At 71.7% G+C, this 53,923-nt stretch carries 58 protein-coding genes and 1 pseudogene (2 of these 59 running past the window's edge); 36 read left to right on the top strand and 23 right to left on the bottom strand.

Annotated features, from left to right (window positions below):
• The 6 genes from RCO28_RS20365 to RCO28_RS20340 all read right to left on the bottom strand — a co-directional run.
• Window positions 1-1,267, bottom strand: partial view of a HAMP domain-containing sensor histidine kinase gene (locus RCO28_RS20365; RefSeq protein ID WP_308942583.1) — the 5' portion only. The gene continues 167 nt to the left of window position 1, outside the view; 1,267 of the gene's 1,434 nt are visible here — the first part of the coding sequence; its start codon is at window positions 1,265-1,267; its stop codon lies off the left edge, out of view.
• Window positions 1,264-1,995: a response regulator transcription factor gene (locus RCO28_RS20360; protein ID WP_308942582.1), complete on the bottom strand. Its 732-nt coding sequence runs from the start codon at window positions 1,993-1,995 to the stop codon at window positions 1,264-1,266. The genes RCO28_RS20365 and RCO28_RS20360 overlap by 4 nt, the downstream gene beginning before the upstream one ends.
• Window positions 1,996-2,044: 49 nt before the next feature.
• A complete protein-coding gene (locus tag RCO28_RS20355) occupies window positions 2,045-2,317 on the bottom strand; it encodes a hypothetical protein (RefSeq protein WP_308942581.1) in 273 nt (90 codons plus the stop codon).
• Between the two features lie 61 nt (window positions 2,318-2,378).
• The gene (locus RCO28_RS20350; protein ID WP_308942580.1) at window positions 2,379-3,395 is read right to left on the bottom strand and encodes a trypsin-like peptidase domain-containing protein; all 1,017 of its coding nucleotides are present in this window, start codon (window positions 3,393-3,395) and stop codon (window positions 2,379-2,381) included.
• A 105-nt stretch (window positions 3,396-3,500) separates the two neighbouring features.
• Entirely contained in the window at window positions 3,501-4,523 is a 1,023-nt protein-coding gene (locus tag RCO28_RS20345; protein WP_308942579.1) for a LacI family DNA-binding transcriptional regulator, read from the bottom strand.
• A 23-nt stretch (window positions 4,524-4,546) separates the two neighbouring features.
• On the bottom strand, window positions 4,547-5,383 hold the full coding sequence (locus RCO28_RS20340; RefSeq protein ID WP_308942578.1) for a response regulator transcription factor: 837 nt from the start codon (window positions 5,381-5,383) through the stop codon (window positions 4,547-4,549).
• A gap of 283 nt (window positions 5,384-5,666) precedes the next feature.
• Between RCO28_RS20340 and RCO28_RS20335 the strand changes: the two genes are divergently transcribed.
• The 8 genes from RCO28_RS20335 (at window position 5,667) to RCO28_RS20305 (ending at window position 11,000) form a co-directional block, all read left to right on the top strand.
• Window positions 5,667-6,605: an alpha/beta hydrolase gene (locus tag RCO28_RS20335; RefSeq protein WP_308942577.1), complete on the top strand. Its 939-nt coding sequence runs from the start codon at window positions 5,667-5,669 to the stop codon at window positions 6,603-6,605.
• Window positions 6,606-6,633: 28 nt separating this feature from the next.
• Window positions 6,634-6,888, top strand: coding sequence for a MoaD/ThiS family protein (locus RCO28_RS20330; RefSeq protein ID WP_282533793.1), 255 nt, complete (start codon window positions 6,634-6,636; stop codon window positions 6,886-6,888).
• Between the two features lie 10 nt (window positions 6,889-6,898).
• On the top strand, window positions 6,899-8,026 hold the full coding sequence (locus RCO28_RS20325; RefSeq protein ID WP_308942576.1) for a hypothetical protein: 1,128 nt from the start codon (window positions 6,899-6,901) through the stop codon (window positions 8,024-8,026).
• A gap of 156 nt (window positions 8,027-8,182) precedes the next feature.
• Window positions 8,183-8,917, top strand: coding sequence for a DUF2993 domain-containing protein (locus RCO28_RS20320; protein ID WP_308942575.1), 735 nt, complete (start codon window positions 8,183-8,185; stop codon window positions 8,915-8,917).
• A 254-nt stretch (window positions 8,918-9,171) separates the two neighbouring features.
• On the top strand, window positions 9,172-9,252 hold the full coding sequence (locus RCO28_RS39375; protein WP_351229977.1) for an Ms5788A family Cys-rich leader peptide: 81 nt from the start codon (window positions 9,172-9,174) through the stop codon (window positions 9,250-9,252).
• A gap of 215 nt (window positions 9,253-9,467) precedes the next feature.
• On the top strand, window positions 9,468-10,310 hold the full coding sequence (locus RCO28_RS20315; protein WP_308942574.1) for a sulfurtransferase: 843 nt from the start codon (window positions 9,468-9,470) through the stop codon (window positions 10,308-10,310).
• Between the two features lie 19 nt (window positions 10,311-10,329).
• Window positions 10,330-10,617, top strand: a complete 288-nt coding sequence (locus tag RCO28_RS20310) for a DUF1416 domain-containing protein (protein ID WP_282514747.1) — start codon at window positions 10,330-10,332, stop codon at window positions 10,615-10,617.
• A gap of 125 nt (window positions 10,618-10,742) precedes the next feature.
• On the top strand, window positions 10,743-11,000 hold the full coding sequence (locus RCO28_RS20305; RefSeq protein WP_308942573.1) for a DUF3099 domain-containing protein: 258 nt from the start codon (window positions 10,743-10,745) through the stop codon (window positions 10,998-11,000).
• 16 nt (window positions 11,001-11,016) lie between these two features.
• Here the strand turns inward: RCO28_RS20305 and RCO28_RS20300 are convergent, their stop codons facing one another.
• Window positions 11,017-11,379: a DsrE family protein gene (locus RCO28_RS20300; RefSeq protein ID WP_308942572.1), complete on the bottom strand. Its 363-nt coding sequence runs from the start codon at window positions 11,377-11,379 to the stop codon at window positions 11,017-11,019.
• 276 nt (window positions 11,380-11,655) lie between these two features.
• Between RCO28_RS20300 and RCO28_RS20295 the strand changes: the two genes are divergently transcribed.
• From RCO28_RS20295 to RCO28_RS20285, 3 genes are all read left to right on the top strand, one after another.
• Window positions 11,656-12,228, top strand: coding sequence for an FABP family protein (locus RCO28_RS20295; RefSeq protein WP_308942571.1), 573 nt, complete (start codon window positions 11,656-11,658; stop codon window positions 12,226-12,228).
• Window positions 12,229-12,583: 355 nt separating this feature from the next.
• Window positions 12,584-13,033: a transcriptional repressor gene (locus RCO28_RS20290; protein ID WP_308942638.1), complete on the top strand. Its 450-nt coding sequence runs from the start codon at window positions 12,584-12,586 to the stop codon at window positions 13,031-13,033.
• A 34-nt stretch (window positions 13,034-13,067) separates the two neighbouring features.
• Entirely contained in the window at window positions 13,068-14,033 is a 966-nt protein-coding gene (locus RCO28_RS20285) for a glycine cleavage T C-terminal barrel domain-containing protein (RefSeq protein ID WP_308942570.1), read from the top strand.
• Between the two features lie 101 nt (window positions 14,034-14,134).
• Here RCO28_RS20285 and dtd read toward each other — a convergent pair whose 3' ends face one another.
• The gene (gene dtd, locus RCO28_RS20280) at window positions 14,135-14,560 is read right to left on the bottom strand and encodes a D-aminoacyl-tRNA deacylase (RefSeq protein WP_308942569.1); all 426 of its coding nucleotides are present in this window, start codon (window positions 14,558-14,560) and stop codon (window positions 14,135-14,137) included.
• Between the two features lie 224 nt (window positions 14,561-14,784).
• On the opposite strand from dtd, the gene RCO28_RS20275 reads away from it, so the two are divergent.
• The 3 genes from RCO28_RS20275 to RCO28_RS20265 are packed head-to-tail and all read left to right on the top strand — an operon-like array spanning window position 14,785 to window position 17,740.
• Window positions 14,785-15,396 carry a hypothetical protein gene (locus tag RCO28_RS20275; protein ID WP_308942568.1) on the top strand — a complete coding sequence of 204 codons (612 nt, stop codon included), beginning with the start codon at window positions 14,785-14,787 and terminating at the stop codon, window positions 15,394-15,396.
• A 55-nt stretch (window positions 15,397-15,451) separates the two neighbouring features.
• Window positions 15,452-16,432 carry an asparaginase gene (locus RCO28_RS20270; protein WP_308942567.1) on the top strand — a complete coding sequence of 327 codons (981 nt, stop codon included), beginning with the start codon at window positions 15,452-15,454 and terminating at the stop codon, window positions 16,430-16,432.
• Window positions 16,433-16,492: 60 nt separating this feature from the next.
• A complete protein-coding gene (locus RCO28_RS20265) occupies window positions 16,493-17,740 on the top strand; it encodes a GNAT family N-acetyltransferase (protein ID WP_308942566.1) in 1,248 nt (415 codons plus the stop codon).
• A gap of 57 nt (window positions 17,741-17,797) precedes the next feature.
• Here RCO28_RS20265 and RCO28_RS20260 read toward each other — a convergent pair whose 3' ends face one another.
• On the bottom strand, window positions 17,798-17,989 hold the full coding sequence (locus tag RCO28_RS20260; RefSeq protein WP_308942565.1) for a hypothetical protein: 192 nt from the start codon (window positions 17,987-17,989) through the stop codon (window positions 17,798-17,800).
• A gap of 159 nt (window positions 17,990-18,148) precedes the next feature.
• Here RCO28_RS20260 and RCO28_RS20255 point away from each other — a divergent pair, with 159 nt between their 5' ends.
• The 3 genes from RCO28_RS20255 to RCO28_RS20245 all read left to right on the top strand — a co-directional run bounded on the left by RCO28_RS20255 (window position 18,149) and on the right by RCO28_RS20245 (window position 21,191).
• A complete protein-coding gene (locus tag RCO28_RS20255) occupies window positions 18,149-19,042 on the top strand; it encodes a GntR family transcriptional regulator (protein ID WP_308942564.1) in 894 nt (297 codons plus the stop codon).
• Window positions 19,043-19,816 carry an HAD-IA family hydrolase gene (locus RCO28_RS20250; RefSeq protein ID WP_308942563.1) on the top strand — a complete coding sequence of 258 codons (774 nt, stop codon included), beginning with the start codon at window positions 19,043-19,045 and terminating at the stop codon, window positions 19,814-19,816. It abuts the gene before it with no gap.
• Between the two features lie 301 nt (window positions 19,817-20,117).
• On the top strand, window positions 20,118-21,191 hold the full coding sequence (locus RCO28_RS20245) for a phosphotransferase (RefSeq protein ID WP_308942562.1): 1,074 nt from the start codon (window positions 20,118-20,120) through the stop codon (window positions 21,189-21,191).
• Window positions 21,192-21,225: 34 nt separating this feature from the next.
• Here the strand turns inward: RCO28_RS20245 and RCO28_RS20240 are convergent, their stop codons facing one another.
• The 3 genes from RCO28_RS20240 to RCO28_RS20230 all read right to left on the bottom strand — a co-directional run bounded on the left by RCO28_RS20240 (window position 21,226) and on the right by RCO28_RS20230 (window position 23,241).
• Entirely contained in the window at window positions 21,226-21,996 is a 771-nt protein-coding gene (locus tag RCO28_RS20240; protein WP_308942561.1) for an ABC transporter permease, read from the bottom strand.
• Window positions 21,989-23,020: an ATP-binding cassette domain-containing protein gene (locus tag RCO28_RS20235; RefSeq protein ID WP_308942560.1), complete on the bottom strand. Its 1,032-nt coding sequence runs from the start codon at window positions 23,018-23,020 to the stop codon at window positions 21,989-21,991. Before RCO28_RS20235 ends, RCO28_RS20240 begins: the two co-directional genes overlap by 8 nt.
• A 74-nt stretch (window positions 23,021-23,094) precedes the next feature.
• Entirely contained in the window at window positions 23,095-23,241 is a 147-nt protein-coding gene (locus tag RCO28_RS20230; protein WP_308942559.1) for a hypothetical protein, read from the bottom strand.
• Between the two features lie 23 nt (window positions 23,242-23,264).
• Between RCO28_RS20230 and RCO28_RS20225 the strand changes: the two genes are divergently transcribed.
• A complete protein-coding gene (locus tag RCO28_RS20225; protein WP_308942558.1) occupies window positions 23,265-24,044 on the top strand; it encodes a TetR/AcrR family transcriptional regulator in 780 nt (259 codons plus the stop codon).
• A 116-nt stretch (window positions 24,045-24,160) separates the two neighbouring features.
• On the opposite strand, the gene RCO28_RS20220 is transcribed toward RCO28_RS20225, so the two are convergent.
• Window positions 24,161-24,820 carry a TetR/AcrR family transcriptional regulator gene (locus tag RCO28_RS20220; protein ID WP_308942557.1) on the bottom strand — a complete coding sequence of 220 codons (660 nt, stop codon included), beginning with the start codon at window positions 24,818-24,820 and terminating at the stop codon, window positions 24,161-24,163.
• A gap of 68 nt (window positions 24,821-24,888) precedes the next feature.
• Here RCO28_RS20220 and RCO28_RS20215 point away from each other — a divergent pair, with 68 nt between their 5' ends.
• The 5 genes from RCO28_RS20215 (at window position 24,889) to RCO28_RS20195 (ending at window position 29,577) form a co-directional block, all read left to right on the top strand.
• Window positions 24,889-27,156, top strand: coding sequence for an AAA family ATPase (locus tag RCO28_RS20215; RefSeq protein ID WP_308942556.1), 2,268 nt, complete (start codon window positions 24,889-24,891; stop codon window positions 27,154-27,156).
• 34 nt (window positions 27,157-27,190) lie between these two features.
• Complete coding sequence (locus RCO28_RS20210; RefSeq protein WP_308942555.1) at window positions 27,191-27,793, top strand: HAD domain-containing protein; 603 nt, start codon at window positions 27,191-27,193, stop codon at window positions 27,791-27,793.
• A 75-nt stretch (window positions 27,794-27,868) separates the two neighbouring features.
• Window positions 27,869-28,411: a helix-turn-helix transcriptional regulator gene (locus RCO28_RS20205; protein WP_308942554.1), complete on the top strand. Its 543-nt coding sequence runs from the start codon at window positions 27,869-27,871 to the stop codon at window positions 28,409-28,411.
• 17 nt (window positions 28,412-28,428) lie between these two features.
• Window positions 28,429-29,100 carry a hypothetical protein gene (locus RCO28_RS20200; protein ID WP_308942553.1) on the top strand — a complete coding sequence of 224 codons (672 nt, stop codon included), beginning with the start codon at window positions 28,429-28,431 and terminating at the stop codon, window positions 29,098-29,100.
• 132 nt (window positions 29,101-29,232) lie between these two features.
• Complete coding sequence (locus tag RCO28_RS20195; protein WP_308942552.1) at window positions 29,233-29,577, top strand: DUF2516 family protein; 345 nt, start codon at window positions 29,233-29,235, stop codon at window positions 29,575-29,577.
• 159 nt (window positions 29,578-29,736) lie between these two features.
• Here the strand turns inward: RCO28_RS20195 and RCO28_RS20190 are convergent, their stop codons facing one another.
• The 3 genes from RCO28_RS20190 to RCO28_RS20180 all read right to left on the bottom strand — a co-directional run bounded on the left by RCO28_RS20190 (window position 29,737) and on the right by RCO28_RS20180 (window position 33,629).
• Complete coding sequence (locus RCO28_RS20190) at window positions 29,737-31,002, bottom strand: SpoIIE family protein phosphatase (protein ID WP_308942551.1); 1,266 nt, start codon at window positions 31,000-31,002, stop codon at window positions 29,737-29,739.
• A 406-nt stretch (window positions 31,003-31,408) separates the two neighbouring features.
• On the bottom strand, window positions 31,409-32,431 hold the full coding sequence (locus RCO28_RS20185) for a C40 family peptidase (protein ID WP_308942637.1): 1,023 nt from the start codon (window positions 32,429-32,431) through the stop codon (window positions 31,409-31,411).
• 403 nt (window positions 32,432-32,834) lie between these two features.
• Window positions 32,835-33,629, bottom strand: a complete 795-nt coding sequence (locus RCO28_RS20180) for a class I SAM-dependent methyltransferase (protein ID WP_308942550.1) — start codon at window positions 33,627-33,629, stop codon at window positions 32,835-32,837.
• A 225-nt stretch (window positions 33,630-33,854) separates the two neighbouring features.
• Between RCO28_RS20180 and mshA the strand changes: the two genes are divergently transcribed.
• The 3 genes from mshA to RCO28_RS20165 all read left to right on the top strand — a co-directional run bounded on the left by mshA (window position 33,855) and on the right by RCO28_RS20165 (window position 37,576).
• Window positions 33,855-35,204, top strand: coding sequence for a D-inositol-3-phosphate glycosyltransferase (mshA, locus tag RCO28_RS20175; protein WP_308942549.1), 1,350 nt, complete (start codon window positions 33,855-33,857; stop codon window positions 35,202-35,204).
• Complete coding sequence (locus RCO28_RS20170; protein WP_308942548.1) at window positions 35,197-35,718, top strand: YbjN domain-containing protein; 522 nt, start codon at window positions 35,197-35,199, stop codon at window positions 35,716-35,718. The genes mshA and RCO28_RS20170 overlap by 8 nt, the downstream gene beginning before the upstream one ends.
• Before the next feature lie 175 nt (window positions 35,719-35,893).
• Entirely contained in the window at window positions 35,894-37,576 is a 1,683-nt protein-coding gene (locus RCO28_RS20165; RefSeq protein WP_308942547.1) for a glycosyl hydrolase family 28-related protein, read from the top strand.
• Here RCO28_RS20165 and RCO28_RS20160 read toward each other — a convergent pair.
• A complete protein-coding gene (locus RCO28_RS20160) occupies window positions 37,566-38,846 on the bottom strand; it encodes an MFS transporter (RefSeq protein WP_308942546.1) in 1,281 nt (426 codons plus the stop codon). The genes RCO28_RS20165 and RCO28_RS20160 overlap by 11 nt on opposite strands.
• 93 nt (window positions 38,847-38,939) lie before the next feature.
• Here RCO28_RS20160 and RCO28_RS20155 point away from each other — a divergent pair, with 93 nt between their 5' ends.
• Complete coding sequence (locus tag RCO28_RS20155) at window positions 38,940-39,701, top strand: phosphoglyceromutase (RefSeq protein ID WP_308942545.1); 762 nt, start codon at window positions 38,940-38,942, stop codon at window positions 39,699-39,701.
• 109 nt (window positions 39,702-39,810) lie between these two features.
• Here the strand turns inward: RCO28_RS20155 and RCO28_RS20150 are convergent, their stop codons facing one another.
• A complete protein-coding gene (locus RCO28_RS20150; RefSeq protein ID WP_308942544.1) occupies window positions 39,811-40,443 on the bottom strand; it encodes a DUF6461 domain-containing protein in 633 nt (210 codons plus the stop codon).
• 86 nt (window positions 40,444-40,529) lie between these two features.
• Window positions 40,530-41,213, bottom strand: a complete 684-nt coding sequence (gene phoU / locus RCO28_RS20145) for a phosphate signaling complex protein PhoU (RefSeq protein WP_308942543.1) — start codon at window positions 41,211-41,213, stop codon at window positions 40,530-40,532.
• Between the two features lie 326 nt (window positions 41,214-41,539).
• Here phoU and RCO28_RS20140 point away from each other — a divergent pair, with 326 nt between their 5' ends.
• Window positions 41,540-42,850: an ATP-binding protein gene (locus tag RCO28_RS20140; RefSeq protein ID WP_308942542.1), complete on the top strand. Its 1,311-nt coding sequence runs from the start codon at window positions 41,540-41,542 to the stop codon at window positions 42,848-42,850.
• Window positions 42,847-43,527 (top strand): response regulator transcription factor, encoded by a 681-nt coding sequence (locus RCO28_RS20135; RefSeq protein WP_007382946.1) that lies wholly within the window; start codon window positions 42,847-42,849, stop codon window positions 43,525-43,527. Before RCO28_RS20140 ends, RCO28_RS20135 begins: the two co-directional genes overlap by 4 nt.
• 85 nt (window positions 43,528-43,612) lie before the next feature.
• Here the strand turns inward: RCO28_RS20135 and RCO28_RS20130 are convergent, their stop codons facing one another.
• Window positions 43,613-44,305 (bottom strand): DUF461 domain-containing protein, encoded by a 693-nt coding sequence (locus RCO28_RS20130; RefSeq protein WP_308942541.1) that lies wholly within the window; start codon window positions 44,303-44,305, stop codon window positions 43,613-43,615.
• A 609-nt stretch (window positions 44,306-44,914) separates the two neighbouring features.
• Here RCO28_RS20130 and RCO28_RS20125 point away from each other — a divergent pair.
• The 7 genes and pseudogenes from RCO28_RS20125 (at window position 44,915) to RCO28_RS20095 (ending at window position 51,566) form a co-directional block, all read left to right on the top strand.
• A complete protein-coding gene (locus tag RCO28_RS20125) occupies window positions 44,915-45,397 on the top strand; it encodes a CarD family transcriptional regulator (RefSeq protein WP_003953493.1) in 483 nt (160 codons plus the stop codon).
• Window positions 45,398-45,710: 313 nt separating this feature from the next.
• A complete protein-coding gene (gene ispD / locus RCO28_RS20120) occupies window positions 45,711-46,481 on the top strand; it encodes a 2-C-methyl-D-erythritol 4-phosphate cytidylyltransferase (protein WP_308942540.1) in 771 nt (256 codons plus the stop codon).
• Window positions 46,471-47,025, top strand: a complete 555-nt coding sequence (ispF, locus tag RCO28_RS20115; protein WP_308942539.1) for a 2-C-methyl-D-erythritol 2,4-cyclodiphosphate synthase — start codon at window positions 46,471-46,473, stop codon at window positions 47,023-47,025. The genes ispD and ispF overlap by 11 nt, the downstream gene beginning before the upstream one ends.
• A 96-nt stretch (window positions 47,026-47,121) precedes the next feature.
• Window positions 47,122-47,262: pseudogene (locus RCO28_RS20110) on the top strand (pyridoxamine 5'-phosphate oxidase family protein); the annotation flags it as partial.
• A gap of 192 nt (window positions 47,263-47,454) precedes the next feature.
• The gene (gene cysS, locus RCO28_RS20105) at window positions 47,455-48,855 is read left to right on the top strand and encodes a cysteine--tRNA ligase (protein ID WP_308942538.1); all 1,401 of its coding nucleotides are present in this window, start codon (window positions 47,455-47,457) and stop codon (window positions 48,853-48,855) included.
• 95 nt (window positions 48,856-48,950) lie between these two features.
• Entirely contained in the window at window positions 48,951-49,901 is a 951-nt protein-coding gene (gene rlmB / locus RCO28_RS20100; RefSeq protein WP_308942537.1) for a 23S rRNA (guanosine(2251)-2'-O)-methyltransferase RlmB, read from the top strand.
• A gap of 93 nt (window positions 49,902-49,994) precedes the next feature.
• Window positions 49,995-51,566 carry a DoxX family membrane protein gene (locus RCO28_RS20095; protein WP_308942536.1) on the top strand — a complete coding sequence of 524 codons (1,572 nt, stop codon included), beginning with the start codon at window positions 49,995-49,997 and terminating at the stop codon, window positions 51,564-51,566.
• A gap of 90 nt (window positions 51,567-51,656) precedes the next feature.
• On the opposite strand, the gene RCO28_RS20090 is transcribed toward RCO28_RS20095, so the two are convergent.
• From RCO28_RS20090 to RCO28_RS20080, 3 genes are all read right to left on the bottom strand, one after another.
• A complete protein-coding gene (locus RCO28_RS20090) occupies window positions 51,657-52,382 on the bottom strand; it encodes a nucleotidyltransferase family protein (RefSeq protein ID WP_308942535.1) in 726 nt (241 codons plus the stop codon).
• Window positions 52,383-52,502: 120 nt separating this feature from the next.
• On the bottom strand, window positions 52,503-52,931 hold the full coding sequence (locus RCO28_RS20085; RefSeq protein ID WP_374991204.1) for a hypothetical protein: 429 nt from the start codon (window positions 52,929-52,931) through the stop codon (window positions 52,503-52,505).
• A gap of 194 nt (window positions 52,932-53,125) precedes the next feature.
• Window positions 53,126-53,923, bottom strand: partial view of a sn-glycerol-3-phosphate ABC transporter ATP-binding protein UgpC gene (locus RCO28_RS20080; protein ID WP_308942532.1) — the 3' portion only. 339 nt of this gene lie beyond the right edge of the window; the window shows 798 of its 1,137 coding nt (coding positions 340-1,137); its start codon lies off the right edge, out of view — the gene reads right to left on this strand; its stop codon occupies window positions 53,126-53,128.

The following is a 53,923-nucleotide window of genomic DNA, read 5'->3' as shown; positions in this document are numbered from 1 at the left end:
TGCGTGCCGAGGGCGATCTCCAGAACCGGTCGAAGACATGCGGGAGTTCGTCCTCCGGGATCCCCGGCCCGCGGTCCCGCACGGTCAACTCGCCCCGGTCGAGCCGTACGTCGATCCGCCCGCCCGGCGGGCTGAACTTCACCGCGTTGTCGAGGACGTTCACGACCGCCCGCTCAAGCGCGGGCGCCTCCGCCCGTACGTACCAGGGCGCCAGCTCCCCCTCGATGCTCAGCTCGGGCCCGCGCAGCCGCGCCCGGTCTATCGCCGTCCGCACCACGGTGTGCAGCGCGACCACCTCGACCTTCCCCGAGCGGCCGCTCTCGTCCGGTCTGGACAGCTCCTGCAAGTCTCCGATCAGCGCTGCCAGTTCCGTCATCTGCGCCTTCACGGAGGCGAGCAGGGCCTTGCGGTCCTCGGCCGGGATGGCCCGCCCCGTCTCCTCACTGCGGGCGAGCAGCTCGATGTTCGTACGCAGCGACGTCAGCGGCGTCCGCAGCTCGTGCCCCGCGTCGGCGATCAGCTGCGCCTGCCGCTCCTGCGAGCTGGCCAGGGCCGCGGTCATCGCGTTGAACGATCTGGACAGGCGGGCGATCTCGTCGTCCCCGTCCGCGGGAATGCGGACCGTCAAGTCCTCCGTACGGGCCACGTGCTCCACCGTGCCGGTCAGCTCGTCCACGGGCCGCAGACCCGTACGCGCCACCCACAGACCGGCCGCCCCGGCCCCGACGACACCAACCCCGGCGACCAGGGCGAGGAGCAGCGTCAGATTGCTGAGAGTGGAGTGCACCTCGGCGAGCGGGCGGCCGACGGTGACCGCGCCCTTGTAGTGCTCCAAGGGGTAGGTGAGGACGCGGTAGTCGGTGCCGTCGGACGTCTTCGCGTCGTGCGAGGTGTCGCTGCTGCGGCCCGTCGCCACCGCGATGTCGGACGGGGTGACCTTGAGCGGCTCCCCGCCGATCACGCACCGCTCACCCTCGGGGTTGACCACCTGGATGGTCAGCTTCAGCACCCGCGAGCCGGGGTTCGGGTAGCTGACGACAGGACCGGACGCCTTGCACTCCCCCTGCCGCGCCATCTCGGCCACCAGGTCCCCGTCCACCCGGTTCTGCCGCAGCGTGTCGTCGAGCGACTCGTACAGCACGTCCCGGACGAGGAACCAGCAGGCCACCGCCGACGCCGCGACCGCGACCGCGACCGCCGTGGTGACGAGCAGCGCGAGGCGGGAGCGCAGCGGAAGCGAGCGCAGGCGCGCCACGGCACGGTTCATTCCGCCCCGCCCGCCCGCAGCACGTACCCCACACCGCGCACCGTGTGGACCAGGCGCGGCTCGCCGGCCGCCTCGGTCTTGCGGCGCAGGTACATCACGTACACATCGAGGGAGTTGGAGCTCGGCTCGAAGTCGAAGCCCCAGACGGCCTTCAGGATCTGCTCGCGGGTCAGGACCTGGCGCGGGTGGGCGAGGAACATCTCCAGGAGCGTGAACTCCGTACGCGTCAGCTCCACGGTCCGGCCGCCGCGCACCACTTCGCGTGTCGCCAGATTCATCCGCAGGTCGCCGAAGTCCAGGACGTCGGTGTCCTCGCCGTCCTGCGCGCCGAGCGTCGCCGCGTACGAACTGCGGCGCAGGAGCGCGCGGATGCGGGCGAAGAGCTCGTCCAGCTCGAAGGGTTTGACGAGGTAGTCGTCGGCGCCGGCGTCGAGTCCCGTGACGCGGTCGCCGACCGTGTCACGGGCCGTGAGCATCAGGATCGGGGTGGTGGAGCCGGTGGCGCGGAGTCTGCGGGCGGCGGTCAGGCCGTCCATGCGGGGCATCTGGATGTCGAGCACGATCAGGTCGGGCTGCGTGGCCGCGGCCTTCTCCACGGCCTCCAGACCGTCCGCGGCGATATCCGTCCCGTACCCCTCGAACGCGAGGCTGCGCTGCAGGGCCTCGCGCACGGCGGGCTCGTCGTCGACGATCAGAATGCGCTGCTGGGCGGCTTCGGCGGGGCTCATGGGTCTCGGGTCCTCAGGGGGTGTGCGGGGGTCTGCCGGTGTCGTGCCGTCAGCCTCGCACGGAGTCGCGATGCTTGCGTCGGCCTGTGGAAAACCCCGTGCGTCGGCCTGTGGAAAACTCTTCGCGCCGCGCCTTATTGCCGCTCTCACCTGCGGCGACGGGCACTTCGGGCGCCCGCGCCGACCGGCCCGGCGGGTGCAGCAGGCCCGCGACGGCGAGCGCGAAGCCGGTGTCGGCGGGCCGCCCCCAGCCGATCGCCGCGGCCACGGCGTGCCGGACACGGTTCACGGGAACGGTGACCGGACGTGTCGTACGGGACATGGGTGCCTCCTGTGCGGTGGTGCGGCGGTGCGGCGGGTCGGCCCGTGGCGTCGGCGTCGCGTCAGTCCGTCGACCCCGCGCGCAGCTTCGCCAGGTCGGCCTTGACCGTGTCGATCGGGATGGCGAAGCCGAGCCCCACCGAGCCCGAGCCGGTCCCGCTGCCCGAACTCGGCGAGTACATCGCGGAGTTGATGCCGATGATCTCGCCGTTCATGTCGATGAGCGCGCCGCCGGAGTTGCCCGGGTTGAGCGAGGCGTCGGTCTGCAGCGCCTTGTACGTGGTCTTCGACGAGCCGGTGTCGCCGTTGAACTGCTGCCCCTCGAACTCGAACGGCCAGCGCTCGCCGCCGCCCTGCTGCTCCTGGTCCTGGCCGCCGTCCTTGGACACGGTCACGTCGCGGTCCTTGGCCGAGATGATGCCGCTGGTCACGGTGCCGGTGAGGCCCTCGGGCGAGCCGATCGCGACGACCTGGTCGCCGACGTTCACGTCGTCCGAGTCGCCGAGCGCCGCCGCCTCGAGCCCGGACGCGCCGCGTACCTTGATCAGCGCCAGGTCCTTGGCGGCGTCGGTGCCGACGACCTCGGCGGTGTGCGTCTTGCCGTCGTTGGTGCGCACCTTGACCATGGAGGCGCCGGAGACGACGTGGTTGTTGGTGATGATCTCGCCGTCGGAGGTGATGATCACGCCCGAGCCGGTCGACTCCCCGGACGGGGTCTCGGCCTGGATCTCCACGATGCTGTCGCTCACCGCGTTCGCGACCCCGCTGACGCTGCCCTTGCCGCCGGCCGCCGCGTTGGTCCCGTTCACCCCGGTCGTCGCCGCGGCCGCGGTCTGCCCCCACAGCTCCTGTGCGGCGTACGCGGTACCGCCGCCCACCGCAGCCGCCCCGAGCGCCACGGCGGCGAGCAGCGCGACCGGCCCCTTGGCCCGCCGACGCGTCCGGCCGTGGTCCGCAGGTCCGGGGGCGTACGGGGGCGGCGGCGGGTACGTGCCGTACGCGCCGTCAGGGGACCCGGCGCTCGCGAAGGCCGGCTGCTGCTCGGGGTGCTCGCCGCTGTGGCGGAAGGTTTCGGTCATGCATCCGAGCTTCACCGGCGAGCATGAGAACCGTCTGAGTACGCCCTGAGAAGCCCGGCAGAACCCTGTATGCCCGATGTAAACGGTGCCGGTAAAGCCCCGGAATTAGTCGCAGCCGCAGGAGCGCCGTACGACCAGGCGCGAGGGGAAGAGCCGCAGCCGCTCCCGGCGGGAGCCGCTGACCCGCAGCGAGTCGTCGAGCAGCAGGTCGACGGCGGCCCGCGCCATGGCGGGGCGGTCCGAGGCGACGGTGGTGAGCGGCGGATCGGTGAGCGCCGCCTCCTTCACGTCGTCGAACCCGGCGACGGCCAGCTCGCCCGGCACGTCGATCCGCAGCTCACGCGCGGCGCGCAGCACGCCGATGGCCTGGTCGTCGGTGGCACAGGCGATCGCGGTGGGCCGGTCGGGCGCGGACAGGATCCGCAGCGCGATGTCGTACGCGTCGTAGCGGTTGTACGGCGCCTCGAAGAGGCGGCCCTCGGTGGAGATCCCGGCCTCGGCCATCGCACGGCGCCAGCCCTCGATGTGGTCGGCCACCGGGTCGCCGATCGTGGGCGTCGACTCCGTGATGCCCAGGCAGGCGACGTACGCGTGACCGTGCTCCAGGAGGTGGCGGGTGGTGAGCTGGGCGCCGCCGATGTCGTCCGTGACGACCGCGACGTCCTCGATGGCCTCGGGCCGCCGGTGCAGCAGCACCACGCGCGCGTCCCAGGCGTCGATCTCGGCGGCCGCGTGCTCGCTCGGGCCCTGGCTGACCAGGATCAGGCCGGAGACGCGCATTCCGAGGAAGGCCCGCAGATAGTGCACCTCGCGCTCGTCGAGGTAGTCGGAGTTGCCGACCAGGACCATCTTTCCGCGCTCGGCCGCGGCCTGTTCCACCGCGTGCGCCATCTCGGCGAAGAACGGCTGCCGCGCGTCCGGCACGATCATGCCTATGAGGTCGGTCCGCCGCGACGCCATGGCCTGGGCGACCCGGTCGGGCCGGTATCCCAGTTCCTTGATCGCGGCGAGCACGCGCTCGCGCGTGGCCGGGGCGACCGGCCGGGGTCCGTTGTTGATGACGTAGCTGACGACCGCGGTCGACGTCCCCGCCAGTCTTGCCACATCGTCACGCGTCACCTTGGCCACACACGAAGTCTACGCGGGGAGAGCTAACTCCTTGCAGGTCGCGTACCGGCTTCCACCGGTTGTTCGGCGTCCTTCCGGGCGACAGATGCCGCAGAAGCCACATCCCTGCCCGTGGAGCGCGGGGTCTGCGAGCCCTCGGCCCTCGGCCGGGCCTCCTTGGCCTTCTCGGCGTCGGCGTTCCGCTCGACCTTCTCCGGCGTCACGAAGCGGTAGCCCACGTTGCGCACGGTGCCGATCAGCGACTCGTGCTCGGGGCCGAGCTTGGCGCGCAGGCGCCGCACGTGCACGTCCACGGTCCGCGTACCGCCGAAGTAGTCGTAGCCCCAGACCTCCTGGAGCAGCTGCGCGCGCGTGAAGACCCGGCCGGGGTGCTGCGCCAGGTACTTCAGGAGCTCGAACTCCTTGAAGGTCAGGTCGAGCACGCGGCCCTTGAGCTTCGCGCTGTACGTCGCCTCGTCCACGGAGAGGTCGCCGTTGCGGATCTCCATGGGGGAGTCGTCGCCGGTGATCTGCTGGCGGCCCATCGCGAGCCGCAGCCGGGCCTCGACCTCGGCCGGTCCGGCGGTGTCCAGGAGCACGTCGTCGATGCCCCAGTCGGCCGTGACGGCCGCGAGGCCGCCCTCGGTCACGACCAGGACGAGCGGACAGCCGGGGCCCGTGGAGCGCAGCAGCTGGCAGAGGCTGCGCACCTGCGGCAGGTCACGGCGGCCGTCGATCAGGATGACGTCGGCACCGGGGGTGTCGACGAGTGCGGGGCCCTCGGCGGGGGCCACGCGCACGTTGTGCAGGAGCAGGCCGAGAGCGGGGAGCACCTCCGTCGACGGCTGAAGAGCGTTGGTCAGGAGCAGCAGAGAGCTCATCGCGACCCACCTGCCTGGGTCGGTCGTCCTTGGTCGTGCACGGTTTGCTCGCCCATTACGTCGGTTCCTCCTCGGTCCCTGCGCTGGGGGCATCTCCCACGCCGTGTGAGGCGGTGGGGGAGTTTGCGGCACTGCTTCGTACGCGCACAGCCGGTGGTGCTGGTGCGGCACCCGCGCCCTGGGTTCCGCCGCTCTTCCGCTCCGGTACTGCGCACCGTCCCGAAAGCACGAAAGGACCCGGGGGCTGCGCTGCCCAGGTCCTTCACCTAGGAGAATAGCCCACATGAGCACCGGATCGGCAGGTCGTGTGACGCGAACTACTCCATGGCTGCCCCGTCGGGCGGGCACGGAGCGCGGCGACGGAGGCACGCTCCGTACCGCTCTGAGAGCCGCCGACGGGGTCTCCGTGGACGCCCTCTACGAGCCCGGTCCGCAAGGCGTCGACGGCCCGGCGATCGTCCTCGCGCACGGCTTCACCGGTGATCTGGAACGCCCGCACGTGCGCCGCGCGGCGGCGGTTCTCGCGCGGTACGCGAGCGTCGTCACGTTCACCTTCAGGGGGCACGGGAAGTCGGGCGGCAGGTCGACGGTGGGCGACCGCGAGGTGCTCGACCTGGCGGCGGCGGTGTCCTGGGCGCGCGGCCTCGGGCACGCGCGCGTGGTGACGGTCGGCTTCTCGATGGGCGGTTCGGTGGCGCTGCGGCACGCGGCCCTGCACCGCGTGGAAGCCGCTGCCGAGCCCGGCGAGGGTCGAACGGACGCAGCCGCTGCCGAACCCTGCGAGGGGCGTACGGACGCGTACGCCGACGCGGTCGTCGCCGTGAGCGCCCCCGCGCGCTGGTACTACCGCGGTACGGCCCCGATGCGCCGCCTGCACTGGCTGGTCACCCGGCGGTCGGGGCGGGTGGTGGGCCGGCACGTCCTGCGCACCCGGATCCACCCCCGCGAGTGGGACCCGGTGCCGCTCTCGCCGGTCGAGGCGGTCCCGCTGATCGCGCCGACGCCGCTCCTGATCGTGCACGGCGACCGCGACCCGTACTTCCCGCTCGACCATCCGCGGATGCTCGCCGACGCCGCGGGCGGCTCCGCCGAGCTGTGGCTCGAACCCGGGATGGGGCACGCGGAGAACGCGGCCGGTGAGGAACTGCTCGCCCGGATCGCGAGCTGGGCCACGGGGTTTTCCACAGGCTGGGCGGGGTGGGACGCGGAGCACGGATACTGAGTCGGTAGCAACGAAAGGAGCGCCCGCCATGGCCAACGGCACCATCCGCTACTGGGCGGCCGCCAAGTCCGCCGCCGGCCTCGCCCACGAGCCGTACGACGCGGTGACACTCGCCGAGGCGCTCGACGCCGCCCGCGAGCGACACCCCGGCGAACTCGTCCGCGTCCTGCAGCGATGCTCGTTCCTGGTCGACGGTGACCCGGTGGGGACCCGAGCCCATGAGACGGTGGCGCTTGCCGAGGGCGGCACGGTCGAGGTGCTCCCGCCGTTCGCAGGAGGGTGAGCCGCACGCGATGAGTCAGCAGCCGTATGAGCCGCACGAGTCGTACGACCCGTATCAGCAGCAGCCGCAGCAGCAGTACGAGGAGGTGCGCGGCCACACCCAGACGTTCCAGGGACAGACCTGGGACACGGGGACGGCGCACCAGCACCCTCAGCACGAGCAGTACGAGCACCCTCAGCACAAGCGCCCTCAGTACGAGCACCCCCCGTATGTGCCATACGAGCAGCAGCAGTACCAGCACCAACCGCCGCAAGCGCCCGAGTACCAGCAGCAACCGCAGGGACCCGCCACCGGCACCGCCTACCTGCCCCCGCAGGGGCAGTCCGCGCCGACCGGAGCAGCCCCGGCCACCGCACCCGCCGCGGACGCCGAGGAGCCGCGGCTGACCTACGCCCAGCGGGCCCGGCTCGAAGGGCGGTCGCCGATCATCGAGCCCGGTCTGAAGCCCGCCGGACTCACCGCCCTGCTCGCGCTGCTCCTTGCGGGCGGCGCGGCCCTCGGTTCGTACGGACTGCTCGTGCCGCTGCTGCTGTTGCAGGCGCTGACGGCGGCCGGCTGGTTCCGGCTCAACGGCATGTGGCCCGCGCGGCAGGGCATCGCGCTCGCCTTCCTCGGCGGGGTCGTCGCGGACGCGCTGGTGCTGACCGCCGGCCGGGAGCACGCGCCGGGGGCGATCCTCGGCACCTGCGGCGTCTGGGTGCTGCTCACGCTCGTGCTGCAACTGCGCAGCCACGCGGGCGCGGACGAGCGGATGTACGGACTGATGGCCACGGTCTCCTCGTCCGCGCTCACGATCCTCGCCGGCGGCACCCTCGCCGCGGCGCCCGAGGCGGTCTCGGTCGGCGCGGTCGCTGTGGCCGTCGCGGTGCTGGCCCGTGCGCTGCCGCTGCCCGGTGCGGCCTCCGTCGTGGTCGCGGTGGCGGCCGCCGCGGGTGCGGGCATCGCCGTGGGCGGGATGACCGGCATCGGGGCGGCGGGTGCGCTGCTCGGCGCCGGTGCCGGGGTGTGCGCCCTGGTCGGCCTGCGGGTGGCGAGCTACGACTACCCGTCGCGGTTCGTGCACATGACCGCCGGGGTGGCCCTGCCGCTGACGGCGGCGGTGCCGGCGCTCTACCTCCTGGGCCGGGTCGTGGCCTAGACAGGACATGCACGGGCCTGAACTGCCCTGGTTGTCACAGCTCTTCGACAGGTCCCCCGTCGCGCTTCCACCTGGAACCCGCGGCGGGGGACCGGTCGTTTAGGCTCGCGAACGTCCGTACTGGCGGGGGAATTTCATGGGGGGAAGCACCGAACCATGCGTGCACTGCGAATACTTCTCATCATTGTGGTCGTGCTCGGCGGTCTCTTCGTCGCGGCCGACCGGATCGCCGTCGGCTTCGCCGAGGACAAGGTCGCCGAGAAGCTGCGCAGCAGCGAGGGCCTGCAGAAGGACCCGGAGGTGGAGATCGAGGGCTTCCCGTTCCTGACCCAGGTGCTCGCCGGCGAGCTGGACGACGTGGCGATCGGGATCGACGGCATGGAGGCGTCCAGCGGCGCCGGGAAGGTCAGGATCGCCGAACTGGACGCGCAGATGCACGGCGTCGCGTTCTCCTCCGACTACAGCTCCGCGACCGCCGCCCAGGCCACGGGTTCCGCGCGGATCTCGTACGACGAACTGCTGGGGGCCGCCAAGGTCGAGCCGGTTGAGGTCGCTCCCGGTGTGACGGCGAAGGTGGTCGGCCTCTCCGACGGCGGCAACGGCAAGATCAAGGTGTCGGTCCAGGCGACCGTCCTCGGCCAGACCCTGCCGGAGCCCGTCGAGGTCGTCAGCTCGGCGAAGGTGGAGGGCGGCAAGACCGTGCAGGTGCACGCGGACAAGCTGCCGAAGCTGGGTGCCGTGCCGGTCGCCGAGGAGCGGATGCGGCAGATCACCGACTTCCAGCAGGTGGTCGACGGACTGCCCGCGGGCATCGAGCTGGACAAGGTCGAGGCGCAGAAGGACGGCGTGCGGATCACGGTGACGGGTTCGGACGTGAAGCTGGCGGGCTAAGGCCCTGTCTTCAATCGCCCGCCCCGAGGCGGACCACGTGTCCGTAACCTTGCGTGACTTCAGGGCCGCCCTTGGTGACTGTCCGAAGTGCGAGACGGGCGCGTCCGGAAAATAGCCAGGATGCGAACATCAGCCGCCCCGGAACCCGCCGACACGGGCCCCGGGGCGGCTTTCGTATCACCATACGGACGATCGCGTCTCAGAATACGACACGCCGGTGACATGGCCGCCGATCCCTCCCTACGATCGGGGCCATGAAGCGACAGGCGGATCTCACGAAGCGGCGGGCAGTCGACCTGTGCCGCGTCGCCGCCATGCTCTGTCGCCCCGTCTGAGCGGGAGCTCCAGCTCCCGTATCCCCCCGGGCCCTCCCCGACGTCGAACCGACGTCCCACCGGGCCGCCCCGTGCCGCGTACGCCGCGCCGCCGCCGCGTACCCGCGCCCCGCACGCACCACCCCTCGCGCACCACCCCTCCCGCCCGCCGCCCGACCACCGCCCCTGGTGGAGCGCTTCGCGCCCTGCCTAAATTGCCCCGGAGGAGAACAAGCATGAGCCGCAGCGACGTCCTGGTCGACGCCGACTGGGTCGAGGCAAACCTCGACAACCCGCAGGTCGCCATCGTCGAGGTCGACGAGGACACCTCCGCGTACGACAAGAACCACATCAAGAACGCGATCCGCATCGACTGGACCAAGGACCTGCAGGACCCGGTCCGTCGTGACTTCATCGACCAGGAGGGCTTCGAGAAGCTCCTGTCGGCGAAGGGCATCGCCAACGACTCCACCGTCGTGCTCTACGGCGGCAACAACAACTGGTTCGCGTCCTACGCCTACTGGTACTTCAAGCTCTACGGCCACCAGGACGTGAAGCTCCTCGACGGCGGCCGCAAGAAGTGGGAGCTCGACTCCCGCGACCTGGTCGACGGCTCCGAGGTCCCGAGCCGCCCGGCCACCGACTACAAGGCCAAGCCGCAGGACACCTCGATCCGCGCCTTCCGCGACGACGCCGTGAACGCGATCGGCTCGCAGAACCTCGTCGACGTCCGCTCGCCCGACGAGTTCTCCGGCAAGCTCCTCGCCCCGGCCCACCTCCCGCAGGAGCAGTCGCAGCGCCCCGGCCACGTGCCGACCGCCCGCAACATCCCGTGGTCGAAGAACGCCAACGACGACGGCACGTTCAAGTCGGACGACGAGCTCAAGGCCCTCTACGAGGACGAGCAGGTCGACCTGGCCAAGGACACCATCGCGTACTGCCGCATCGGTGAGCGTTCGGCCCTGACCTGGTTCGTCCTGCACGAGCTGCTCGGCCAGGCCAACGTCAAGAACTACGACGGCTCGTGGACGGAGTACGGCTCCCTCGTGGGCGTCCCGATCGAGCTCGGCTCCAACTGAACCAGGAGGACAGTGACTTATGTGTGGAGCACAGGTCGGCGGCCCCGACGCCGCGACGATCAAGCCCGGTGAGACCACCATCCAGGGCCAGGTGACCCGCGACGGCGAGCCCGTCACCGGTTACGTGCGCCTTCTGGACTCGACCGGCGAGTTCACCGCCGAGGTTCCGACCTCCGCGACCGGTCAGTTCCGCTTCTACGCGGCCGAAGGCACGTGGACCCTGCGCGCCCTGGTGCCCGGTGGCACCGCGGACCGCACGGTCGTGGCGCAGACCGGAGGCCTCGCCGAGGTCGCCATCGCCGTCTGACGTACGGCACCGCTTGAACGGCCGGAGGGCCGCACCCCTGGGGGTTGGACGCTTACCAGGACGCGGGTGCGGTCCTCCGGCTTTTGCGCTGTCCGGGGGCCGGTGCGCGGTTCTACGCTGGAGACATGTACGCGCGAAGGCGGCACGTCTACTTCGCCATGATGGGCACCTGCCTCGCCCTCTTCGTCCTGGCCTGGGCGGTCGTACGCCTGTGGTCGATCCCCGTGGCCGTCGGCATGTGCGTCGTCGCCATGGTCATCCCGCCGCTCGCCGCGATCGTCGCCAACCGGCGCGGCCCCGACGACCGCTGGTGGGACGATCCCTCCGGCGACCCGAAGTCCGACGAGTGGTGGGACGAGCTGGACGGCAAGCGGCGCAAGTGACTCGCCTCCGAAGGCGTCAGTACACGAGCGCCTGGGTGTCGTCCGCCATCGACTCCTGTACGAAGACCTGCGCGCCCGCGATCCGCACCCCGTCGAGCACGTCCTTCTCCGTGATGTCACGGCGGGCCGCGCACTGCGTGCAGAGCGTGATCCGGCCGGCCGCCTGGACCGACTCGATCAGATCGGGCAGCGGCGCCGCGTGCGGCAGCTCGAACTCGGCCGCCCGCCCCGGCAGCGCGAACCACGCGGACTCACCGGTCAGCCAGAGCGACACCTCCACCCCGCTGGCCGCTGCCACCGCCGCGACCGTGAAGGCCTGGGAGCATCGCTCGGGGGCGTCGGCCCCCGCGGTCACCTTGATCACGAGTTTCTTCGCCATGCCGCGCACTGTAGTCCGGGAGTTCACAGGGCCAACCTCACAGAGAACGGCACGGGTGGGCCGACTAAGCTGGGGCGCGGCCCCGTCCTGCTAACACCGCTCATCGAGGAGCACCCCGTGCTTGTTGCCTTCTTCGAAGCCCTGCTGGTCCTGGTCTGCGTCGGCGTTCTCGCGTTCGCCGGTCTGACCGTCAAGAAGCTGTACCAGGGTCAGCGCTGACCTTCCGCGTCCGCCGCGTACCGACCTCCGCTCCGACACAGATCGCCTGAGTAGCCCATGATCGAGATCCCGTCCGACCTCCACCCGGACCTCGTGCCCCTCACGTTCCTGCTCGGCAACTGGGCCGGCGCGGGCGTGCACGACTTCCCGGGCAGCGAGAAGTGCAACTTCGGCCAGGAAGTCAGCTTCAGCCACGACGGCCGGGACTTCCTCGAGTACCGCTCCCACACCTGGGTGCTCGACTCCGAGGGCAACAAGGTCAAGCCGCTGGAGTCCGAGTCCGGCTTCTGGCGGGTCGGCAAGGACCGCAAGGTCGAGGTCGTGATGGTCCGCGACGACGGCGTCGTCGAGGTCTGGTACGGCGAGCTGGCCGACAAGAAGCCGCAGATCGACCTGGCCACCGACGCCGTCGCCCGCACCTCGGCCTCCGGCCCGTACAGCGGTGGCAAGCGGCTCTACGGCTACGTGAACAGCGACCTGATGTGGGTCGGCGAGAAGCAGACGCCCGAGGTGCCGCTGCGGCCCTACATGTCGGCGCAGCTGAAGAAGGTCGTCTCGCCCGACGACGTCGCCGAGATGGCGCGGAACCTCGGTGACCTGCCGGACGACGGCATCGCGTTCTTCAAGTAAGCACAGCTTCAAGTAAGCACAGCTTCAAGTAAGCACAGCCTTCAAGTAGGCGCAGCCAAGTAGGCGCAGCCTTCAAGCAGAGGCTCAGAGGGTTCTCAGACTCCTCTGAGACGGGGCCGGTACCTGTGAGCAGGTGACCGGCCCCACTCATGTCCCCGCCCGCGCCCTCCTCGTCGCCGACGACCCGCGCCGCCGCGACCTCCTCACGCTCGCCCTGCGCCTTGCCGGGTACGACGTGTCCACGGCCCGCAGCCTCGACGAGGGCCGCTGCGGCGCCTGGTGGCCGGACGGCCTCGATCTGCTCGTCGTCGCGACCGGAAGGAGCCGCGGGGCGGGCCCGCCTACACTTGGCCGCGTGGTGAGCACCGACTGGAAGAGCGACCTCAGACAGCGCGGCTATCGGCTGACGCCGCAGCGCCAGCTTGTCCTCGAAGCCGTCGACGCCCTGGAGCACGCGACCCCCGACGACATCCTCGTCGAGGTCCGCAAGACCGCCTCCGGAGTCAACATCTCCACGGTGTACCGCACGCTGGAGCTCCTGGAGGAGCTGGGCCTGGTCAGCCACGCGCACCTCGGGCACGGGGCGCCCACGTACCACCTCGCCGACCGGCACCACCACATCCACCTGGTCTGCCGGGACTGCACCGGGGTCGTGGAGGCGGACGTCGAGGTCGCCGCCGAGTTCATCGAGAAGCTCCGTACGACCTTCGACTTCGACACCGATATGAAGCACTTCGCGATCTTCGGCCGCTGCGGCGACTGCACCAGATCGACGTCCCAGGTCGCTGAGACCCCCGGGGAATAAGACAGGCTGTCAACGAGTCGTAGTCTGAGTGGATATGAAGAGCCCCTTGCTGTCCCTGCCCGGTGCCGTCCCCGCCGAAGGTGTCGACGAAGGAGTCGCCGCGCACTACGGCGAGCTCTACCGAGAACAGCGCGCCCTAGCCGACGGCACCGGCCTCGTCGACCTCTCGCACCGCGGGGTCATCACGGTCACCGGAGACGACCGGCTCAGCTGGCTGCACCTGCTGCTCACCCAGCACGTCAGCGAGCTGCCCACCGGCCAGGCCACGGAAGCGCTGATCCTCTCCGCCAACGGCCACATCGAGCACGCCCTCTACCTCGTCGACGACGGCACGACGACCTGGGCGCACATCGAGCCGGGCACGCAGGAGGCGCTGCTCGCGTACCTGGAGTCGATGAAGTTCTTCTACCGCGTCGAAGCCACCGACCGCACCGCGGAGTTCGCGGTCGTGCACCTCCCGGCCGGCTCCATCACCCCGGTCCCGGACGGAGTCGTCGTACGCGAGACCGCGCACGGCCGGGACCTCTTCCTGCCGCGCGCCGAACTCGAGGCGTACGCGGAGGCCAACGGCCCGGCGATCGGCGTCCTCGCGCACGAGGCGCTGCGCGTGGAGGCGCACCGCCCCCGCCTCGGCTTCGAGACCGACCACCGCACGATTCCGCACGAGCTGGGCTGGATCGGCACCGCCGTCCACCTCCAGAAGGGCTGCTACCGCGGCCAGGAGACCGTCGCCCGCGTCCACAACCTGGGCAAGCCGCCCCGCCGCCTGGTCTTCCTGCACCTGGACGGCAGCGAGGTCCACCTGCCGGGGCACGGTACGGAGGTCCGGCTGGCGGCGGAAGGGTCCGACGGGCGGAAGATCGGCTTCGTCACGACCTCGGCCCGCCACCACGAGCTGGGGCCGATCGCTCTCGCCCTGGTGAAGCGGAACGTCCCCTTGGACGCGGAGCTGCTCGTCGGTACGACCGCGGCGGCTCAGGAAGCCGTGGTCGAGCCGTAGCCGAGCCCCGGTCGAGCCCTTGGTCGTACGGCTGCCGGTCGAGCCCTGGTCGTACGGCTGTCGGTCAAGCCCTGGTCGTACGGCTCGGGCTGCATCTCGGGCTACATCTCAAGAAGCACCGTGAACGGGCCGTCGTTCGTCAGGGACACCCGCATCTGGGCCCCGAACCGGCCCGTCGCCACGGTCGCGCCGAGTGACCGCAGCTGCGCCACCACCTCGTCGACCAGCGGCTCCGCCGTGTCGCCCGGGGCCGCCGCGTTCCAGGTGGGGCGGCGGCCCTTGCGGGCGTCGCCGTAGAGCGTGAACTGGCTGATCACGAGCAGCGGGGCGTCGATGTCGCTGCAGGACTTCTCGCCGTCGAGCATCCGCAACGACCAGAGTTTGCGGGCCAGTTGGGCCGCCTTCTCCTTGGTGTCCTTGTGCGTCACACCGACCAGGACGCACAGCCCCTCGCCGGTGATCTCCCCGACGGTCTCTCCTTCTACGACGACGCTCGCGCCGTCCACCCTCTGCACCACTGCTCGCATGCCGTCCATGATGCCGTGCGCCCGCGGGCCGGTGAGCGGCCGCCCGTCCGGTCCCGTTCTCGCGCGTACTTTCGGACCGTTTCCGACATCTGCCACGTAATGCCATAGGGCTATCCGGGGCCGATCGAGTGCACTCCGCCCCAACTCGGGCAGGAAGGGTGGCATTCTGCTGCCCAGCGGCGCGCCTGCGGCGCCCCGCACCGGTCGAGGGGACGGTCAACAGCATGAACAGCACGTCGAGCACGGCGGGGCAGCCGCCGGGGCCCGCACCGACGGCATGCGCCGGTGCGAGCACGCCCCGCCCGCCCGCACAGCGCACCGGGGACCGCCTTCCCGAGCTGCCCGAACACGATCTGGCGGTGCTCCGGCTGCCCGAGGTCCGGGCCCTGCGCCGCACCTCGCAGCAGGACGAGGCCGACCTCAGCTATGTCCGCCGGCTGCTCCAGGGGCGGATCGACATCCTCCGGGCCGAGCTGGCCCGGCGCCGGGACCCGGCCGTGCCGGCGCCCGACCCGGACATGGTGGCCCGGCTCTCCGAGATCCTCACGGACACGCCCTCGCGGCACCGCTCGTCGGCCCGGCACGTCACGGTCGGCACCCCGCACGGCGAGGAGTACCGCAGTCTGGCCGCCGAGATGCTCGGCGAGGTCGAGCTGTCCGACCTGGAGGCCCGCACCGACGACGAGCTGCACGCCGCGATGGGCCGCCTGGTCCGGTACGAGCAGCAGGTCTCCCACCGCCGCCAGCTCCTGCAGCGCACGGCCGACGATTGCAGTGCCGAAATCGCCCGCAGGTACCGTGAAGGGGAAGCACAAGTAGACGACCTGCTCGCCTGACCACCGGCACCCCGGTGAGCCCAGGGGCGGGACCACCGGAAGGCATCCACCGACGATGACGGCATCCGCCGGCGCCAGCGCCCCTTCGCAGCCCGCCATATCCCCGGTCCTCGCCGAGGTCGTGCGCTCCGGTTTCGTCGAGGGACGGCACCGGGGATCGCTGGTCGTCCTCGCCGCCGACGGCAGCGTGGAGCGCGCCGTCGGTGACGTCTCCGCCCCCGTCTTCCCCCGCTCCGCGAACAAGCCGATGCAGGCCGCCGCCATCCTGCGCGCCGGACTCGACCTCTCCGGCGAGCGCCTCGCCCTCGCCTCCGCCAGCCACTCCGGCGAGCCCTTCCACCTCGACCTGGTCCGCACGATGATCGGCGAGTTCGGCCTCACCGAGTCGGCCCTGCAGTGCCCGCCCGACCTGCCCTTCGACCCGGTCGAGTCGGAGGCCTACCTGGCCGGCGGCTCCGTACGGGACCGGGTCGCCATGAACTGCTCCGGCAAGCACGCCGCGATGATCGCCGCCTGCGCCGCGCAGGGTTGGGACCAGGAGTCGTACCTCGACCCGGAGCACCCGCTGCAGCGGCTGGTCCGCGAGGTCATCGAGGAGGCGGCGGGCGAGCCCGTCGCCGCCACCGGCACGGACGGCTGCGGCGCCCCGCTGATGGCCATCAGCCTCACCGGCCTCGCCCGCGCCTTCCGGCACTTCGTCCTTGCCGAGCCCGGCACGCCGGAGCGCCGGGTCGCGGACGCGATGCGGGCCCACCCCGAGTACGTCGCGGGCACGCGCCGCCCGGACACCTGGCTGATGCGCGAGGTGCCCGGCGTCCTGTCGAAGATGGGCGCCGAGGCCGTGCAGGCGGTCGCCCTGCCGGACGGCCGTGCGCTCGCGTTCAAGGTCGACGACGGCGCGATCCGCGCCCTCGGCCCGGTCCTCGCCCGCACCCTCGACCTCCTCGGCGTGGACACCCCGGCCCTCGCCCGGATCGGCGCGGCCCCGCTGCTCGGCGGCGACCGTGAGGTGGGGGAGATCCGCGCGGCATTCTGAGCCTCCCGCCTGCGGAAAACCCCGATGCGGCAGGCCCGGCCCGCGGCCTACGGTGACCGGATGACCTTAGACGTACGCCTCCTCGCCGAAGCCGACTTCCCGGACTGGATGCGCGCCCTCAACACCGGGTTCCTGCGCACCCCGACCTCCTCCGCCGCCGAGATCGAGGACCACAGGGCGTTCGTGGACCTGAGCCGGGTGCGGGGCGCGTTCGAGGACGGGCGGTGTGTGGCGACGTACCGCTCGTTCGCGCAGCGCCTGACCGCCGTCGGGGGCGGCGAGGTGGCCGCCGGTGCCGTCTCGAACGTCACCGTCTCCCCGACGCACCGCCGTCGCGGACTGCTCAGCCGCATGATCACCGAGGATCTCGGGGCGTCGAAGGCGCGCGGCGAGGCGGTGGCGACGCTGATCGCCGCCGAGTACCCGATCTACGGGCGGTACGGCTTCGGCCAGGCCACGCGGATGGCCGAGTGGGAGATCGACGTGCAGCGCACCGGGCTCGACCCGCGCTGGTCGGGGCCCGAAGACGGCGGCCGGATCGACCTGGTGGACGCCGCCGACGTACGCAAGCTCGGGCCCGCGCTGTACGAGCGCGTGCGGCGGGCGACGCCGGGTGCGGTGGACCGGGACGAGCGCTGGTGGCGGCGGTTCACCGGTGAGCTGCGCCCGGAGCGCTCGCCCTGGAAGGACCCGTTCTTCGCCGTGTACCGCTCGGCCTCCGGCGAGGTGGACGGGCTGCTCGCGTACGTCAGCGACGAGAAGTGGGGCGACGGCAAGCAGCCGCAGAACACCGCCACCGTGGTCGAGCTGAGCGCCGCGACCCCGGCGGCCGAGCGCGCGCTGTGGCGGTACGTCTGCTCCGTGGACTGGATCATGACGGTGCGCACGGGCCCGCGCGCGCCGGACGCCCTGGTCGCGGACCTCTTCCCGAACGCGCGCGCCGCCCGGATCGTCACCCTCGCGGACTGGCTGTGGGTGCGCGTCCTGGATGTCGTACGGGCCCTGGAGGCGCGGACATACGGAATGCCGGGCGCCCTCGTCGTCGAGGTGCGCGACCGGCATGGGTGGGCAGAGGGGCGGTACCGGCTCGAGGTCGGTGCGGACGGGCGCGGGACCTGTGTGCGGACCCGGGACGCGGCCGAAGTCGCCCTGGACGTGCGGGAGTTGGGTGCGCTGTGGCTGGGGGACGAGTCCGCGGTGCGGCTCGCCGCGCTCGGCCGGCTGACCGAGGAACGGGCAGGCGCCGCCGCCGTTGCCGACGCGCTGCTGCGTACGCCCAGAAGTCCGTGGTGTCCGGATGTCTTCTGAGTCTGTTGCCTTCTGAGTCTGTTGCCTTCTGAGTTTGCCTGATGCGTGCCGAGAGGCTCAGGCCAGTGCCGGACCGGCGACCAGGACCGCGAGGACGACCGCGCCGAGCGAGCTGCACGTGGCGTTCCTGGCCTTGACCCCGATGCTGAGCAGCAGCATCCCCGCGATTCCCAGCGGGCCGTACTGCCACTCGACGAGCTGCTCGAAGCCGATCACGAACGCGGCTCCGAGGATGGCGATGACGGGCATGGTGGATCCTCCTTCAGGTGGGAGGAGTTGGCGGTTAGGTGGTCCTAACTTGGTAAAGTTGGCTGCCAACTTCACTGTAGTTGTCCCCGATTGGTCGGGCTGGTTAAACAGTCTTCACAGAACTCCCCAGAGATAGTGGGGAGTTGTACCGTTTGGGGCGTGACCCAGGAGAGCGTTGCGGTGAACGGCAGAAAGCCCTCGCACAAGGACATAGCCGACGAACTCCGGCGGCGTATCCGCAGCGGAGCCGTAGCCGCGGGCAGCCGCATGCCGACCCAGGCCAAGCTCGCCGAGGAGTTCGGCGTCGAGCGCGGCGCGGTGCGGCAGGCGCTCGCGACCCTCGCGCAGGAGGGCCTGCTGGTGAACGTCTCCCGGGGCAGCCCGCCGGAGGTCGCCCTGCCGGGGCAGGACGAGGAGCCGCAGACCACGATGGTCGGCCTGGCCCCGCGCCTGATCGACGCCTTTCAGGCCGAGCGGGTGACCATCGACGCGGTCTGCCTGACCTCCGAGACGCTGATGATGGGCCTGAGCGAACCCCTGCGGCTGATCTACGACGGCCGCATCCGCCCCGAGTCGATCACCGTGCGCGTTCTGCTCCCCAGCAGCCGCATCAACCTCGCCTTCCCCGTGCCCGCGGGCGAGCCGTCCGAGCACGCCGCCGCCGCGGACGAGGCGGTCGACGAACCGGTGCACAGCCGCTGGCTCGCCCAGCGCAACGCCCAGGGCCAGGTCCTGCGCCACAACCTCCGCGCCCTGCGCGCCAGTCACGGCATCGACGTCAAGGTGGAGTTCCGGGCCCTGCCGTTCACCCCGGCGATGAAGCTGTATCTCCTCAACGGCTCCGAGGCGTTGCTCGCGTACTACATGGTGACCAAGCGGGAGGAGGAGATCGACAGCGAGAAGATCCATATGTACGACGCGCTCGGCACCCAGTCGTTGCTCTTCTCCTTCGAGAGATCCGTGGGCCAGAGCGACGAGGCGTTCGTCGACGAGTCGCAGAAGTGGTTCGACGCGCTCTGGAACACCATCGCCCGTACCCTGACACTCTCTTAGGTGACTTCCGATACGGCGCCGGACGGGCGGGTGGGTCAAGTGATCGAGAACGCCGAGGACTTGCGGGTCGCAAGGGACCTGCGCGAGGTGATCACGCAGGCGGAGTGCGTTCTCTTCGATTTCGACGGCCCGATCTGCCGTCTCTACGCGAACCATGACGCCCAGACCGTCGTGGACAACCTCGTCGGCTGGCTCGCGGACCAGGGCGAAGCGGGCCTGCTCACGGCGGACGAGCGGGACTCCGCCGACCCGCACGCCGTGCTGCGCGCCGTCCACCGCGCGCGCCCCGGCAGCTCCCTGGAGGCGGACCTGGAGGCGAGGCTCACCGAGGAGGAGCTGCACGCCGCGGCCCGCGCCTTCCCCACCCCGTACGTGGACCGGCTGATCCGCACCTGGCACGCCACCGGCGCCCGGCTCGCCGTCGCCACCAACAACGCGCCCGAGGCCGCCCGCCACTACGTCCACGGGCGCGGCGTCGCCGACTGCTTCGGTCCGCACATCCACGGCCGCCGCACCGAACACGTCCACGCGCTGAAGCCCGACCCGGACTGCCTGCACCGCGCGCTCGGCTCCCTCGGCGCGCACCCGTCGAGGACGCTGATGATCGGCGACACCCCCGCGGACTACCTGGCCGCGCGCGAGGCGGGCGTGGCGTTCCTGGGGTACGGGCAGGACGAGCTGCGCCAGAAGAAGCTGCGCTCCGCGGGTGCGGAGCACGTGGTGGACTCGCTCGGGGCCGTGCTGAAGGCGGTGTGGGCGGGGGCGTTGCTGTGAGCCGGGGCGTCCCGTACGTGCGTTTTTAGTGTGAGCCGGGGTGCTGCCGGGGGCCGGGGTGCTCGCCGCGGGCCGGCCGGCTTTCGTACGCGCGTACTGGGGGATCCTCCTCCGCGCTGACAGGTGCCGCTGCCGCGCCCTGTCGCGGGCGGGCGCGGTAGTAGCGTGAAGCGCCTCTGAAGCCTCTGAAGCCTCTGAGCCGCTGAAGCCTCCGCAGCGCTGAAGTCTCTGACACCTCCGACACCACTGACACCACTGACACCTCTGACCACCGGCATCGCCTCGGGCGAGAGAGCGGAGCATGTCCTCAGCCGAACCGGCCGCCGACCCGGCCGGGCATGCCGCCGGCACCCTCCTCGGCGGCGACCACCGCATCGTGGGCCCGCTCACGGGCCACCACCACGAGACGTACGTCCTGCGGCTGCCGGGGGAGGACGGCCGGTGGAAGATCCGCGAGCCGCGGTCCGGGGTGCTCCACGCCGACCGGCGGTGCTTCCACTCCGAGGAGGACGTGATCTGCGGGCTCGCCGAGCTCCCCGTCGAGCTTCCGGTGCCCGAGGTGCGCGAGGTCGGCGGCTGTCGGCTGCAACGCTTCGTCGAGGGCGCCACGCTCGCCACGCTGACCGGTGCGGAGGGCCGGGTGCCCGAGCGGTACGTCGATCAACTCATGCCCGTCTTCGGCGGGTTGGGGTCCGTGCGGCCGGGCCGGCTGAACGTGGAGCGGAGCTGCGATCCGGCCGACCGGGCCGAGGACGGCGACACCACGTACTTCCTCGGCCGCCTCGTGCACTTCGCCGAGCACCGCGTGTACCGCGCGCGGCACGCCACGTACGGCTCGCTCTTCGCCGCGCTCGGCGTGCCCGACGAGGCGCTCCGCCGGTACGCCGAGCGCCTCGGCATGCTCGCGCCCCGCCCGTTCTGCCTGCTCCACGGGGACCTGCACCGGGAGAACCTCATCGTCGACGGGGCCGACCGACTCTGGGTGATCGACTGGGAGTTGGCGATGCTGGGCGATCCGCTCTACGACCTGGCGACCCACCTGTACCTGACGCGCTACCCGGCCGAGCAGGAGCGGAGTGTCGTAGAGCGCTGGTGCGCGGAGATCGAGCGGGTCCTGCCGGGCGGTTCGAAGGGGTACGAGGACGACCTGCCGCGGCTGCGCGCGTTCAAGTGCGTCCAGTCCGTCTACACGGATGTGATCCGTACGGCCATGACGCTCTCGGAACGCCCCGAGGACCCCGCGGAGTCCGCCCGGGCCGCGGCGAAGCTCGTCCGGGTGCTCCACGCGGCCCGGACGCCCCTCGAACTCCCTTCGGTACCCGACGCGTCGGGCGCCGAGGCGGCACTGCGGGAGTGGCTGGGCTCGACGGGCTAGGACGCGCCCTGGGGCCTGTCTCGGGGAACGGCCTCTAGGCGAGTACCCGGCGCCGGAACAGGAGGCCCGCCGCCGCCACCGCGAGCGCCGTGATGCCCGCGCACCAGGCCAGCGCCACCCAGCCCGTCGCGCCGATCGGTTGGCCGAGGAGCAGGCCGCGTACCGCCTCGATGACCTGGGTGACCGGCTGGTGGGTGGCGAAGCCCTGGAGCCAGGACGGCATGGTGTCCGTGGGGACGAACGCGCTGCTCGGGTACGGCAGGAAGCTGATGAAGAACGTGAACCCGCCGGCCGCCTCCGGGGACCTGACGAGCAGGCCGACCGCGGCGGACAGCCAGGACAGCGCGGTGATGTAGGCGACGAGCAGCCCGACGGCGGCGAGCCAGCCGGCCGGGCTCGCCGCCGGGCGGAAGCCGATCGCGAACGAGAGGGCGAAGACGAGGCTCGTCGCGAGCAGATTGCGGGCCGTGGAGGCCAGGACGTGCCCGGCGAGGATCGGGGTGCCGCCGATGTCGAGTGAGCGGAAGCGGTCGATGATGCCGCCCTTGAGGTCCTCGGTGACGGCCTGGGCGGTGCTGGCCGAGCCGAATCCGGCGCAGAGCAGCAGGACGCCGGGGACCACGTACGTCACGTACTGCGTACCGGTGTCGATGGCTCCGCCGAAGAAGTACACGAAGATCAGCAGCAGGAGTACGGGCAGGGCGAGGGCGGTGATGAGCGCGTCCACGTTGCGGCGGCTGAGGCGCAGGGAGCGGCCGGTCATGGTCAACGCTTCGGAGGCTCCGGACGGCACGGCTTCAGACATGGGTGGGCTCCTCGGTGCCGGTGCTCGTGCCGCGTTTGGCGGGTGCGGGTGCGGGTGCGGGTGCCGGTGTCGGTGCCGGTGTTGGGGTCGTGCGGGTCAGGGTCAGGAAGACGTCGTCGAGGGTCGCGGTGTGCAGCGCGAAGCGTTCGATGTCGGTGCCGTCCGGGTCCAGCGCGTCGAGGAGCGCCCGGACCTCGCGGGCGCCGCCGTCCGTCGGGAAGCCGAGGGTCCGGGTCTCGGGCGTGCGGTGCGCGGCCCGCGGGGCGAGGCGGTGGTACGCGGCCTCGGTGACGACGACGTCCAGACGGTGGTCGGCGACGCGCCGCTTCAGCTCGTCGGCGGTGCCCTCGGCGACGAGGGTCCCGCCGTCGAGGACGGAGATCCGGTCCGCGAGACGGTCGGCCTCCTCCAGGTACTGCGTGGTCAGGAACACCGTCGTGCCCTGCGCCCAGAGGTCGCGGACCACGTTCCACAACTCCTGGCGGCTGCGCGGATCGAGGCCCGTCGTCGGCTCGTCCAGGAAGATCACCTCGGGCTCCCCGACGAGTGAGGCGGCCAGGTCGAGCCGCCGCCGCATGCCCCCTGAGTACGTCCTGACCAGCCGCCCGCCCGCGTCGGACAGGTCGAACCGGTCCAGCAGTTCGGCGGCGCGGGCGCGGGCGGCGGCCGGGGTGACGCGGTGGCCGGAACGGGCGCGCGGCGCGAGGCGGGCCATCATCCGGAGGTTCTCGACGCCGGTCTGCATCTCGTCGACGGCGGCGAACTGCCCGGTCAGGCTGATGGCCCGGCGTACTCGGGACCGCTCGGTGCGTACGTCGTGGCCGGCCACGGTGGCGGTGCCCGCGTCGGCCTCGGTGAGCGTGGCCAGGATGCGGACGGCGGTGGTCTTGCCCGCGCCGTTCGGGCCGAGCAGCGCGTGCACGGCGCCGCGCGGGACGGTCAAGTCGAGTCCGCGGAGCACCTCGACGTCCCGGTACGCCTTGCGCAGGCCGACGGCGCGGACTGCGGGTGGGGCAGTGGTCATGGGGTCTCACTCCTCCCGTTCTACGTAAGGTATACGCAGTACTATGTAAGGGTTACGCAGAACTAGGATGTGCGTCAAGCCGGAGCCGGTGGGCGGCTCCGGACTCCGGCCGCGACGGCCGGGACGACCACGGCGGTCGGGACGGTCGCAGCGGCGACGATGGTCGGGACGGTCACAGCGGCCACGACGGTCGGGAAGACCACGGCGGCCACAGCGGCCACAGCGGCCAGGAAGGAGGCGCGGCATGACGGCGGAGGACGAGCGGACGGGACTGCCCGCGAGCCTCGCGACGGCCTGGGGGCTGCGGGAGCGTCCCGCGAAGGGCCCGAAGCCCGGCCTCACCCTGGACCGCATCGTCGACACCGCCGTGCGCGTCGCGGCGGCCGACGGGGTGGGCGCGGTGTCGATGGGGCGCGTGGCCAAGGAGCTGGGCGTCTCGCCGATGTCCCTGTACCGGTACGTCGGCGCCAAGGACGAGCTGTACGTGCTGATGCAGGAAGCGGTCATGCCCGCACCGCCCGCACCGCCCGAGCCGGGGGGCGGTTGGCATGCAGGGCTGAGCCGCTGGGCGCGGGCCCAACGTGCCGTCTTCCTCGACAACTTGTGGATCCTGCGCATCCCCACCTCGGGCCCGCCCGCGAGCCCCAGGTCGGTGGCGTGGATGGAGCAGGGGCTTGCGGCGCTCGACGGAACCGGGCTCGACGAGGGCGCCAAGCTGGGTGTGCTCGTACTGGTCGGCGGGTTCGTCCGCAACGAGGCCATGCTCATGTCCGACCTGGACGCCGCGATCGTGGCGGGCGGGCACACCTCCGCCGAGGTCATGACCCGCTACCGCCGCACCCTCACCGCCCTCACCGACCGCGACAGCCACCCGGCGGTGACCCGCCTCCTCGACTCAGGCGTCCTGGAGCGACCGGAGGGCGGAGCGGACGACGACTTCGAGTTCGGCCTGGGGTGCGTGCTGGACGGGGTGGAGGCGCTGATCGCGCGGCAGCGGGATTCGGGCGAAGCGGACGCCTCCTAGGCCGCCGTCATCAGCGGGCCCAGGCACGCGTGCCGTCCGACCGCCTCCCGCCTCCCGGCGCCCGCCTCCCGCCTCCTGCCTCCCGGCGCCCGCTTCCCGCTTCCCGGCGCCCGTGCTCACGCGTACGCCCCGAGCCCCGAGCGGAGTTGGCCGAAGCCGCGCTCTGCGGCCTCGACCGCGTCCGGGTAGAGCGCGGCGGCGCGTTCTCCGGCCGCGATGCGGCGCCAGTTCGCCTCGGCCAGGACGCGCTGGACGGCCATGATCTGGCCCGCCGCGAGGCGTGCCCCGTCATCGCCGCCGAGTGCGGTGGCGAGTGACTCCTCGGCGCGGGACTGGTACGCGTACAGGCGGGCCACCAAGGACGGCGTGTCGTAGATCAGGCGATGGAAGGCGAGCACCTCGGGCTCGTCGCTGAGACCCGTCACGGGGTCGCGCAGCCGCAGGCCGGTCAGGAAGTGCCGGCGCAGCGCGTCCAGCGGGGGCTGCTGCGGGGCGCGCCCCGTGACGACGCGGCTCGCCTCGTCCTCGTGGTCCGCGAGCCGGTGCAGGGCCAGATCCTCCTTGGCCGGGAAGTACCGGAAGAGCGTCGGCTTGGAGATCTCCGCCGCCGCAGCGACCTCCGCCACCGACACCTTCTCGAAGCCCTTCTCCAGGAAGAGGGCGATCGCGGCGTCGGAGATCGCCTGGTAGGTCCGCTGCTTCTTGCGCTCGCGCAGCCCGCTCTCGGTGTCGGCGGGCAGTACCGGGCGGGCGGGGGGAGGGGGCGTACGGCTCATGGAGGCAGCTTACGCGGTGAAACGCATCTCGGTCACAAACGTTACTCGGTTACGCTATTCTCGCTCGCATGCGTGCCCTCGACCCTGACCCCGGACTCCGCGCCGCCCCTGCCCCCGACCGCCTCCCCGACTGCCACCCCGACCACTTCCCTGACCACGCTCTCGACCGAGCCCTCCGCCAGGAGCGGGCGTACCACGACGCCTGCCGTGACGCCCTCGCCGCGATGATCGACGGCGCGCAGGAGCAGGTCGTCACGGGCGTGGACGTCTCCGCCTCGGGAGCCGACGCGGAAGTCCTGGGCCGCCGGTTCCGCGGTGACGCGAAGACGATGCGTGAACTCCCGCCGGGGCCACTGTTCTTCGGGCGTCTGGACTTCGCGTCAGGGGCCGGGGCCGGGGCCGGGGCAGGGGCAGGGGCGCGGGACGCCGGGGACCACGCCGGGCAGAGCTACCACGTCGGCCGGCTGCGCATCACCGAGCACCCCGCGAGCCCGCCCCTCGTCGTGGACTGGCGCGCCCCCGTCGCCCGCGCCTTCTACCAGGCGGGCCCGCGCGACCCCCAGGGCGTGCGCGTCCGGCGCCGCTTCGGCTGGGCCCCGGGCAGCGCGGGGGAGCCGGGCGACCTCACCGGCCTGGAGGACGAACACCTCGACGCCACGGACGAGTCGGAGCCGGGAAGAGCGGGGCCGGGAAGAGCGGAGCCCGGCGGTGCGGAGCCCGGCGGTGCGGGACCTGGCGGTGCGGGGCCCGGAGGAGCGGGACCCGGCGGTGCGGGGCCCGGCAGTGCGATCCTCGCCGGAGAGATCGAGCGGCCCCGGGTCGGCCCCATGCGGGACATCGCCGCCACCATCCAGCCCGACCAGGACGACCTCGTACGCCGCGACCTCGGCACCTCCCTGTGCGTGCAGGGCGCCCCCGGCACCGGCAAGACCGCAGTCGGCCTGCACCGCGCCGCGTACCTGCTGTACACCCACCCGCAGCGCGTGCAGCGCAACGGGCTGCTCGTGCTCGGGCCCAACCGCACCTTCCTGTCGTACATCTCGGAGGTGCTGCCCTCGCTCGGTGAGGGCGGAGTGCGGCAGTCCACCGTCGTGGACGAGATCGCCCGGCAGCCGGTGCGCGGCACGGACGGCGAGGGGACGGCGGTCGTCAAGCACGACGCCCGGATGGCGCGGGTGCTGCACCGCGCCCTGTACGCGCGCGTGCGCCCGCCCGCCGACTCCCTCGCCGTACCGGACGGTTCGTACCGCTGGCGGATCGGGCGCGCGGAGCTTGAGCGGATCGTCGAGGACGTACGGGCGGAGGAGCCGCCGTACGCCGTCGGACGTGAGCGGGTCCGGACGCGGGCCGTGCGGCTGATCCAGGAGCAGGCCGAGCGCCGCTCGGGGGCGCGCCCGCAGGCCTGGCTGCAGCGGATCGGCCGGTCCAGGCCGGTCGGTGCCTTCGTGGACGAGGTCTGGCCGAAGGTGACGCCCGAGCAGGTCGTGGCCGAACTCCTCGCCGACGCCGAGGTGTTGGGGCGGTCGGCCGACGGTGTCCTCGACGCGGAGGAGCAGCGACGGCTGCTGTGGCCGAGGGCGCCGCGTTCGTACAGGTCCGCCCGGTGGAGCGCGGCGGACCTGGTGCTGCTCGACGAGGTGGCCGGGCTGATCGAGCATCCGCAGGGCTACGGGCACGTCGTGGTCGACGAGGCGCAGGACCTCTCCCCGATGGAGTGCCGCGCGATCGCCCGCCGCTCCGCCTACGGTTCGCTGACCGTCCTCGGCGACCTGGCCCAGGGCACCACACCGTGGGCGGCCCGCGCGTGGCCCGTACTCCTCGGGCACCTGGGGCGGCCCGATGCCGTACTGGCGCCGCTGACCGTCGGATTCCGGGTGCCCGCGGCCGTCGTCGAGGTGACGAACCGGCTGCTCGCCGCCCTCGACGTCGACGTTCCGCCCGCCCGGTCCCTGCGCGCGGACGGGCAGGTGCGCACCGAGGAGGCGGCGGACGGGGCCGGGGTGGTCGACGCGACGGTACGGCTCGTGCGGGAGGCGCTCAGCCGGGAGGGCTCGGTCGGGGTGATCGCGCCCGACGAAGGCCCGGTGGGCGCGGCCGCCCTGCACGCCGCACTCGCCGCCGCGGGTCTGGCACCGGCGTCCCCGGACCAACTGGGCGCCCGGCTCGCGGTGTTGCCCGCCACCCTGGCCAAGGGTCTGGAGTACGACCACGTCGTCGCCGTCGAACCCGCGGCGGTGGTGGGGGCCGAGCGGCGGGGCCTGGAGCGGCTCTATGTGGTCCTGACCCGTGCGGTGTCCCGTCTGGATGTGGTGCACAGCCTGCCGTTGCCGTTCTGAGGGTTCCGTCCCGTGCGGGCGTTAGGGTCCCGCCGTGACTCCACCCCGACCCCGCGCCCTCCTGTTCCTCGACGTCGACGGCCCCCTCATCCCCTTCGGAGCGTCGCCGGCCGACCTGCCCGAGGGGTATCCGACGTACGAGGGCGGCACCCGGGAGGGCGGCGGGCATCCGTTCCTTGACCGGGCCGACCCCGCGCTCGGGCGCCGACTGGCCGATCTCGGCTGCGAGTTGGTGTGGGCGACGACCTGGGGCGAGGACGCCAACCGAGTGCTCGCACCGTGGCTCGGGCTGCCGGAGTCACCCGTACTGCCGTGGCCGGATGAGACGGACGAGTCAGATGGGGGCAGGACGGACAGGACGGATGAGGCATACGGGGCCTACAAGGAGTACGGGGCTTTCGGTGCGCGGGGTGTGCACTGGAAGACCCGGCCGATCGTCGAGTGGGCGGACGGGCGGCCCTTCGTGTGGGTGGACGACGAGATCGCGCCCGCCGACCGGGCGTGGGTCGACACGTACCACCGCGGGCCCGCCCTGCTGCACCGCGTCGACGCGCGGTGCGGGCTGACGGGGCGGGACTTCGGCGTGATCCGGGGGTGGCTGGGGCGGTTGCACCCCGGTTTCCGTGGCCGCGACTAAGCCGTACGCGTGGCTTGGAACACTATTGCAAGCGTCTGCTTGCAATAGTTAGCGGGCATGCTGCACCATCGACCCATGGCATCCCTCAACGTCGGCAACCTCGGTGAGTATCTGCGCGAGCAGCGGCGCAACGCGCAGCTGTCATTGCGTCAACTCGCCGACGCCGCCGGGGTGTCCAACCCGTACCTCAGTCAGATCGAGCGTGGACTGCGCAAGCCGAGCGCCGAGGTCCTGCAGCAGGTCGCCAAGGCCCTGCGGATCTCAGCCGAGACGCTGTACGTGCAGGCCGGGATCCTCGACGAGCGTGACCGCGACGAAGTGGAGACGCGCGCCGCGATCCTCGCCGATCCGACCATCAACGAGCGGCAGAAGCAGGTGCTGCTGCAGATCTACGAGTCCTTCCGCAAGGAGAACGGATTCGAGATCAAAGAGGAGATGGGGAAGACGGGGAAAACGGAGAAGACGGAGAAGGACGGGCCTGCCGGGACCGAAGAGCGCGGCGCGAGCAGCGAGAACAGCGCGAGCAGCGTGAGCGACTCACCCGGGCGCGGCGCGGACACCGCCGATGACGGCCCCCGCACGGCCGACGGCAGCACCACCATCGAACCCTCACCCTGACCGGAGGACCACCAGTCATGGCCATCACCGACGACATCCGCAAGACCTTCAGCGACCCCACCCCGTTCTACTTCGCGGCCGGTACGGCCGACCTCGCGGTGCAGCAGGCCAAGAAGGTCCCCGCGCTGATCGAGAAGCTGCAGGCCGAGGCCCCGGCCCGCTTCGAGGCCGTACGCTCCACGGACCCCAAGGAGGTCCAGGAGAAGGCCACGGCCGCCGCCAAGGAGGCGCAGGAGAGCCTGCAGGCCAAGGTCAGCGAGGTGCTCGGCAGCCTCGACACCGACATCAGGAAGTTCGGCGAGACCGCCCAGGGCCTGGCCCTGCGCGGTGTCGGCGTCGCCGCGGAGTACGCGGTCAAGGCCCGTGAGAAGTACGAGGAGGTCGCCGAGCACGGCGAGCTGGCCGTCAAGGTCTGGCGCGGTGAGGCGGCCGACGAGATCGAGGAGATCGCCGCCGCGGTCGAGCCGCAGTCGGACACCAAGGCGGAGGCCAAGACCGAGACCGGCACCGAGGCCAAGTCCGAGACGGCTGCCGCGCGGCCCGTCGCGGTCGAGGACGAGTCGAAGCCTGCTGCCGCCAAGAACACGGCGACGGCGTCCACGGCGTCCACGTCGACCACGTCGACCACGGCCAAGAAGGCCCCCGCCAAGAAGACCATGGCGAAGAAGCCCACCCCGCCCGCGAAGTGACCCCGCGCACCACGGCGGTACGGGAACGCCCCGGGCACTCAGCGAGCGCCCGGGGCGTTCTCCGGATACGGCGGCCGCTCATCCGGGTACGGTTGCCGGTGTAGAGACGACTCGGACCAGGTGGTGGGCAACGTGCTGATGTCAGGTTTCGCGAGCTTCGTGGGACTGCTCTTCCTCGCCATGCTCGTGCTCGCGGCGGTCGCCCTGGTGATGGCCGCTCTCGCCCGCCCGGATGCCTACGTCGCGGCCGACAAGAAGACCAAGAACTTCTGGCTGATCCTCCTCGGCGCGGCGGTCCTGGTGAACCTGATCGGCATCCCCGGCCTCGGCCTGATGCTCCAGATCGCCGGCCTGATCGCGACGATCGTCTTCTTCGTCGACGTACGCCCCGCGCTCAAGCAGGTCACGGGCGGCGGCGGCCGCCGAGGCGGCAGCAGCAGCGACGGTCCTTACGGGCCGTACAACGGCGGACGGTGACCGGCCGGGGCCACAGCGACTCCGGAACACGGCGGCGGGGCCGCACCCGAATCCCTGGGTGCGGCCCCGCCGCCGTGTTCTCGTGCGCCCTCGCTCTCGTACGTCGACGTTCTCGTACGCCCTCGCTCTCGTACGTCCAAGCTCTCGTACGGCGACCCCTCAGCGCCCGCCCCGGTCAAGGAGCAGCACCGCCACGTCGTCCGTCAGCTCACCGCCGTTGAGGTCCCGCACCTCGCTCACGGCCGCCTCCAGGAGGTCCTCGCCGTGCAGCCCGGCGGAGACCTGGCGGCGGACCATCTCGACCATGCCGTCCTGGCCGAGGCGCTGGTTGCCCTGGCCGATCCGGCCCTCGATCAGGCCGTCGGTGTAGAGCATCAGGCTCCACTCGCCGCCCAGCTCCACCTGCTGACGCGGCCAGCGGGCGCGCGGCAGCAGACCGAGTGCCGGGCCGCCGTTCTCGTACGGCAGCAGCTCCGCCGGGCGGCCCGGGCGGGTGATCAGCGGCGAGGGGTGGCCGGCCAGGCAGAGTCCGGCGCGGCGGCCGTCCGGCGAGATGTCGACCGTGCAGAGCGTCGCGAAGATCTCGTCGTCCGGCCGCTCATGCTCCAGGACCTGCTGCAGCGTGGAGAGCAGCTCGTCCCCGCACAGGCCCGCGAAGGTCAGCGCCCGCCAGGCGATCCGCAGCTCGACGCCGAGGGCCGCCTCGTCCGGGCCGTGCCCGCAGACGTCGCCGATCATGGCGTGCACCGTGCCGTCGGGCGTGCGCACCGTGTCGTAGAAGTCGCCGCCGAGCAGCGCCCGGGAGCGGCCCGGCCGGTAGCGCGCGGCGAACCGCAGCTGGGAGCCGTCGAGCAGCGGCGTGGGCAGCAGGCCCCGCTCCAGGCGGGCGTTCTCCTGCGCGCGCAGCCTCGACTCGGTGAGCTGCCGCTGGGCGATGTCGGCCCGCTTGCGCTCCACCGCGTACCGGATGGCGCGGCTCAGCAGCCGGGCGTCCAGCTCCTCGCGGAACAGGTAGTCCTGCGCGCCGACCCGCACGGCCTCTCCGGCCAGGTCGATGTCGCCGCTCCCGGTGAGCGCGAGGACGGCGTGCCGGGGCGCGAGCTGCAGGACGTGCCGCAGCGTCGCCAGCTCGTCCTCGCCGTGGTCGGCGCCCGGTGCGGGCAGTGCGAGGTCGAGCAGGATGCAGTGCACGTCGTCGGTCAGCAGCCGCTCGGCCTCGGTGAGGTTGCGGGCGGTACGGATACGGATGGGCTTGCCTGCGGCGTCGAGCAGCTCCGGCACGGACAGTGCCTCGGCCGGGTCGTCCTCGATCACGAGCAGCGTCAGTCCGCTGCCGGTCTCGGTTCCGGCCTGCGCCGGGAACGCTTGCGCCTGACCACCTTCCGCGGCTGGGACTGCTCTCTGCCGCGGTATGGGTACGGGCATCGTGTGGTTTCCTTCCCTCCCCCCGAGGGCGCGGCAGCACGTGGATCGACGTACCGCCGACGGGGACCTTAGCGGTAGCCACCGGGGGTTTGGAATGGCGATCAGCGAACGGCGGGTGGCGCGTGCCGTTCCATTTGCCGCATCCCGTACCGCAATTGGACCCGTCCGGGCCCCCGAGGGGATGACGAACATCACGCCGCCCGGGTTGCTCGCGTGCCACAGGTCACGTGCGCCAGGTCACGCGCCACACGCCCTGCGACCGGCGCGGTACCCGGGCGGCACGCGGGCCGAACCGAGGCGTCGCCCGAGCCGAACCGTGCACCCGAACCGCGCATCCGAGGCACCACCCGAGCCACACCGCAGGCACCCGCCCGAGCCGCGCCCCCCGGGGGGGAGGAGGAAAGGCCTACTTGTCCGGCCGCACCACCCCGAGGATCTTCATCGAGCCCGCCCCCGCGATCGTCACGTCCCGGCCAGGGCGCGGGGCGTGCACGATCGCTCCGTCCCCGATGTACATCCCGACGTGGCTGGCGTCCTCGTGGTAGATGATCAGGTCTCCGGGGCGCATGTCCTCGATGTCGATGCGCGGCAGCTGCTTCCACTGCTCCTGCGAGGTCCGCGGAATGGTCTTCCCGGCGGAGATCCAGGCCTCCGAGGTGAGCCCCGAGCAGTCGTACGATCTCGGGCCCTCGGCGCCCCACTCGTAGGGCTTGCCGATCTGGGCGGTGGCGTACTTGATGGCCTTCTTGCCGCTGCTGCTCGCCTTGCCGGTGATCTCTTCGAGGGCGCCGGAGTCGATCCATGCCGCCTGGCGGTCGAACTCCGCCTCCTGCTCCATGCGGAGGAGGCGCTCGCGCTCCTTCTTCTCGAGCTTGGACTCCAGCTCCTCGGCCGCCTTGATCTTCGCCTTGATCTTCTTCTTGGCCTCGGCCTTCGCCTCGCGGTTGGCGTCCAGCTCGCGCCAGCGCTCGGAGGCGTCGTCGGCGTACAGCCGCAAGTCCTCCTGCGTGCGCGCGAGTTCGCCGAGGAGGCCCTTCGTGGCCTGCTGGCCCTGGCGCATGCGGCCCGCGTTGTCCAGGAACTTCTGCGGGTCGTCACTCAGCATCAACTGCGCCTGGGGCGGGAGCCCGCCGCCGCGGTACTGCGCGCGGGCCGCGGCGCCCGCGCGCTGTTTGAGGCGGTCCACCTTCTTCTCACCCGCGACGATGGCCTTCGCGATCCGCACGATCTCGTCGGACTGCTGATCGGCCTTCTCCTCCGCCGCGTTGTAGGCGTCGGTGGCCACCGCCGCGTCGTGATAGAGCCGGTCCGTCTCCTTGCGGACCTGTTCAAGGGACTTGGAGTCCTTGGGCCCCGGGTCCTTCGGGGCCGGATCGGCATACGCGGTTCCCGGGGCGGCCAGGATCGCCGCCGCGCACACCAGAGCCATGGTCGCCGTGGTCGAGCTTCGCTTGCCGGTCACGCTCGTTCCCCCTGAACTGATTGCTCGTCAGTAACTTACGAACACGTCCGGGATGGTGCCACGCCCGCGCCCAATACGACAGAGGCACGCGCATGCACAGGCACGGACAGACACCTCGGCCCAGTCGACCCCTGACGCCTCCCCACACCATCCCCGCGTCATGTCCGACGAACGAAGTCCGAACAGCGTTCCGAATCCGCTCAGCTTCACTCGTGTGGGGCTTTGGCCCTGGTGGGACGGGAGTTACGAGTTCCGCTTCGGCCCTGGTGGAACGGGAGCTACGAGTTCCGCTTCGGCCCTGGTGGAATAGGAGTTACGAATTCCGCTTCCGCCCCGGCGAACCCGCGAACCACCCCCGGGCGCACGCCTCTCACCCCCGAGGCGCCAACGCCCCCCACTCCACCGTCACTTCACCCTGCCGCCAGCGCCCCGCGCGATCCGCCACCGGCCAGTCCGCCGACAGCGCGCGCACCGTCCGGATCCACCGCTGCCGCGCGCCGTACGAGGCATAGGGCGCCGCGGCCGCCCAAGCCCGGTCGAAGTCGCGCAGGAAGGCGTGGACCGGCTCACCCGGCACGTTCCGGTGGATCAGTGCCTTCGGTAGCCGCTCGGCGAGGTCGGACGGGCGGTCGAGGGAGCCGAGCCGGGTCGCGAACGTCACCGTGCGCGGGCCCTGGGGGCCGAGGGCGACCCAGACGTGCCGGCGGCCGATCTCGTCGCAGGTGCCCTCGACCAGGAGCCCCTCCGGGGCGAGCCGCGCGCGCAGCCGCTCCCACACGGCGGCCACCTGTTCCTCGTCGTACTGGCGCAGCACATTGGCCGCGCGGATCAGGTGCGGCGGCCGGTCCGTGGGCACCTCGAAGCCGCCGTGCCGGAAAACAAGCCCTTCGCGCGCGTACGGGCGGGCGGCGGCCACCCGCGCGGGATCGATCTCGATGCCGACGACCTCGACGGCGGGCGCGGCGGTGCGCAGCCGCTTCAGGAGCTCGACGGCCGTCCAGGGCGCGGCGCCGTACCCCAGGTCCACGGCGAGAGGCGCGTCCGCGCGGCGCAGGACGGCGCCGTGGGTGGCGGCGATCCAGCGGTCCATGCGGCGCAACCGGTTGGGGTTGGTGGTCCCGCGGGTGACGGTCCCTACGGGGCGCGAGGGGGTGCGGGCGGCCATACCCATCAGTATCGGTGCCCGGCGGGACCGGCTCCGCGCCGGGCGCTCCAATGAGGGTTGAGTGGCACTCTGTAATGCTTTGGCAAAGTGGAAATGGGCGCGGGGCTGCCGATGTTCCCCGTTCGTGGAGGGCGCGTACGCACGCCCATGTAGCCATGCCCGCAGCAGGCCCGCACCAGGGGCCGCCACGAGGCCCGAGCCGCGGGCCGCTAGGAGGACCGCCAGGTGAGCCAGTACGTGAGCCGGCTCGGCGAACGCCTCGCCGGCAGCACGCCGCCGCGGCTCCGCTTTCCCGGCGGGCCCCGCAGGCCGCGCCGGGTGGCGATGCTCAGCGTGCACACCTCGCCGCTGCACCAGCCGGGCACGGGCGACGCCGGCGGCATGAACGTGTACATCGTGGAGCTCGCCAAGCGCCTCGCCGAGATCAACGTCGAGGTCGAGATCTTCACCCGGGCCACCACCGGCGGCCTGCCGCCCAAGGTCGAGCTGGCCCCGGGAGTCCTGGTCCGGCACGTGGACGCGGGTCCGTACGAGGGCCTCAAGAAGGAAGAGCTGCCCGCACAGCTCTGTGCCTTCACCCACGGTGTGATGCAGGCCTGGGCGGGCCACCGCCCCGGCTACTACGACCTGGTGCACTCGCACTACTGGCTGAGCGGCCACGTCGGCTGGCTCGCCGCCGAGCGCTGGGGCGTGCCGCTCGTGCACGCCATGCACACGATGGCCAAGGTCAAGAACGCCGCGCTCGCGGAGGGTGACACTCCGGAGCCCGCCGCGCGTGTGATCGGCGAGACCCAGATAGTGCGCGCCGCCGACCGCCTCATCGCGAACACCGATGAGGAGGCCGACGAGCTCGTACGGCACTACGCCGCCGAGCCCGGCAAGGTCGCCGTCGTCCACCCCGGCGTCAATCTGGACCGCTTCCGTCCCGGTGACGGGCGGGCCGCCGCGCGGCAGCGGCTCGGCCTGCCGCAGGACGCGCTGATCCCGCTCTTCGCCGGACGCATCCAGCCCCTGAAGGCGCCCGACATCCTGCTCCGCGCGGTGGCCGTTCTGCTCGACCGCCGTCCCGAGCTGCGCGGGAACCTGGTCGTCCCGGTGGTCGGCGGCCCGAGCGGCAGCGGCCTGGACAAGCCCGAGGGGCTGCAGAAGCTGGCCGCGCGCCTGGGCATCGCGGACGTCGTGCGGTTCCGGCCGCCGGTCGGGCAGGACCAGCTCGCCGACTGGTTCCGGGCCGCCTCCACGCTCGTCATGCCCTCCTACAACGAGTCCTTCGGGCTCGTCGCCATAGAGGCGCAGGCGGCCGGCACGCCGGTGATCGCCGCCGCGGTCGGCGGACTCCCGGTGGCGGTGCGCGACGGCGTCAGCGGCTTCCTCGTCGAGGGCCACGACCCGGCGGCGTACGCAGAGGTCCTGGGGCGGTTCGTGGACGACGCGCGGCTGACCGACCGGATGGGCGAGGCCGCCGCGCGGCACGCCCAGGCGTTCGGCTGGGGCACGGCGGCCTCGGCCACGGCGGACGTGTACACCGCGGCGATGCAGGAACGCCGTGGTCGCGTACGCTCGCACCATGGCTGAGACACCGGGGACGGAGCGCGGCGGCGCCGAGGCGCGCCAGGTCGTCGAGAGCGCCCTTGCGGACGCCGATCTGGAGTGGGAGTCGCCGGAACCGGGCTCCTATGTGGTGAAGCTTCCCGGCACGCGCAAGCTGTCCACGACGGTCTCGCTGATCGTCGGCCGGCACTCGCTGTCCCTGAACGCGTTCGTCATCCGGCACCCGGACGAGAACGCCGAGGGCGTCCACCGCTGGCTCCTGGAGCGCAACCTCAAGCTGTACGGCGTGAGTTACGCGGTCGACCGCCTCGGTGACGTCTACCTGACCGGCAAGCTGCCGCTCTCCGCCGTCACCCCGGCCGAGATCGACCGCCTCCTCGGCTCGGTCCTGGAGGCCGCGGACGGCGCGTTCAACACCCTTCTGGAGCTGGGTTTCGCGACGGCGATCCGCAAGGAGTACGAGTGGCGGGTCGCGCGCGGCGAGTCCACGCGCAACCTTGAGGCGTTCACCCATCTGACCCAGCCGCGCGCCAAGTAGCCCGCAGGGCAACGGAATTCACGCCCCCTTGCGCGGCCCCGGCGGCTTCTGCGCGACCTCTTCCGCCTCCCGCCCGCCCATGGCATGCTCACCGCCGACGCAGACCTGAACTGCGTTCACATCCATGGAAGGTGGGCGCATGGACCGGGGCATGGACCCGGGCATGGATCGGCGCATGGATCACCTCACCCGGCGGGGCTTGCTGAGCGGCGCGGCCGCGGTCGCCGCGACGGCCGCGGTGGGCAGCTCGGCGACGACCGCGAAAGCCGCACCACGCGCGCGTGCCGCCGCCTGGCCCGAACCCGCCCTCCTGTGGAGGGAGTTCACCGCCGACCCGTACCGGCACCCCCAGATCCCGTACATCGGCCGCGCCGGCTACCGCTCGGGCAGCGAAAAACGCCCGCACGCGCGCGTGGTCGCCAACGTCCTCTCCTACGGGGCGAAGCCGGACGGTTCCGCCGACGCCACGCCCGCGATCAACCGGGCCCTGGCCGACGCGGGCCGGGCGGGCGGCGGCACGGTCCTGGTGCCCGCCGGGACGTACCGCGTGGACGGCATCGTCCGTATCGCGCACAGCGGGGTCGTGCTTCGCGGCGCGGGCAGCGACCGCACCAAGCTGTACGCGACCCGGAACCTCACCGAGCTGATCGGCCCCTACGGCTCGCGCTACGGCGGCGACGAGTCCAGCTGGTCCTGGGCGGGCGGCCTCATCTGGCTCTGCCCCGAGGCCCGTTGGGACTCCCTCACGGACGCCATCAGGGCCGCCGACTGGCCGTTCGAGGGCTGGACCGGCAACAAGCGCGACGAGGCCCGCCCGCTGACCGCCCTGGAGCCCGCGGAGCGCGGCACCCGGACCGTCACCGCCGCCGACCCGGCCCGGCTGAGCCCCGGCCGCCTGGTGCTGCTCCGCCTCGCCGACGACGCCGGGCACACGCTCCTGGAGCACATGGCGGGCGGCGGCGCGGGGCCCGAGGCGTACAGCTGGGACGACAAGACCAAGCTCCTCTCGTACGTCCCCTATGAGTGGCCGGTTCGGATCACGCACATCGAGGGACGGAACGTCACCCTGGAGCGGCCGCTTCCGCTCGACCTGCGCCCGGAGTGGCAGCCTCAACTCATGGCGCCTGTACAGCCGTTGACGGACGCGGGTGTGGAGGGGCTCACCCTTGAGGCCGTCGAGACGCCGCAGGCCCCGCACCTGCTCGACAAGGGCCACAACGGGGTCACCTTCCAGTGCGCTTACGACTGTTGGGCCGATGACGTCGTCGTACGCCATGTCGACAACGGCTTCGGGCTCGTCGCCGCCTCCGCCTGCACCCTGCGGCACACGCGCGTGGAGGGGCGCGGTGCGCATCACCCGTACTTCTGCCGTGAGGGTTCGCACGACAACCTGATCGAGGACTTCACGGTGGCCCGGCGCACCGTTCCCACGCCCGAGGGCACGCAGTTGCACGGCATCAACGTGGAGGGCCTGTCCAGCCACAACGTGTGGTCCCGCGGGCTGATGGAGATGGGCACCTTCGACACGCACCGCGGCATGCCCTTCGCCAACGTACGCACGGAGATCACCGTCGAGAACAACGGCCGCCACGGCGGCGACGCGAGTGCGGGACCGCTCTACGGCGCCCGTTTCGCACACTGGAACGTGACCGTCACCAACGAGCGCGCGGGCCTCGTCAGGATCGACGAGATCGCCCCCTACAGCGCGACCGTCGCCATCTCTGTAGTGCGGGATTTCGACCAGATCGACGTCCCCGACTTCACCGGCGACCTGCACGCGCGCGTGGAGGCGTACGGGCGGCCGGGAAGCGTGGAACCGCGCAATCTGTACGAGGCCCAGCGGGCGCTCAGGCGCTGACCTCGGCGGCCTCGGTGTCGTCGGCCGCCCGCGCGGAGGCGGATTCGACCGGGGCCTGCGGATCCTCCGTCGGCAGCCCCCGCATCAGCACCCAGTACCCCAGCGCCGCCACCGTGCCGACCAGGGCGCAGCCCGCCCACAGCCACCCGGCCCCGTACCGGTCGATGATCTGGCCGCCGAGCAGCGGCGCGGCAAGGGCGGCGACGGCCCAGGACAGGGTGTACATGCCCTGGTAGCGGCCGCGGCCGTGCACGGGGGAGAGGCGGACGACGAGGCTCGTCTGCGTCGGGGCGTTGACGATCTCGGCGAGCGTCCACACGCACACCGCCAGGGCGTACATCCCGAGCGAACCGGCGAAGGCGGTCAGGCCGAAGCCGTACCCCGCGAGCAGCGACGAGAGCACCAGGAGGCGGCGCGGGTCGCGGTGCTCGATGAAGCGCGTCACCGGGATCTGCAGGGCCACGATCAGGACGCCGTTGACGGCGATCGCGACGCCGAAGTCCGAGCTGGAGAAGCCGTCCGCGCCCATCGCCACGGGCAGCGCTACGTACCCCTGCTGGAAGACCAGCGCGACCAGGAAGGACAGGCCGACGACGCCCATGAAGCGGCCGTTGCGCACCACGGTGCCGAGGCTGACGTGCTCGTCGTCCGCGCCCGCGCTCCCCGGAGCCTTCACCGGCCGGGACTCGGGCAGCTTCAGGAAGACCAGGACCGCGCAGGCCAGCGTGAGGACGGCCTCGCCGAGGAAGCCGGCGAGGTAGCTGTACTCGGCGATGAAGCCCGCCGCCATCGAGCTGAGCGCGAACCCCATGTTGATCGCCCAGTAGTTGAGCGCGAAGGCCCGCACCCGGTCCTCGGGGCGCACGATGTCCGCCATCATCGCCTGCACCGCGGGCCGCGAGGCGTTGGACGCCATCCCGACGAGGAGCGCCACCGCGGCGATCGCGAGCGGTTCCTGCATGAAGCCGAGCAGCGCCACCGAGAGCGCGGTGGAGACATGCGCGAAGACCAGCGTGGGCCGCCGCCCGATCCGGTCCGTCAGGACGCCCGCCACGAGCGACGAGACGACACCGCCGAGCCCGTGCAGCGCGGCGACGAGACCCGCGTACGAGGCGGAGTAGCCGCGCTCCAGGGTCAGGTAGAGCGCCATGAACGTGGCGACGAAGGCGCCGAGCCGGTTCACCAGCGTGCTCGTCCACAGCCACCAGAACTCGCGCGGAAGGCCGGAAACGCTTTCTCTGACGGCCCGTTGGAGAGAAGCGACAGACAACACGGCCCCCGGCGTGTAATAGGTCAATGCGGCGAGCGCAGATTACTTGGGGCCCGGGCGGCGCGCCACATCTTTTCCATTAGGCTCGGACACATGGCCGACGCACCGTACAAGCTGATCCTCCTCCGCCACGGCGAGAGCGAGTGGAACGCGAAGAACCTGTTCACCGGCTGGGTGGACGTCAATCTCAACGAGAAGGGCGAGAAGGAGGCGGTCCGCGGCGGTGAGCTGCTCAAGGACGCCGGCCTGCTCCCCGACGTCGTGCACACCTCGCTCCAGAAGCGCGCGATCCGCACCGCGCAGCTGGCGCTCGAGGCCGCCGACCGCCACTGGATCCCGGTCCACCGCTCCTGGCGCCTGAACGAGCGTCACTACGGCGCCCTGCAGGGCAAGGACAAGGCGCAGACCCTCGCGGAGTTCGGCGAGGAGCAGTTCATGCTGTGGCGCCGCTCGTACGACACCCCGCCGCCGGCGCTCGACCGCGACGCGGAGTACTCCCAGTTCGACGACCCGCGTTACGCCGCGCTCCCGCCGGAGCTGCGCCCGCAGACGGAGTGCCTGAAGGACGTCGTCGTCCGCATGCTCCCGTACTGGTTCGACGGCATCGTCCCGGACCTGCTCGACGGCCACACGGTCCTGGTCGCCGCCCACGGCAACTCCCTGCGCGCCCTGGTCAAGCACCTGGACGGCATCTCGGACGCGGACATCGCGGGCCTCAACATCCCGACGGGCATCCCGCTCGCGTACGAACTGGACGCCGACTTCAAGCCGCTGAAGCCGGGCGGCACCTACCTCGACCCGGATGCGGCCGCGGCGGCGATCGAGGCGGTCAAGAACCAGGGCAAGAAGAAGTAGATCCATATGGATCTACGGAGATCCACGTAGTTCCACACGATCAGGCCCCCTGCCTGCGGAAGCTCCGCGAGCAGGGGGCCTGTCGTTGCCCCAGGCAGGGCGGACGCGGTCAGCTCCAGGGCTCCTCGTCCCGTACGTACGCCGTGGGCAGCCGCCCGTCGAGGACCGTGGGGGAGGGGCAGCAGCCGAAGCGCTCCTCCACCAGGCCGAGCATGATCCGGTCCGGGGACGGGCCGCCGTCCAGGTCCCACTCCCCGCCCTGCGCGTCCATGAACGCCTGCACCAGATCGGCGAGTTCGTGCGGACCCGTGCCGTGCCGGACCAGGCTGGGCATCAGGGGCTCGAAGCTGCTCAGCAGGACCCCGTCCCTGGAGTGCGTGACCCAGGTCATGCCGTCACCGGTGTACGTCAGGGCCACCGTCTCCGTGCCCGCGGAGAGCCGCGACAGGACGGGGTCGTAGCCGCCCGCCGAGCCGAGCTGCTCGACGGAGAAGCCCCAGCCGCGGCTGTGCCCGAACCGGACCACCGAGCCCTCCGCGTCGGACTCGTCGTCGTCCTCCGGCTCGATTTCGTAGGCCCCCTCGATCGTCACCGCCGCGGCGGTCGCCGGATCCACGTCGTACGCCCGCATCACGTCGTCTGCTGTCAGGCCTCGGCTGAGGGTCAGGCAGTGCCCCAGCTCGCTGTATTCGTGGAGCCACTGCCACAGTCGGCCGCCGGCGTTCCCCGTCAGTTCTGTCATGAGGCCAAACGATCACAGAGAAAGGGCCCGGTCCATCCGGACCGAGCCCCTCCGCACCGTGCCCCCGCCGGGCACCGAGAGCGCGCTTACGCCCCCGCGACCTCCGGCCCCGTAGGCGGCTGGAGCTCGTCCGCGTGTTCGCCCGTCACCAGGTACACCACGCGCTTCGCCACCGACACCGCGTGGTCCGCGAAGCGCTCGTAGTAGCGGCCGAGGAGCGTGACGTCGACCGCCGTCTCGATGCCGTGCTTCCAGCGGTCGTCCATCAGGTGCTGGAACAGCGTGCGGTGCAGCTGGTCCATCTCGTCGTCGTCCTGCTCCAGCTGCAGGGCCAGATCGATGTCCTTGGTGATGATGACCTCCGCGGCCTTCGCCATCAGGCGCTGCGCGAGCTGGCCCATCTCCAGGATCGTGGCGTGCAGGTCGTTCGGGACGACGGACTCCGGGAAGCGCAGCCGGGCCAGCTTCGCGACGTGCTGGGCCAGGTCGCCGGAGCGCTCCAGGTCGGCGCTCATCCGCAGCGAGGTGACCACGATCCGCAGATCGGTCGCGACCGGCTGCTGGCGGGCCAGCAGGGCTATCGCCCGCGCCTCCAGGTCGTGCTGCAGATCGTCGACCTTCTGGTCCCCCGCGATGACGTTCTCGGCGAGCTTCAGGTCCGAGTCGAGCATGGCCGTGGTGGCGCGCCCGATCGCCGACCCGACAAGGCGGGCCATCTCGACCAGGCCTTCGCCGATCGAGTCAAGTTCCTCGTGGTACGCGTCCCGCATGGAGTTCCCTCTCTGAGTACGTGCCGCCAGGGGTCACCGCCCCCCGCTGCCAGCTTTCGGGGCTGTGACCCCACGCTCCCACGGTGCGGCCGGAACGCGACGGGGACCGGCACCCCGTGTGAATCGCCTCTGTCTCCAAGGTGAACTCTGAGCGACGCGACCGCTGCCCCGAATGCCCCATTCGCCCCACCTCTCCACCTGCACCGATGTGGCCGCGCCACCCAAATGAACCACCCCCGTACCTCCGGTGAACTCTGGGCGACGAGTGTTCGAGATGACAGCTCGACCGGTATGGCCTGGCATCAGACCGTGCATAACCTGAAGACATGGACGTGAACGCGGCGGTCGCCGCAGCGGCAGCGATCGCCGGGGTGTGCACCGGTGTGATCGCCATGCTGGCGTTCCGCTGGAGCGAGCGCGACCAGAAACGCCCCACCCGCACCTCCCTGCATACCGACGCCGTCCTCCCGCCGGGCGTGGACACGGTCCTCTCCGTGCTCCGCTCCTCCGCGGTCGTACTCGACGAGGCCGACGCGGTCGTCAAGGCCAGCTCGGCCGCGTACGCCCTCGGGCTCGTACGCGGCGGCAAGCTCGCCGTCGAGCCGATGCTGCAGATGGCCCGGGACACCCGCCGCGACGGTGAGATACGCCAGGTCGAGCTGGACCTGCCACGCCGCGGCACCGGTCGCGGCGACGCCCTCGCGGTCTCCGCCCGCGTCGCCCCGCTCGGCTCCCGGCTCGTGCTGCTGCTCGTCGAGGACCTCACCGAGGCCCGCCGCATCGAGGCGGTACGACGCGACTTCGTCGCCAACGTGTCGCACGAGCTGAAGACCCCCGTCGGCGCCCTGAGCCTGCTCTCCGAGGCGGTCATGGACGCGGCCGACGACCCCGAGGCCGTGGAGCGGTTCGCGGGCCGCATGCAGATAGAGGCCACCCGCCTGACCAACCTGGTCCAGGAGCTCATCGACCTCTCGCGCGTGCAGAACGACGACCCGCTCGAGGACGCCGAGCCGGTCCGCGTCGACGAACTCGTCACCGAGGCCATCGACCGCTGCCGCCACCAGGCCGGTACGAAGCAGATCAATATGGCCGCGGGAGGCACCGCCGACCTGCACATCTGGGGGAACCGCGGCCAGCTCGCCGCAGCCCTCGGCAACCTCGTCGAGAACGCCGTGAACTACAGCCCGGCCCGCACGCGCGTGGGGATAGCCGCGCGCCGGGTCAGCGCCCCCGGCGGCGACCTCATCGAGATCGCCGTGACCGACCAGGGCATCGGCATCTCCGACCGGGACAAGGAGCGCATCTTCGAACGCTTCTACCGCGTCGACCCGGCCCGCTCCCGGGCCACCGGCGGCACCGGCCTCGGTCTCGCCATCGTCAAGCACGTGGCCGCCTCGCACGGCGGGGAAGTCACCGTGTGGAGCTCCGAAGGACAGGGCTCCACTTTCACCCTGCGGCTGCCGGAGGCGGGCGCCGCCCGCGACCGCGGCCAGAGCCCCACCGGAATCACGGACCTCGACGGTGAGGAATCCGGCGAACCGGACCACGACCCAGAGACTGACACCCACACCGCTCAGCACGACCGTGAGGCTCGCGAGACCCGCGAGCCGATCCCTGCCCCGGAGGTCCTTCCGTGACCCGAGTGCTCGTCGTCGAGGACGAGGAATCCTTCAGCGATGCCCTGTCGTACATGCTCCGCAAGGAGGGCTTCGAGGTCGCCATCGCGGCCACCGGCCCGGACGGGCTCGACGAGTTCGAGCGCAACGGCGCCGACCTGGTCCTGCTCGACCTGATGCTGCCCGGCCTGCCCGGCACCGAGGTCTGCCGCCAGCTGCGCGGCCGCTCCAACGTCCCCGTGATCATGGTGACGGCCAAGGACAGCGAGATCGACAAGGTCGTCGGCCTCGAAATAGGAGCCGACGACTACGTCACCAAGCCCTTCTCGTCCCGCGAGCTGGTCGCCCGTATCCGCGCCGTCCTGCGCCGCCGCGGCGAGCCCGAGGAGGTCACCCCGGCCGCCCTGGAGGCGGGCCCGGTCCGGATGGATGTGGACCGCCACGTCGTCACGGTCTCCGGCTCCAAGGTCGACCTGCCGCTCAAGGAGTTCGACCTCCTGGAGATGCTGCTGCGCAACGCGGGTCGCGTCCTGACCCGTATGCAGCTCATCGACCGGGTCTGGGGCGCCGACTACGTGGGCGACACCAAGACCCTCGACGTCCACGTGAAGCGCCTGCGCGCCAAGATCGAGCCGGACCCGGGCGCCCCGCGCTACCTGGTCACGGTCCGCGGCCTGGGCTACAAGTTCGAGCCGTAGACCGGCCCGGCCACTGACGTACGCGAAGGGCCCCACCGCCAGATCTCGGCGGTGGGGCCCTTCCGTGCGTACCGGGCGGGCGGCGTCAGTGGCCGGCGCCCGCGTGCCCGGCGGCGTCGGACGCGCCGTTCGCCGGAGTGCCGTTGGACGGGGTGCCGTTCGCGCCCTCGCCCGCGCCCTCCGTGGCGCCCTCGGCGGGCTTGCCGGAGGCGCCGCCGGACGGGGTCGCGCTCTGGCTCGGCTTGGCGTCGGGGGCCGCGGGGACCTCGCTCGGGCCCCACTTCTTGAAGTAGCTGGTCGCGGGCACGACGAACGGGCGCATCCGGACGTCGCCGGTCTCGCTGAAGGAGAAGGTGACCCGCTGGGCGTTGCCGTCCTGAACCGCCTCACGGCTGCTCGGCAGGGAGGCGGAGGCGTTGCCCGCGCCGCCGATGACCAGGGAGCCGCCGGCCGGGACGGTCAGCTTGCCGCTGCCCTTGGCGGGCTTGAGCTCGGCGGCCTTGTCGGTGCCCTCGATCTTGATGGACTCCAGGACCTGCGCCTTGGTGCCCTCGTTGAACACGGTCGCGGAGATCGCCGCGGGACCCGTGGACTTCAGGTCGGGCTGGGTGATCACCGTCGCGTTCTGGATCTTGATGTCGCCGACCGAGATCGCGGCGTTGTCCGGCTTGATCTCAAGGGTCTGGGCGTTGTTGCCCGCACCGCACGCGGCGAGGGTGGCGATGGCGAACCCGAGGGCGGTGGCGGCGATGGTGCCGCGTCGAAGGCTGCGGCTCACGGCGGCGGCAACTCCTTGAACGTGGGCGGTACGGGACGGCTGTTGTGGCCGTCCGTAGTGGTCTGACAGCGCGCTTAGATTACCGAGCCCCCGTCGGAGCACCGCACCCGACCCGCCCCTACGTCGCCCGCCGTCCGCAGCGGAGCATGGGTATCGACCCGTGCCGTGATGTGGCCGAATGAGTGTGGTCCGGGATTCACATATCCATCGCGTCGACCGCTCGGTGGATTTCAGGTAAGGAATGCGAGGCGGCCACAGGAATTGATCTTCACGCCTCGCCTGATCAATTCTGGATTCCCGCCACAAGCGTTCACACTTGTCTCGAACGGCTCTCAGGACACCGAACGGAGTAGCGGAAGCCGCTCTCTTTGAAGTGTGCAAACCGGGACGTTCGACCTCTTGAGAGGGGTCGCGGGCATCTGTGGCGGCCGTGTTTCAGGCTCCCCGGACAGCCGCTCCGACCTGCGAATACCCGCATCCGGAAAGCCCGCGCAGCACGATCCTGGCACCGTTGTCAAGCCCCGAGATATGCCCTGACCTGCGAAAACGCCATTCAGAAGAGGCCGTTCTCGTGTTAGGATGGATAGCCACGGAAGGGGTACCTGTCACATGACGTTCAAGGTTGGCGACACCGTGGTCTATCCCCATCACGGGGCCGCGCTGATCGAGGCCATCGAAACTCGCCAGATCAAAGGCGTGGACAAGACCTACTTGGTGCTGAAGGTCGCCCAGGGCGATCTGACGGTTCGTGTGCCAGCGGACAATGCGGAGTTCGTCGGCGTACGCGACGTTGTTGGTCAGGACGGGCTCGACCGGGTCTTCGAGGTGCTGCGCGCGCCGTATGCCGAGGAGCCCACGAACTGGTCCAGGCGCTACAAGGCAAATCTCGAGAAGCTCGCCTCCGGCGATGTCATCAAGGTCGCTGAAGTGGTGCGTGACCTGTGGCGTCGCGAGCGGGAGCGCGGACTGTCCGCCGGTGAGAAGCGCATGCTCGCCAAGGCGCGGCAGATCCTGGTGAGCGAGCTGGCCCTCGCTGAGAACACCAACGAAGACAAGGCCGAGGCTCTGCTCGACGAAGTCCTCGCGTCCTGACGCAGTACCGGTAACACCATGCCGCGGTGCCCGCTGACCAGCCCTGGCTGACCTCCAGACAGGCTGTGTCGCCGGGCACTGCGGCATGTTCGGACCAGCGTGTTCGGACAAGTGTGTTTCGGACAGTCTGCCCGTACTTGCCACTGGCTGCCCGTACTTGCTACTGGCGTGAACTGGCGCCCAGCCTCGACCGATGGTCACGGAAAGGGTCACGGTCAAGAGCTGCGCGCCTGGCCCTCGGCCTGTCGGCCGGGGGCGTTCGCTGAGGCCATACCCACGTCGCCCGAGGACACAAACCCTGAACGCGGACCAGATGTCAGACGAATCCCAGTCATCCTCGAACTCCCCGAAGCCCGCCCGTACCGCCGCGGTGATCCCCGCGGCCGGCCGGGGTGTGCGGCTCGGGCCGGGCGCCCCCAAGGCGCTCCGCACTCTGGGCGGCACGCCCATGCTGATCCACGCCGTCCGGGCGATGGCCGCGTCGCGTGCCGTCTCCCTCGTCGTCGTGGTCGCACCCGCCGACGGCGCCGCCGAGGTCAAGTCGCTGCTCGCCGACCACTCGCTGCCCGACCGCACGGACTTCCTCGTCGTGCCCGGCGGTGAGACCCGGCAGGAGTCCGTCCGGGCCGGCATCGACGCGCTGCCGCCGGACATCACCACCGTGCTCGTGCACGACGCGGCCCGCCCGCTCGTGCCGGTCGACACCGTCGACGCCGTTGTGGAGACCGTCACCGCCGGCGCCCCCGCCGTCGTCCCGGCGCTGCCGCTCGCCGACACGGTCAAGGAGGTCGAGCCGGCCGCCGAGCGCGGCGCCCCCGAACCCGTCGTCGCCACCCCCGTACGGGCCCGGCTCCGCGCGGTCCAGACGCCGCAGGGCTTCGACCGGGACGTGCTCGTACGCGCCCACGACAGCGTCGAGCTGAACGGCGAGGGCGCCACCGACGACGCCGGGATGGTCGAGCAGCTCGGCCTGCCCGTGGTCGTCGTCCCCGGGCACGAAGAGGCGTTCAAGGTGACCAGGCCGCTCGACCTGGTCCTGGCCGAGGCGGTCCTGGCGCGCAGGAGGAAGAACGATGGCTTCTGAGCACACGGGAGCCAGGGAAGCCACGGGCGCCACGGGAGCCACAGGGACCACGGGAGTCACCGGCATCCCGCTGGTCGGCGTCGGCACCGACGTGCACGCCTTCGAGAAGGGGCGCGAGCTGTGGTGCGCCGGGCTGCTCTGGGACGAGGCGGCCAGCGACGGGTACGGGCTCGCGGGCCACTCCGACGGTGACGTCGCCGCGCACGCCGCCTGCGACGCGCTGTTCTCCGCCGCAGGCGTCGGCGACCTCGGCGCGCACTTCGGCACCTCCCGCCCCGAGTGGGCCGGCGCCTCCGGCGTCACGCTGCTCACCGAGGCCGCGCGCATCGTGCGGGCCGCCGGGTTCGAGATCGGCAATGTGTCCGTGCAGGTCATCGGCGTACGTCCGAAGGTCGGCAAGCGGCGGGACGAGGCGCGCAAGGTGCTGTCCGAGGCGGTCGGGGCGCCGGTCTCCGTGTCCGGGACGACCACGGACGGCCTCGGCCTGACCGGGCGCGGCGAGGGGCTCGCGGCGATCGCCACGGCCCTGGTCGTCCGGGCCTGAGACACGGCGCTCGGCACGGTGACTGACGAGGCGCTCGGTACGGCGACTGCGCGGGACGGGCTCCCCGCCCCGCGCAGACCCGCACTGGGAGGTCAGATGTCCGCGCAGCTCTCCGAAGCCCTCAAGTCCCTCCTCGACACCCCCGTCTTCGTCACCGTCGGCACCGTCCAGCCCGACGGCAGCCCGCAGTTGTCCCCGGTCTGGGTGAAGCGGGACGGCAACGACGTGCTCTTCTCGCGGGCTCCATCCGGTTCGGTCGCAGCACGTCACCAGGACCGCACGATCGGGACGGCTGCGTAAGTGTGCGGTTCGGGAACCAAGCTCCGTACACGTGCCGATCGAGAACCAAGACGGCGCAACCGCAGCTCTGTGGCCCGCCGCCCCCACAGGGGGCGCGGGGCACTCCTTCCGGCCCACTACCCTTGATGCGTGACTATTCGCCTGTACGACACCAGCGCCCGGCAGACTCGCGATTTCACCCCGCTCACGCCGGGCTGTGTCTCGATCTACCTCTGTGGCGCGACCGTGCAGGCCGCCCCGCACATCGGGCACATCAGGTCGGGCCTCAACTTCGACATCATGCGCCGGTGGTTCGCGTACCGCGGCTATGACGTGACGTTCGTGCGGAACGTGACGGACATCGACGACAAGATCATCAAGAAGGCCGCCGAGCAGGGCCGCCCGTGGTGGTCGATCGGGTACGAGAACGAGCGCGCCTTCAACGACGGATACGCCGCACTCGGCTGCCTCCCGCCCACCTACGAGCCGCGTGCCACCGGGCACGTGACCGAGATGGTCGAGATGATGCGCGGCCTGATCGAGCGCGGCAACGCCTACGAGGCCGACGGCAACGTCTACTTCGACGTCCGCTCGTACGAGAACTATCTGGAGCTGTCCAACCAGGACCTCGACGATCTGCGGCAGCCCTCCGGCGACGGCGAGACCGGCAAGCGGGACCCGCGGGACTTCGCCATGTGGAAGGCGGCGAAGCCGGGGGAGCCGAGCTGGGAGACGCCGTGGGGCCGGGGCCGTCCGGGCTGGCACCTGGAGTGCTCGGCGATGGCCCACAAGTACCTGGGCACCGCCTTCGACATCCACGGCGGCGGGCTCGACCTGATCTTCCCGCACCACGAGAACGAGATCGCGCAGGCCAAGGCGTACGGAGACGAGTTCGCGCGCTACTGGGTGCACAACGCCTGGGTGACCATGGCCGGGGACAAGATGTCGAAGTCCCTGGGCAACTCGGTGCTGGTCAGCGAGATGGCCAAGCAGTGGCGGCCGATCGTGCTGCGCTACTACCTGGGCACCCCGCACTACCGCTCGATGATCGACTACAGCGAGGAGGCGCTGCGCGAGGCCGAGTCGGCGTTCGCGCGGATCGAGGGCTTCGTGCAGCGCGTCACCGAGAAGGCCGGGAAGGCCGTCCCGCCCGCGCCCGAGGTGCCGCTCGCGTTCGCCGAGGCCATGGACGACGACCTCGGGGTGCCGCAGGCCCTCGCGATCGTGCACACGGCCGTCCGGCAGGGCAACTCGGCCCTTGCGGCCGACGACAAGGAGACCGCCGTCGAGCGCCTCGCCGAGGTCCGCGCCATGCTCGGCGTGCTCGGCCTCGACCCGCTCGACGAGCACTGGGCCGAGGAGAGCGACCGGGGCGACGATCTGCACGGCGTCGTCGACTCCCTCGTACGGCTCGTGCTCGAACAGCGTGAGTCGGCGCGGGCCCGCAAGGACTGGGCTACCGCCGACGCCATCCGGGACCAGCTCGGCCAGTCCGGGCTCGTCATCGAGGACAGCCCCGACGGACCCCGCTGGAGCCTCGGCCCCCGCTGAGCCCGTCCGAATCCGCTCGGAAACTGGCCGCCCGGTCCGCCGGGCGGCACACTCACTTATACGTACGTACGCAGAGCTTCAGAAACAGGTAGGTCATGGCCGGGAACAGCCAGCGCAGGAACCGCCGCACCAGCAACAAGAAGGGTGCGACGGTCGGCAGCGGTGGCCAGCGGCGTCGCGGCCTCGAGGGCAAGGGCCCGACCCCGCCCGCTGAGATGCGCAAGAAGCACAAGAAGAACCGCATCGCCAACGCCAAGGCGAAGCACGAGGCCCGCCGCCCCACCGCGCGCCGCGGTGGCAAGGGCACGTCCGAGCTGGTCGTCGGCCGCAACCCGGTCGTGGAGGCGCTGCGCGAGGGCGTGCCCGCGTCCACCCTTTACGTCCTGCAGTTCATCGACAACGACGAGCGGGTCCGTGAGGCGCTGCAGCTCGTCGCCGAGCGCGGCGGCATCAACCTGATGGAGGCGCCGCGCGCCGAGCTCGACCGTATGACGAACGGCCTCAACCACCAGGGCCTCGTCCTCCAGGTCCCGCCGTACGAGTACGCGCACCCCGACGACCTCGCAGCCGCCGCGTTCGACGAGGGCGAGGACCCGCTGATCGTCGCCCTCGACGGCGTGACCGACCCGCGCAACCTCGGTGCCGTGGTCCGTTCCGTGTCGGCCTTCGGCGGGCACGGCGTCGTGGTGCCCGAGCGGCGCGCGGCCGGCATGACGGCAGGGGCGTGGAAGACGTCCGCGGGCGCCGCCGCGCGTACGCCGGTGGCGCGCGCCAGCAACCTGACGCGGGCCCTTGAGAGCTACCAGAAGGCGGGTCTCGTCGTCGTCGGTCTCGCCGCCGACGGTGAGCACGAGGTGGGCGAACTGGAGGCACTCCAGGGCCCGGTGGTGATCGTGGTCGGCAGCGAGGGCAAGGGCCTGTCCCGACTCGTCGGCGAGACCTGCGACTTCAGGGTGCGGATCCCGATGCCGGGCGGCACCGAGTCGCTGAACGCCGGTGTCGCCGCGGGCGTCGTGCTCTACGAGGCGGCGCGGCACAGGAGTTGAGCTCCGCGCGGGCGGCGGGTGTACACGCCTTGACGCGGCCCGGACAGATCGGGGCGGTCAAGGCAGTGTCCTAAGCACACATCACTCGGTTAGATGAGTGTGGATACCAGTACACCCCGCACCTCCGCAGGGGGAGGCCCGTCGGGATTCGACGACGGACCCGCGCTGAGCATGGTGAAGGTGCCGTGCGACCCGGCCCAGGTCATCGTCAATCACGCGAGCTTCCGCGTGCAGCTCCCCACGGCTCAGCAGACCCAGTCCCCGCGTATCACACGGCAGTTGGCGGTCGCCGGGCTCGCCGCGGGCGTACCTGCCGGAGCGGCAGCGGCGGTCGGCGCCGCTGCCGGGCGCCGTCGCGCCCCCGTCGTCTGGAGCGGGAAGTCCGTGCCCGGCGACCCGGGCGCCAGCGGTCTCCTGCAGGCGGTGCGCACCACTGGCGTGCAGCACGACGGCTCCTTCGACGACCCCGCCGGCGCCGCCACGCAGGTCATCCCCCGCGTCACCGAGGCCGCCCCGCCGCCGCACGTCATCGGCCCGCGCGAGCCCGAGGACAGCGACACCCGGATCCTGCCCCGCGTGCAGTCCTCGGGCAGCGTGTACGACGAAGAGGCGTACGCGTACGAGGAGTTGGCGCCCGAGGACGCGGCGTACGAGGAGGCCGGGGAGCGGACGCCGCGTCGGCACGGCAACGACTCCGTGCGCCACGCGTACTACCCGGGGCGGCGGTTGAACCTCGGCGTGGTGCTGCTTCCGCTGCGCGTCTTCCTCGGCTTCATCTCCATCTACGCGGGCATGGGCAAGCTCTGCGACCCCGTCTACTTCGACGGCGGCGAGCGCGGCTCCATGGTCAAGTGGCTGAATTCGCTGCACCCTTGGGCGCTGGCCGAGCCGATGCGGGACTGGGCGCTCGCGCACCCCGTCGGCGCGGGTCTCGTCATCGCCTTCCTCCAGGTCATCGTCGGCGTGCTGACCGTGCTCGGCCTGTGGCAGCGGGCGGCGGCCGTCGTCGGCGGGCTGCTCTCGGCCGCGCTGCTCGTCACGGTGAGCTGGAAGTCGGTGCCGGTCTATGACGCGCCGGACATCATCTACCTCGCCGCGTGGAGCCCGCTGATCATCGCGGGCGCGCCGGTGTACTCCGTGGACGGCTGGCTCGCCAGCGAGGCCTGGCGGCGGCTCGGGCCGCGCGCCGAGCTGTGGGAGCTGCGCCGCCGGGTGCTGCGCCGCGGCTTCCTGGTCGGCACCGTGGTCGTCGGGCTCACCCTGCTTGTCGGCTCGCTCCTCGGCGGTGCGGTGCGGGACGCGGACCGGGTGACCGCGCCCGGGCCCGGCGAGGCCCCGCGCAACGAGCAGCCGGGCTCGCCGCTGCCGTCGGAGCCGAAGGAGCGGCGTACGGAGCGCCAGACCCCGTCCGCGACGACCGGCGCCCCGACGCAGGGCAACACGACAACGCCGTCGGCGCCCGCGTCCACGCCCGGTACGGGGGCGAGCGAGTCGGGCTCCGCCGACAGCCGGCCGAGCCAGACCCAGGGCACGGGCCAGCAGCAGCCCCCGCCGCAGGAGTCGGCGCCGCCGTCCACCAGCAGCGGCCCGACGTCCAGCGGTGGCACGGGCAGCGGCGGCACGGGCAGCGAGGAGCCGGGGCTCGTGGGGGGCCTGCTCGGCTGACCTCCACAGACGGTACGGGCCGGGGCCGGCGCATCAGGGATGTGCGCCGGACCCGGCCCGTACTTTGTGCGCGCAGGCCGCCCGGGGGCCTCAACGGCCCTGTGCGGCCAGCTCCTTGGCGGCCTCGGTGAGGTCCTTGGCGGTGTCGATGGCCCGCCAGTACGCGCCCTGCGGCAGCGGATAGCCGGCCAGGCGGCGCTGGCGGGCGAGGCGCGGGAACGTGGTGCGCTCGTGGTCGCCGCGGTCGGGCAGGAGCGCGGCGAAGTCGGGCGAGAAGACGTAGACGCCCGCGTTGATCTCGTACGAGACGCGCGGGGACTCGATGAAGTCCGTGATGTGGCCGAAGGCGTCGGTCTCGACGGCGCCCCAGGGGAGCCGTGGCCGGGCCAGGGCGAGCGTCGCGGTGGCGTCCCGCTCGGTGTGGAAGGCGGCCATCTCGCGCAGCGGGAAGCGGGTCCAGATGTCGCCGTTCGTCGCGTACCAGGCGCGGTCCGGGTGCGGCAGGTGCGCGGCCGCGTACTTGAGCCCGCCGCCGCGGCCGAGGGGCTCCTCCTCGACCACCGTCGTGACCCGCAGGGGGAGTTCGGCCTTCTCCAGCCACTCCTGGAGTACGCCGGCGAGGTGGCCGCAGGAGATCACGGCGTCGGTGACGCCCTCGGCGGCGAGCCAGGAAAGCTGATGGCCGATGATCGGGACCCCGGTTCCGGGGATCTCGACCATCGGCTTCGGCCGGTCGTCGGTGTACGGGCGCAGCCGCGAGCCTTGGCCTCCGGCGAGGATCACGGCTTGTACGGGCGTGGGGTACGGGTCGGTCATGTCCCGCACCCTATGGCGTGGGCACCGACGCGGGGCTGTGCCCCGGACCCCCTCCCCCAAGCTCTCGGCTTCGCTCGAGCAGGGGGGACCCCCATCTCAAACGCCGGAGGGGCTTTTTTGCTACACCTGCTGCGCCACACCCGTCGCGAAGGCCGTGTCGCAGACCGGGCGGGCGTAGGACTGGGCGCGGCTCGGGCCGTACTGGCGGACCGCCGCACGGCCGAGGGCGCGGGCGATCCAGGCGCAGTGCTTGGCGAGCGACGGGCGCGCGTCGACCTCCTGTTGGAGTGTGGTGAGGGCGACTCCCGGGTTCTTCTCCTGCAGTTCGAGCAGGAGCCGGTCGCGCAGGGCTTCCTGCGGGGCGCGGGTCTTGGCGGGGGTCGAGACGTCCTCGGACGACGCGGTGAGCACCGACTGCGAGCCACCCGACCAGTTGACCCGGGTGACCGCGAGCGTCCCGGACAGGACGAGGACGACGGGGAGGACAAGAGCGAGGGTTCGGCCGATTCGGCGGGCGCTTTGGTTCACGTGCGTGAGCGTAGCGGTCAGTGATGATTTGGAGACATTTGGTCACCGGAACGGGCGACGGTTCGAGGGAAGATTTCGAATCCGGTGTTGACGTACGAAGTTCGAAAAGGGCGTTGTGCCGGGGTATTTGTCGACTCGGTGGCTGTTGTTTCCGTGCGCGTACGACAGTGGCCCCGCACCGAAGTGCGGGGCCACCGGGGCATGTTGGGCCGGGATCAGTCGCTGAGGCGCTCGCCGGAGGACGTGGCGAAGACGTGGGTCTCGCCGGGGCGCGGCACGACGTGCAGCTGGGAGCCCTTCTCCGGGACGGCGCGGCCGCTGACGCGGACCACGAGGTCCTTGGGCTCGCCGCCGACGTCGGCGGTGCCGTAGACGTAGCCGTCGGCGCCGAGTTCCTCGACGACGTTCACCGTGATCGCGAGGCCGGCGGGGGCGTCCGCGCTGTCCTTGCTGAGGGACTTGGCGGCCTCGCCGTTCTGCTCGACCACGTCGAAGTGCTCGGGGCGGACGCCGACGGTGACCGTGCGGTCGCCCTTGTCGGCGGCGGCGGTGAGGGCCTCGCGGTTCACCGGGACCACGGAGTTGCCGAACTTCACGCCGCCGTCGGTGATCGGGACCTCGACGAGGTTCATCGCGGGGGAGCCGATGAAGCCGGCGACGAAGAGGTTGGCCGGACGGTCGTACATGTTGCGCGGCGAGTCCACCTGCTGGAGGAGCCCGTCCTTCAGGACGGCCACGCGGTCGCCCATCGTCATGGCCTCGACCTGGTCGTGGGTGACGTACACCGTGGTGATGCCGAGGCGGCGCTGGAGCGAGGCGATCTGCGTACGGGTGGAGACGCGGAGCTTGGCGTCGAGGTTCGACAGCGGCTCGTCCATGAGGAAGACCTGCGGCTCGCGGACGATGGCGCGGCCCATCGCGACGCGCTGGCGCTGACCGCCGGAGAGGGCCTTGGGCTTGCGGCCCAGGTACTCGGTGAGGTCGAGGATCTTCGCGGCGTCCTCGACCTTCTG

The organism is Streptomyces sp. LHD-70 (assembly GCF_031157275.1).
Taxonomy (GTDB): Bacteria; Actinomycetota; Actinomycetes; order Streptomycetales; family Streptomycetaceae; genus Streptomyces.
Note: the sequence above shows the minus strand (reverse complement) of the source record. Positions and strands in the feature narration are given on the sequence as shown.

Excerpts from the sequence above, each read along its gene's own strand:
- RCO28_RS20360 (WP_308942582.1), bottom strand. The coding sequence starts at position 1,995 with ATGAGCCCCGCCGAAGCCGCCCAGCAGCGCATTCTGATCGTCGACGAC.
- RCO28_RS20355 (WP_308942581.1), bottom strand. The coding sequence starts at position 2,317 with ATGTCCCGTACGACACGTCCGGTCACCGTTCCCGTGAACCGTGTCCGG.
- RCO28_RS20350 (WP_308942580.1), bottom strand. The coding sequence starts at position 3,395 with ATGACCGAAACCTTCCGCCACAGCGGCGAGCACCCCGAGCAGCAGCCG.
- RCO28_RS20340 (WP_308942578.1), bottom strand. The coding sequence starts at position 5,383 with ATGAGCTCTCTGCTGCTCCTGACCAACGCTCTTCAGCCGTCGACGGAG.
- RCO28_RS20335 (WP_308942577.1), top strand. The coding sequence starts at position 5,667 with ATGAGCACCGGATCGGCAGGTCGTGTGACGCGAACTACTCCATGGCTG.
- RCO28_RS20330 (WP_282533793.1), top strand. The coding sequence starts at position 6,634 with ATGGCCAACGGCACCATCCGCTACTGGGCGGCCGCCAAGTCCGCCGCC.
- RCO28_RS20325 (WP_308942576.1), top strand. The coding sequence starts at position 6,899 with ATGAGTCAGCAGCCGTATGAGCCGCACGAGTCGTACGACCCGTATCAG.
- RCO28_RS20320 (WP_308942575.1), top strand. The coding sequence starts at position 8,183 with ATGCGTGCACTGCGAATACTTCTCATCATTGTGGTCGTGCTCGGCGGT.
- RCO28_RS39375 (WP_351229977.1), top strand. The coding sequence starts at position 9,172 with ATGAAGCGACAGGCGGATCTCACGAAGCGGCGGGCAGTCGACCTGTGC.
- RCO28_RS20315 (WP_308942574.1), top strand. The coding sequence starts at position 9,468 with ATGAGCCGCAGCGACGTCCTGGTCGACGCCGACTGGGTCGAGGCAAAC.
- RCO28_RS20310 (WP_282514747.1), top strand. The coding sequence starts at position 10,330 with ATGTGTGGAGCACAGGTCGGCGGCCCCGACGCCGCGACGATCAAGCCC.
- RCO28_RS20305 (WP_308942573.1), top strand. The coding sequence starts at position 10,743 with ATGTACGCGCGAAGGCGGCACGTCTACTTCGCCATGATGGGCACCTGC.
- RCO28_RS20300 (WP_308942572.1), bottom strand. The coding sequence starts at position 11,379 with ATGGCGAAGAAACTCGTGATCAAGGTGACCGCGGGGGCCGACGCCCCC.
- RCO28_RS20295 (WP_308942571.1), top strand. The coding sequence starts at position 11,656 with ATGATCGAGATCCCGTCCGACCTCCACCCGGACCTCGTGCCCCTCACG.
- RCO28_RS20285 (WP_308942570.1), top strand. The coding sequence starts at position 13,068 with ATGAAGAGCCCCTTGCTGTCCCTGCCCGGTGCCGTCCCCGCCGAAGGT.
- dtd (WP_308942569.1), bottom strand. The coding sequence starts at position 14,560 with ATGCGAGCAGTGGTGCAGAGGGTGGACGGCGCGAGCGTCGTCGTAGAA.
- RCO28_RS20275 (WP_308942568.1), top strand. The coding sequence starts at position 14,785 with ATGAACAGCACGTCGAGCACGGCGGGGCAGCCGCCGGGGCCCGCACCG.
- RCO28_RS20270 (WP_308942567.1), top strand. The coding sequence starts at position 15,452 with ATGACGGCATCCGCCGGCGCCAGCGCCCCTTCGCAGCCCGCCATATCC.
- RCO28_RS20265 (WP_308942566.1), top strand. The coding sequence starts at position 16,493 with ATGACCTTAGACGTACGCCTCCTCGCCGAAGCCGACTTCCCGGACTGG.
- RCO28_RS20260 (WP_308942565.1), bottom strand. The coding sequence starts at position 17,989 with ATGCCCGTCATCGCCATCCTCGGAGCCGCGTTCGTGATCGGCTTCGAG.
- RCO28_RS20245 (WP_308942562.1), top strand. The coding sequence starts at position 20,118 with ATGTCCTCAGCCGAACCGGCCGCCGACCCGGCCGGGCATGCCGCCGGC.
- RCO28_RS20240 (WP_308942561.1), bottom strand. The coding sequence starts at position 21,996 with ATGTCTGAAGCCGTGCCGTCCGGAGCCTCCGAAGCGTTGACCATGACC.
- RCO28_RS20235 (WP_308942560.1), bottom strand. The coding sequence starts at position 23,020 with ATGACCACTGCCCCACCCGCAGTCCGCGCCGTCGGCCTGCGCAAGGCG.
- RCO28_RS20225 (WP_308942558.1), top strand. The coding sequence starts at position 23,265 with ATGACGGCGGAGGACGAGCGGACGGGACTGCCCGCGAGCCTCGCGACG.
- RCO28_RS20220 (WP_308942557.1), bottom strand. The coding sequence starts at position 24,820 with ATGAGCCGTACGCCCCCTCCCCCCGCCCGCCCGGTACTGCCCGCCGAC.
- RCO28_RS20215 (WP_308942556.1), top strand. The coding sequence starts at position 24,889 with ATGCGTGCCCTCGACCCTGACCCCGGACTCCGCGCCGCCCCTGCCCCC.
- RCO28_RS20205 (WP_308942554.1), top strand. The coding sequence starts at position 27,869 with ATGGCATCCCTCAACGTCGGCAACCTCGGTGAGTATCTGCGCGAGCAG.
- RCO28_RS20200 (WP_308942553.1), top strand. The coding sequence starts at position 28,429 with ATGGCCATCACCGACGACATCCGCAAGACCTTCAGCGACCCCACCCCG.
- RCO28_RS20190 (WP_308942551.1), bottom strand. The coding sequence starts at position 31,002 with ATGCCCGTACCCATACCGCGGCAGAGAGCAGTCCCAGCCGCGGAAGGT.
- RCO28_RS20185 (WP_308942637.1), bottom strand. The coding sequence starts at position 32,431 with ATGGCTCTGGTGTGCGCGGCGGCGATCCTGGCCGCCCCGGGAACCGCG.
- RCO28_RS20180 (WP_308942550.1), bottom strand. The coding sequence starts at position 33,629 with ATGGCCGCCCGCACCCCCTCGCGCCCCGTAGGGACCGTCACCCGCGGG.
- RCO28_RS20170 (WP_308942548.1), top strand. The coding sequence starts at position 35,197 with ATGGCTGAGACACCGGGGACGGAGCGCGGCGGCGCCGAGGCGCGCCAG.
- RCO28_RS20165 (WP_308942547.1), top strand. The coding sequence starts at position 35,894 with ATGGATCACCTCACCCGGCGGGGCTTGCTGAGCGGCGCGGCCGCGGTC.
- RCO28_RS20155 (WP_308942545.1), top strand. The coding sequence starts at position 38,940 with ATGGCCGACGCACCGTACAAGCTGATCCTCCTCCGCCACGGCGAGAGC.
- RCO28_RS20150 (WP_308942544.1), bottom strand. The coding sequence starts at position 40,443 with ATGACAGAACTGACGGGGAACGCCGGCGGCCGACTGTGGCAGTGGCTC.
- phoU (WP_308942543.1), bottom strand. The coding sequence starts at position 41,213 with ATGCGGGACGCGTACCACGAGGAACTTGACTCGATCGGCGAAGGCCTG.
- RCO28_RS20140 (WP_308942542.1), top strand. The coding sequence starts at position 41,540 with ATGGACGTGAACGCGGCGGTCGCCGCAGCGGCAGCGATCGCCGGGGTG.
- RCO28_RS20125 (WP_003953493.1), top strand. The coding sequence starts at position 44,915 with ATGACGTTCAAGGTTGGCGACACCGTGGTCTATCCCCATCACGGGGCC.
- ispD (WP_308942540.1), top strand. The coding sequence starts at position 45,711 with ATGTCAGACGAATCCCAGTCATCCTCGAACTCCCCGAAGCCCGCCCGT.
- ispF (WP_308942539.1), top strand. The coding sequence starts at position 46,471 with ATGGCTTCTGAGCACACGGGAGCCAGGGAAGCCACGGGCGCCACGGGA.
- rlmB (WP_308942537.1), top strand. The coding sequence starts at position 48,951 with ATGGCCGGGAACAGCCAGCGCAGGAACCGCCGCACCAGCAACAAGAAG.
- RCO28_RS20095 (WP_308942536.1), top strand. The coding sequence starts at position 49,995 with ATGAGTGTGGATACCAGTACACCCCGCACCTCCGCAGGGGGAGGCCCG.
- RCO28_RS20090 (WP_308942535.1), bottom strand. The coding sequence starts at position 52,382 with ATGACCGACCCGTACCCCACGCCCGTACAAGCCGTGATCCTCGCCGGA.